The sequence below is a fragment of the Actinoallomurus liliacearum genome (assembly GCF_039542035.1).
In the GTDB taxonomy this organism is placed as follows: domain Bacteria; phylum Actinomycetota; class Actinomycetes; order Streptosporangiales; family Streptosporangiaceae; genus Actinoallomurus; species Actinoallomurus liliacearum.
On record NZ_BAABHJ010000040.1, the window covers coordinates 784,834 to 842,080 of the forward strand.

52 protein-coding genes and 4 tRNA genes (2 of these 56 running past the window's edge) are annotated in these 57,247 nt (G+C 69.1%); 32 read left to right on the forward strand and 24 right to left on the reverse strand.

Annotated features, from left to right (window positions below; translation table 11 throughout):
* Both ABD978_RS42470 and ABD978_RS42475 read left to right on the forward strand, forming a co-directional pair.
* Nucleotides 1–572: the 3' portion of an ArsR/SmtB family transcription factor gene (locus ABD978_RS42470; RefSeq protein WP_345367168.1), read on the forward strand. 388 nt of this gene lie to the left of the window's left edge; 572 of the gene's 960 nt are visible here — the last part of the coding sequence; the start codon falls outside the window, past its left edge; its stop codon occupies nt 570–572.
* An 81-nt stretch (nt 573–653) separates the two neighbouring features.
* On the forward strand, nt 654–2,204 hold the full coding sequence (locus ABD978_RS42475; protein ID WP_345367170.1) for a peptidase M16 family protein: 1,551 nt from the start codon (nt 654–656) through the stop codon (nt 2,202–2,204).
* Here ABD978_RS42475 and ABD978_RS42480 read toward each other — a convergent pair.
* Both ABD978_RS42480 and ABD978_RS42485 read right to left on the reverse strand, forming a co-directional pair.
* Complete coding sequence (locus tag ABD978_RS42480; RefSeq protein WP_345367172.1) at nt 2,201–4,969, reverse strand: alpha-amylase family glycosyl hydrolase; 2,769 nt, start codon at nt 4,967–4,969, stop codon at nt 2,201–2,203. The two genes, ABD978_RS42475 and ABD978_RS42480, sit on opposite strands and share 4 nt — an antisense overlap.
* Before the next feature lie 189 nt (nt 4,970–5,158).
* On the reverse strand, nt 5,159–5,923 hold the full coding sequence (locus ABD978_RS42485) for a maleylpyruvate isomerase family mycothiol-dependent enzyme (protein ID WP_345367174.1): 765 nt from the start codon (nt 5,921–5,923) through the stop codon (nt 5,159–5,161).
* Between the two features lie 126 nt (nt 5,924–6,049).
* Here ABD978_RS42485 and ABD978_RS42490 point away from each other — a divergent pair, with 126 nt between their 5' ends.
* The gene (locus ABD978_RS42490) at nt 6,050–7,330 is read left to right on the forward strand and encodes a M48 family metallopeptidase (protein ID WP_345367176.1); all 1,281 of its coding nucleotides are present in this window, start codon (nt 6,050–6,052) and stop codon (nt 7,328–7,330) included.
* Nucleotides 7,331–7,417: 87 nt separating this feature from the next.
* Here ABD978_RS42490 and ABD978_RS42495 read toward each other — a convergent pair whose 3' ends face one another.
* The 4 genes from ABD978_RS42495 to ABD978_RS42510 form a co-directional block, all read right to left on the reverse strand.
* On the reverse strand, nt 7,418–8,215 hold the full coding sequence (locus ABD978_RS42495; protein WP_345367177.1) for a hypothetical protein: 798 nt from the start codon (nt 8,213–8,215) through the stop codon (nt 7,418–7,420).
* A gap of 157 nt (nt 8,216–8,372) precedes the next feature.
* Nucleotides 8,373–8,969, reverse strand: coding sequence for a double zinc ribbon and FHA domain-containing protein (locus ABD978_RS42500; protein ID WP_345367179.1), 597 nt, complete (start codon nt 8,967–8,969; stop codon nt 8,373–8,375).
* 363 nt (nt 8,970–9,332) lie between these two features.
* A complete protein-coding gene (locus tag ABD978_RS42505; RefSeq protein WP_345367181.1) occupies nt 9,333–10,058 on the reverse strand; it encodes a tRNA-dependent cyclodipeptide synthase in 726 nt (241 codons plus the stop codon).
* A 65-nt stretch (nt 10,059–10,123) separates the two neighbouring features.
* Nucleotides 10,124–11,737, reverse strand: coding sequence for a class I adenylate-forming enzyme family protein (locus tag ABD978_RS42510; protein WP_345367183.1), 1,614 nt, complete (start codon nt 11,735–11,737; stop codon nt 10,124–10,126).
* A 442-nt stretch (nt 11,738–12,179) separates the two neighbouring features.
* On the opposite strand from ABD978_RS42510, the gene ABD978_RS42515 reads away from it, so the two are divergent.
* Entirely contained in the window at nt 12,180–15,353 is a 3,174-nt protein-coding gene (locus ABD978_RS42515; RefSeq protein WP_345367185.1) for a hypothetical protein, read from the forward strand.
* Between the two features lie 15 nt (nt 15,354–15,368).
* Here the strand turns inward: ABD978_RS42515 and ABD978_RS42520 are convergent, their stop codons facing one another.
* Entirely contained in the window at nt 15,369–16,241 is an 873-nt protein-coding gene (locus ABD978_RS42520; protein ID WP_345367187.1) for a helix-turn-helix domain-containing protein, read from the reverse strand.
* Between the two features lie 145 nt (nt 16,242–16,386).
* On the opposite strand from ABD978_RS42520, the gene ABD978_RS42525 reads away from it, so the two are divergent.
* Nucleotides 16,387–17,586: a HEAT repeat domain-containing protein gene (locus ABD978_RS42525; RefSeq protein WP_345367189.1), complete on the forward strand. Its 1,200-nt coding sequence runs from the start codon at nt 16,387–16,389 to the stop codon at nt 17,584–17,586.
* A gap of 599 nt (nt 17,587–18,185) precedes the next feature.
* On the forward strand, nt 18,186–19,190 hold the full coding sequence (locus ABD978_RS42530; RefSeq protein ID WP_345367191.1) for a serine hydrolase domain-containing protein: 1,005 nt from the start codon (nt 18,186–18,188) through the stop codon (nt 19,188–19,190).
* A gap of 10 nt (nt 19,191–19,200) precedes the next feature.
* Here ABD978_RS42530 and ABD978_RS42535 read toward each other — a convergent pair whose 3' ends face one another.
* The 3 genes from ABD978_RS42535 to ABD978_RS42545 are packed head-to-tail and all read right to left on the reverse strand — an operon-like array spanning nt 19,201 to nt 21,824.
* Complete coding sequence (locus tag ABD978_RS42535) at nt 19,201–19,866, reverse strand: response regulator (RefSeq protein WP_345367193.1); 666 nt, start codon at nt 19,864–19,866, stop codon at nt 19,201–19,203.
* Nucleotides 19,863–21,062, reverse strand: a complete 1,200-nt coding sequence (locus tag ABD978_RS42540) for a sensor histidine kinase (RefSeq protein ID WP_345367195.1) — start codon at nt 21,060–21,062, stop codon at nt 19,863–19,865. The genes ABD978_RS42535 and ABD978_RS42540 overlap by 4 nt, the downstream gene beginning before the upstream one ends.
* 33 nt (nt 21,063–21,095) lie before the next feature.
* Nucleotides 21,096–21,824, reverse strand: coding sequence for a DUF1453 domain-containing protein (locus ABD978_RS42545; RefSeq protein WP_345367197.1), 729 nt, complete (start codon nt 21,822–21,824; stop codon nt 21,096–21,098).
* 300 nt (nt 21,825–22,124) lie between these two features.
* Between ABD978_RS42545 and ABD978_RS42550 the strand changes: the two genes are divergently transcribed.
* On the forward strand, nt 22,125–22,382 hold the full coding sequence (locus ABD978_RS42550) for a helix-turn-helix domain-containing protein (RefSeq protein ID WP_345367199.1): 258 nt from the start codon (nt 22,125–22,127) through the stop codon (nt 22,380–22,382).
* Between the two features lie 20 nt (nt 22,383–22,402).
* Here the strand turns inward: ABD978_RS42550 and ABD978_RS42555 are convergent, their stop codons facing one another.
* Nucleotides 22,403–23,422: an NADPH:quinone reductase gene (locus ABD978_RS42555; RefSeq protein WP_345367201.1), complete on the reverse strand. Its 1,020-nt coding sequence runs from the start codon at nt 23,420–23,422 to the stop codon at nt 22,403–22,405.
* 83 nt (nt 23,423–23,505) lie between these two features.
* On the reverse strand, nt 23,506–24,363 hold the full coding sequence (locus ABD978_RS42560; protein WP_345367203.1) for an aldo/keto reductase: 858 nt from the start codon (nt 24,361–24,363) through the stop codon (nt 23,506–23,508).
* Nucleotides 24,364–24,623: 260 nt separating this feature from the next.
* On the opposite strand from ABD978_RS42560, the gene ABD978_RS42565 reads away from it, so the two are divergent.
* Together ABD978_RS42565 and ABD978_RS42570 are read left to right on the forward strand one after the other, a co-directional pair.
* Nucleotides 24,624–25,211 (forward strand): TetR/AcrR family transcriptional regulator, encoded by a 588-nt coding sequence (locus ABD978_RS42565; protein ID WP_345367205.1) that lies wholly within the window; start codon nt 24,624–24,626, stop codon nt 25,209–25,211.
* Nucleotides 25,212–25,403: 192 nt separating this feature from the next.
* Entirely contained in the window at nt 25,404–26,612 is a 1,209-nt protein-coding gene (locus ABD978_RS42570; RefSeq protein WP_345367207.1) for a cytochrome P450, read from the forward strand.
* 142 nt (nt 26,613–26,754) lie between these two features.
* Here the strand turns inward: ABD978_RS42570 and ABD978_RS42575 are convergent, their stop codons facing one another.
* Nucleotides 26,755–28,065 carry a M20 metallopeptidase family protein gene (locus ABD978_RS42575; protein WP_345367209.1) on the reverse strand — a complete coding sequence of 437 codons (1,311 nt, stop codon included), beginning with the start codon at nt 28,063–28,065 and terminating at the stop codon, nt 26,755–26,757.
* Between the two features lie 490 nt (nt 28,066–28,555).
* Between ABD978_RS42575 and ABD978_RS42580 the strand changes: the two genes are divergently transcribed.
* The 4 genes from ABD978_RS42580 (at nt 28,556) to ABD978_RS42595 (ending at nt 35,271) form a co-directional block, all read left to right on the forward strand.
* Nucleotides 28,556–29,566 (forward strand): pentapeptide repeat-containing protein, encoded by a 1,011-nt coding sequence (locus ABD978_RS42580; RefSeq protein WP_345367211.1) that lies wholly within the window; start codon nt 28,556–28,558, stop codon nt 29,564–29,566.
* Between the two features lie 2,066 nt (nt 29,567–31,632).
* Nucleotides 31,633–32,370 carry an SDR family oxidoreductase gene (locus ABD978_RS42585; protein WP_345367213.1) on the forward strand — a complete coding sequence of 246 codons (738 nt, stop codon included), beginning with the start codon at nt 31,633–31,635 and terminating at the stop codon, nt 32,368–32,370.
* A gap of 73 nt (nt 32,371–32,443) precedes the next feature.
* Nucleotides 32,444–32,644 carry a hypothetical protein gene (locus ABD978_RS42590; RefSeq protein ID WP_345367215.1) on the forward strand — a complete coding sequence of 67 codons (201 nt, stop codon included), beginning with the start codon at nt 32,444–32,446 and terminating at the stop codon, nt 32,642–32,644.
* 461 nt (nt 32,645–33,105) lie between these two features.
* Entirely contained in the window at nt 33,106–35,271 is a 2,166-nt protein-coding gene (locus tag ABD978_RS42595; protein WP_345367217.1) for a WD40 repeat domain-containing serine/threonine protein kinase, read from the forward strand.
* A 105-nt stretch (nt 35,272–35,376) separates the two neighbouring features.
* Here the strand turns inward: ABD978_RS42595 and ABD978_RS42600 are convergent, their stop codons facing one another.
* A complete protein-coding gene (locus tag ABD978_RS42600; protein ID WP_345367219.1) occupies nt 35,377–36,306 on the reverse strand; it encodes an NADP-dependent oxidoreductase in 930 nt (309 codons plus the stop codon).
* Between the two features lie 74 nt (nt 36,307–36,380).
* On the opposite strand from ABD978_RS42600, the gene ABD978_RS42605 reads away from it, so the two are divergent.
* Together ABD978_RS42605 and ABD978_RS42610 are read left to right on the forward strand one after the other, a co-directional pair.
* On the forward strand, nt 36,381–36,755 hold the full coding sequence (locus ABD978_RS42605; protein ID WP_345367221.1) for a winged helix-turn-helix transcriptional regulator: 375 nt from the start codon (nt 36,381–36,383) through the stop codon (nt 36,753–36,755).
* Nucleotides 36,756–37,155: 400 nt separating this feature from the next.
* Complete coding sequence (locus tag ABD978_RS42610; protein ID WP_345367223.1) at nt 37,156–37,725, forward strand: hypothetical protein; 570 nt, start codon at nt 37,156–37,158, stop codon at nt 37,723–37,725.
* 175 nt (nt 37,726–37,900) lie between these two features.
* Here the strand turns inward: ABD978_RS42610 and ABD978_RS42615 are convergent, their stop codons facing one another.
* Nucleotides 37,901–38,215 carry an EthD family reductase gene (locus ABD978_RS42615; protein ID WP_345367225.1) on the reverse strand — a complete coding sequence of 105 codons (315 nt, stop codon included), beginning with the start codon at nt 38,213–38,215 and terminating at the stop codon, nt 37,901–37,903.
* A 207-nt stretch (nt 38,216–38,422) separates the two neighbouring features.
* Here ABD978_RS42615 and ABD978_RS42620 point away from each other — a divergent pair, with 207 nt between their 5' ends.
* From ABD978_RS42620 to ABD978_RS42635, 4 genes are all read left to right on the forward strand, one after another.
* Nucleotides 38,423–39,442 (forward strand): AraC family transcriptional regulator, encoded by a 1,020-nt coding sequence (locus tag ABD978_RS42620; RefSeq protein WP_345367227.1) that lies wholly within the window; start codon nt 38,423–38,425, stop codon nt 39,440–39,442.
* Nucleotides 39,443–39,829: 387 nt separating this feature from the next.
* Nucleotides 39,830–40,141, forward strand: a complete 312-nt coding sequence (locus tag ABD978_RS42625) for a hypothetical protein (protein ID WP_345367229.1) — start codon at nt 39,830–39,832, stop codon at nt 40,139–40,141.
* A 458-nt stretch (nt 40,142–40,599) separates the two neighbouring features.
* Entirely contained in the window at nt 40,600–41,067 is a 468-nt protein-coding gene (locus ABD978_RS42630) for a hypothetical protein (RefSeq protein WP_345367231.1), read from the forward strand.
* A gap of 463 nt (nt 41,068–41,530) precedes the next feature.
* The gene (locus ABD978_RS42635; protein WP_345367233.1) at nt 41,531–41,689 is read left to right on the forward strand and encodes a LapA family protein; all 159 of its coding nucleotides are present in this window, start codon (nt 41,531–41,533) and stop codon (nt 41,687–41,689) included.
* A 6-nt stretch (nt 41,690–41,695) separates the two neighbouring features.
* On the opposite strand, the gene ABD978_RS42640 is transcribed toward ABD978_RS42635, so the two are convergent.
* Nucleotides 41,696–42,706, reverse strand: coding sequence for an aldo/keto reductase (locus tag ABD978_RS42640; RefSeq protein ID WP_345367235.1), 1,011 nt, complete (start codon nt 42,704–42,706; stop codon nt 41,696–41,698).
* A 368-nt stretch (nt 42,707–43,074) separates the two neighbouring features.
* Here ABD978_RS42640 and ABD978_RS42645 point away from each other — a divergent pair, with 368 nt between their 5' ends.
* Nucleotides 43,075–43,392 (forward strand): hypothetical protein, encoded by a 318-nt coding sequence (locus ABD978_RS42645; RefSeq protein ID WP_345367237.1) that lies wholly within the window; start codon nt 43,075–43,077, stop codon nt 43,390–43,392.
* A gap of 710 nt (nt 43,393–44,102) precedes the next feature.
* Here ABD978_RS42645 and ABD978_RS42650 read toward each other — a convergent pair.
* Nucleotides 44,103–44,258: a hypothetical protein gene (locus tag ABD978_RS42650; protein ID WP_345367239.1), complete on the reverse strand. Its 156-nt coding sequence runs from the start codon at nt 44,256–44,258 to the stop codon at nt 44,103–44,105.
* An 88-nt stretch (nt 44,259–44,346) separates the two neighbouring features.
* The gene (locus tag ABD978_RS42655) at nt 44,347–44,637 is read right to left on the reverse strand and encodes a GntR family transcriptional regulator (protein WP_345367441.1); all 291 of its coding nucleotides are present in this window, start codon (nt 44,635–44,637) and stop codon (nt 44,347–44,349) included.
* Between the two features lie 151 nt (nt 44,638–44,788).
* Here ABD978_RS42655 and ABD978_RS42660 point away from each other — a divergent pair, with 151 nt between their 5' ends.
* Entirely contained in the window at nt 44,789–44,992 is a 204-nt protein-coding gene (locus ABD978_RS42660; protein WP_345367443.1) for a hypothetical protein, read from the forward strand.
* Between the two features lie 36 nt (nt 44,993–45,028).
* On the opposite strand, the gene ABD978_RS42665 is transcribed toward ABD978_RS42660, so the two are convergent.
* The 5 genes from ABD978_RS42665 to ABD978_RS42685 all read right to left on the reverse strand — a co-directional run bounded on the left by ABD978_RS42665 (nt 45,029) and on the right by ABD978_RS42685 (nt 47,556).
* The gene (locus ABD978_RS42665) at nt 45,029–45,376 is read right to left on the reverse strand and encodes a 2'-5' RNA ligase family protein (protein WP_345367241.1); all 348 of its coding nucleotides are present in this window, start codon (nt 45,374–45,376) and stop codon (nt 45,029–45,031) included.
* A gap of 238 nt (nt 45,377–45,614) precedes the next feature.
* A tRNA-Phe gene (locus ABD978_RS42670) sits at nt 45,615–45,688 on the reverse strand.
* 24 nt (nt 45,689–45,712) lie between these two features.
* Nucleotides 45,713–45,787: transfer RNA gene (locus tag ABD978_RS42675), tRNA-Asp, on the reverse strand.
* Between the two features lie 38 nt (nt 45,788–45,825).
* Nucleotides 45,826–45,898, reverse strand: a tRNA-Glu gene (locus tag ABD978_RS42680).
* Nucleotides 45,899–45,993: 95 nt separating this feature from the next.
* The gene (locus tag ABD978_RS42685; RefSeq protein WP_345367243.1) at nt 45,994–47,556 is read right to left on the reverse strand and encodes a metallophosphoesterase family protein; all 1,563 of its coding nucleotides are present in this window, start codon (nt 47,554–47,556) and stop codon (nt 45,994–45,996) included.
* Nucleotides 47,557–47,585: 29 nt separating this feature from the next.
* Between ABD978_RS42685 and ABD978_RS42690 the strand changes: the two genes are divergently transcribed.
* Nucleotides 47,586–47,927: a metallopeptidase family protein gene (locus tag ABD978_RS42690; RefSeq protein WP_345367245.1), complete on the forward strand. Its 342-nt coding sequence runs from the start codon at nt 47,586–47,588 to the stop codon at nt 47,925–47,927.
* Nucleotides 47,928–48,043: 116 nt separating this feature from the next.
* Entirely contained in the window at nt 48,044–49,309 is a 1,266-nt protein-coding gene (locus tag ABD978_RS42695; protein ID WP_345367247.1) for an MFS transporter, read from the forward strand.
* An 11-nt stretch (nt 49,310–49,320) separates the two neighbouring features.
* On the opposite strand, the gene ABD978_RS42700 is transcribed toward ABD978_RS42695, so the two are convergent.
* Nucleotides 49,321–49,596, reverse strand: a complete 276-nt coding sequence (locus tag ABD978_RS42700; RefSeq protein WP_345367249.1) for a PspC domain-containing protein — start codon at nt 49,594–49,596, stop codon at nt 49,321–49,323.
* A gap of 160 nt (nt 49,597–49,756) precedes the next feature.
* Here ABD978_RS42700 and ABD978_RS42705 point away from each other — a divergent pair, with 160 nt between their 5' ends.
* The 9 genes from ABD978_RS42705 to ABD978_RS42745 all read left to right on the forward strand — a co-directional run.
* Nucleotides 49,757–50,908 carry an acyl-CoA dehydrogenase family protein gene (locus ABD978_RS42705; RefSeq protein ID WP_345367251.1) on the forward strand — a complete coding sequence of 384 codons (1,152 nt, stop codon included), beginning with the start codon at nt 49,757–49,759 and terminating at the stop codon, nt 50,906–50,908.
* A 501-nt stretch (nt 50,909–51,409) separates the two neighbouring features.
* Nucleotides 51,410–51,485, forward strand: a tRNA-Lys gene (locus ABD978_RS42710).
* 635 nt (nt 51,486–52,120) lie between these two features.
* Nucleotides 52,121–52,990, forward strand: coding sequence for an LLM class flavin-dependent oxidoreductase (locus tag ABD978_RS42715; protein WP_345367253.1), 870 nt, complete (start codon nt 52,121–52,123; stop codon nt 52,988–52,990).
* Between the two features lie 56 nt (nt 52,991–53,046).
* A complete protein-coding gene (locus ABD978_RS42720; RefSeq protein WP_345367255.1) occupies nt 53,047–53,265 on the forward strand; it encodes an SDR family oxidoreductase in 219 nt (72 codons plus the stop codon).
* Between the two features lie 370 nt (nt 53,266–53,635).
* Complete coding sequence (locus ABD978_RS42725) at nt 53,636–54,952, forward strand: Dyp-type peroxidase (protein WP_345367257.1); 1,317 nt, start codon at nt 53,636–53,638, stop codon at nt 54,950–54,952.
* Between the two features lie 24 nt (nt 54,953–54,976).
* Entirely contained in the window at nt 54,977–56,032 is a 1,056-nt protein-coding gene (locus ABD978_RS42730; protein ID WP_345367259.1) for a YVTN family beta-propeller repeat protein, read from the forward strand.
* A 137-nt stretch (nt 56,033–56,169) separates the two neighbouring features.
* Nucleotides 56,170–56,454 carry a transposase gene (locus tag ABD978_RS42735; protein WP_345367261.1) on the forward strand — a complete coding sequence of 95 codons (285 nt, stop codon included), beginning with the start codon at nt 56,170–56,172 and terminating at the stop codon, nt 56,452–56,454.
* A gap of 160 nt (nt 56,455–56,614) precedes the next feature.
* Entirely contained in the window at nt 56,615–56,818 is a 204-nt protein-coding gene (locus tag ABD978_RS42740) for a cold-shock protein (RefSeq protein ID WP_345367263.1), read from the forward strand.
* A gap of 336 nt (nt 56,819–57,154) precedes the next feature.
* On the forward strand, nt 57,155–57,247 hold the start of the coding sequence (locus ABD978_RS42745) for a DEAD/DEAH box helicase (protein WP_345367265.1). Its footprint extends 1,323 nt past the window's final position; 93 of the gene's 1,416 nt are visible here — the first part of the coding sequence; the start codon lies at nt 57,155–57,157; its stop codon lies beyond the right edge, outside the window.

Sequence of the window (57,247 nt, forward strand, 5' to 3'; positions counted from 1 at the left end):
TCCAGGCGTACTGGGATCTCGCGCTCGCGCCGTACTGGGCCAAGATCCGCGCTCTGCTCGACGCGGACGTCTTCCACCGCGCCCGCCAGGTCGCCGAACGCGGCACCGGTCACCTGTTCAACGAGCTGCACTCGACGCTGAGCTGGGACGACAACACGTTGCGCCTGGTCCGCCGCCAGTGCGTCATCTCGCGGGAGAGCGCCGGACCCGGCCTGCTGCTCGTCCCCTCCGCGTTCGCCGAGCACGTCTACACCTGGTCGCGCCCGCCCGAGTCGCCGCAGCTCGCGTACCCGGCCCGGGGCACCGGCACGCTGTGGGAGCACCGCCCGGTCGCGCGCGCCGAGGCCATCGCCGCCGTGCTCGGGCGGTCCCGGACCCTCCTCCTGACCGAGCTGGCGGCGCCGGCCTCCACCACCGACCTCGCCCGGCGCACCGGCATCTCCGCGGCGGGCGTCTCCCAGCACCTCACCGCGCTGCGCGACGCCGGAATGGTCAGCGCCCACCGCGCGGGCCGATCCGTCCTCTACGCCCGCACCGCCATCGCCGAATCCTTCCTCGGCACCACCGCCTGACCTTATCCAGCACCTTTCCCGAATCGAGTTGACCTTGATCGAGGCGGACCCTAATCTGCTCGGGCCGTTCAGGAGGTCAAAGTGGTCTGGGCACGAACCGAGGTCGACGGAATACCCGCTTATTGGGCGGACGGCGACGGCGATCTGAAAGCCCATCTCATCTTCCGGGTCGGCACGGCCGACGAACAGTTGGCGGTCTCGGGAATCACCCACCTGATCGAGCATCTCGCGCTGTTCGCGGTGAAAGGCCAGGCGCACACCGTCAATGGCCAGGTCGACGCGACCACCACGGTGTTCGCGGTGAAAGGCGATCCACAGGAGGTCGTCGAGTTCCTCACCGGGGTGTGCGGGGCGCTGCGCTCCCTGCCCTTCGACCGGCTCCAGGTCGAGAACCGGATCCTGCGCGCCGAGGCGAACGACAGGGCACCCGCCCTGCTGGAGCCGCTCCTGCTCTGGCGGTACGGCGCGGCGACGTACGGCGTGTCCTCCTACGAGGAGTTCGGCGTGGGCAGGCACACCCCGGACCAGATCTCCGCCTGGGTGGAGCGGTGGTTCACCCGGGACAACGCCGTGTTGGTGTTCATGGGCGGGCCACCACCTGAGTCACTGCGGCTCGACCTGCCGGCCGGCGAGCGGATTCCGCCGCCGGCGCCCTCATCCGCCCTGCCCGTCACACCCGCGTACTTCACCGAGCCCCTACAGCACACCGTGGCGGCCAACGCGGTGGTCGGCCGGTCGGTGCCGGCTCAGGCGTACACGATGTTGCTCGGCAGGCGGCTGGAGAAGAAACTCCGGATGGAGCTGGGAATCAGCTACAGTCCGGCGGCGTCGTACAACGTGCGCGACGCGGACGTCGCCCATGTCACGGCGTTCGCCGACGGCCTGCCGGAAAATCACGCCGAACTGGTCTCCGCCTTCGTATTCCATTTCCGGCTCACCGCGGAAGAGGCCGCGTCCGGCCAGGAGATCGCCGACATCGTGGACCGGCTCCGTACCGCCAAACGCGACTCGCCATCCGGCACCGCTTATGGCAACGCGCTGCGCGAGCTGTTCGGGCGCGAGCCGATCAGTGACCGGGACCACGCGGCGAGCCTGGCCGCCGTGGATCCGGAGGCCGTACGGGAGGTGGGTGTCGAGGCGCTCCGCTCGGCCCTCCTGATGACGCCGGGCTGGGAACTGCCGGGCGCCCGTTTCCATCCGGCACCGTGGACTTCGGCCGACGCGGTCGACGGGCAGGTCCTGCGCAGCGCCGACGCGCCGGTCGACGGCGAGCGTCTCGTCATCGGCCCGGCGGGCGTCAGCCTGGTCCAGAGTCCCTCCCGCCGCGTGACGGTGCGGTTCCCCGAGTGCGAGGCGATGCTCGCCTGGCCGGACGGGGCGCGCCGGCTGATCGGCCGGGACGGCTTCTCGCTGCTGATCGAGCCGACACTCTGGATCGGCGGCTCCTCCCTCACCGCGCGTCTCGACGAGGCGATCCCGGCCGATCGGGTCGTGCCGCGCCCGCGGCGGTCCTCCGACCGCATCCCCAAGCCCAAGGCGAGCCGTTACCAGCGGGTCCGCGCGCGCCTGACGCGCGACCGGGCGGCGGGAGCCGCCCCCACCCGGCGTACGGGTGGGGGCGACGCGGATTAGGAGACCTTCTCGACCGAGGGGACGTGCGTGACCTGGTTCCAGGTGAACCGGTACTTCGTGCCGTCCGCCGGGACGCTGAGTTTGAGGTTCTCACCGCCGGCGGCGCCGCCCGCGCCGTAGTTCTCGGTCCACGAGTCGTTGATGGCGATCTTCCACTCGTAGTCGCCGGCCGGCAGCGTGAAGGTGCCGTGCCACTGGCCGTCGGTCGTGTCGAACGCCAGCCGGCTGGCCGCGCAGGCCGGGTCCCAGTCGCCGCCGCAACCGACCTCCGACTGCAGCGACCCGGCGAGCGTCACGTGGTCGCGAGCGGGCTTGGGCTCGGCGGTGGTCACCGTGACCGGCGCGCCGGTGACCGGCCGCGCGCCGCGCTCGAGCAGGGTGGCGCGGTATCGGACCTGCGTGCCCAGCGGCAGCTTCGACACGTCGTCGGTGACGGTGTACGCCGGGGAGGAGGTGTCCGTGCCCAGGTCCTCCCAGGCCCCGCCGCCGACGCTGCGCTCGAACTTGACCGACTGCGTCGCCCGCTCGGGGTCGACGTTCGCCTGGACGGTGACCGGGTCGATGTTCGTGACGGTCCCGCCGTCCTTCGGGGCGGTCACGGTCACCGCCGGCGCCGGCACGGACGTCGACCGTTCCTGGCTCCAGCGGGTGTGACCGGCGTTGTCGAGCACGACCGCCCGGTAGCGCAGCGGGGTGCCGGTCCGGTACCCGCTCGTGTCGTGGAACACCTGGTACGGAGCGGAGTCGTCGGTGCCGATCGGCTGCCACGGGCCGTTGCCGACCTTCACCTGGAAGGTGACCTCGTTGAACGAGGACCCGGCGACGTTCGCGGCGACGTGCATGCGCCCGTGCGACGTCTCCGCCGGCGCGGGCGCGTCGAGCGTGATGGCCGGGGCGGCCTTGGACGCGGGGACCCGGCCGTCGGCGAGGTACACCACCGCGGACAAAGCCGGCACGGTCACCCGCAGGGTCCGGTCGCCGCCGCTGCGCAGCGTCGCCGCGCCCGTGCCGTACACCTGTGTGAAGCCGCCGCCGGCGACGTACGTGGGGATCGCGGCCGACTGCGCCGTCGTGCCGTTGTTCAGCGCGACGACGTACTCCCGCTGCTGCGTGCGGTCCATCCGGGAGAACGCGAAGATCCCCGGCCCGCCGGAGGCGTACCGGACCTGCTCGGCGCCGTTCCGCAGGGCGGGGTGCCGCTTGGTGACCGCCGCGAGTTCGCTGATCGTCCGGTAGAGCGGGTGGCTCGTGTCGTAGTTGTCGACCGCGTGCGTCGAGGTGGTCCCGAGCAGGTCGTCCTTGAGGTACTCCGGCACCTTGCTGGCGAACATCGTCTGCCGGGCCAGCTGGTCCCCGCCTGTGCCGGTGAAGCCCTGCTCGTCGCCGTAGTAGACGACCGGATTGCCGCGCGAGAAGTACATCAGCTCGTGCGCGAGCCGGTCCCGTGCCACCAGCTCGGCGTCCTTCGCGCCCGGGTTGTCACTGGTCAGGAAGTAGCCGATGCGTCCCATGTCGTGGTTGCCGAGGAACGTCGGCAGCTCGTAGACGTTGGAGTCCGCGTCGGTGTACCAGTCGTCGTTCTGGAAGAACCGCGCCAGCGCGGCGGTGCCCAGGCCGCGGGACGCGAAGTCGCGCGCGGCGTCCTGGAAGGGGAAGTCCAGCACCGCCTGCATCTTGTCGTGCGTGGTGTAGTGCGAGGTGAGGCTCTTCGCCGCGTCGTCGCTGCCGTCGAGGGCCACCTCGCCGAACATGAAGAAGTCCGGCTTGCCGTGCGCCCTCGCGTACTTCACGATGCCCGGCCCGAACGTCTGCCAGAACTCGTCGTTGACGTGCTTCATCGTGTCGATGCGGAAGCCGTCGATGCCGAAGTCCTTGATCCACGTCTCGTAGACGTCCATGAATCCGCGGACGACGCGCGGGTTCTCGGTCATCAGGTCGTCGAGCCCGTAGAAGTCGCCGTACTGCGCATCCTCGCCGGTGAAGGTCGTGTTGCCGCGGTTGTGGTACAGCGTGACGTCGTTGAGCCAGTCCGGCACCTTGAGGTGCTTCTCGCTGTCGTCGAGCACCGGGGTGTACGGGAAGGACGTGTTCGGGTCGAGCTTGGGGAAGGTCGAGGTGCCCGCGTAGTCCCGGTCGTCGAACGGCTTCCCGTCGGCCGTGCGGTACGGCTTCTGGTCCTTGGAGACGTACGCCGTGCGCGCCCCCTGCTGGTAGCCGATGACGTCGGCGGTGTGGTTGGTGATGATGTCGAAGTAGACCTTCATGCCCCGCTGGTGCGCGGCCTTGACCAGCGCCGACAGGTCGGCGTTCGTGCCGAGGTGCGGGTCGATCTGCGTGAAGTCGGTGATCCAGTAGCCGTGGTAGCCCGCGGAGGGGCCGTCCTCGAGCTGCACCGCCTTGTTCTTGAAGCTGGGGGTGAGCCAGATCGAGTTGGTCCCGAGTCCCTGGATGTAGTCCAGCTTCGCGGTGATGCCCTTCAGGTCACCGCCGTTGTAGAAGCCCTTGTTCGTGGGGTCGAACCCGGAGACCAGCGGGTCGTTCCCCAGGCCGCCGGTGTCGTTGGCCGGGTCACCGTTCTTGAACCGGTCGGCCATCACGAAGTAGAAGTTCTCCTTCGTCACCGGCCCGCGGAGCGAGTGCAGCGCACTGCCCCGATGGCCGGTGGAGGAGGCGGGTGCGGCGTTCGCCGGCAGGGCCGTCGACCACGCCGCGACGCCGAGCGTGGCCGCGGTGGCGGCGAGGGCGGTACGTACCGAGTTGCGCATCGATGCGGACTCCTGGCTCGTGGGTGCCAAGACCGTAATTCACCGAAACGCCCGGAGAAAAGATCTCCGCACGCGCGAGCGGGCGCGACGGCCACGATCGGCCGCCGTGCGTGCGGATCGACCACGCCATCGCCGCGAAGCCGACATCCGGACGCCCGTGGCGCGGACCTCAGGCGACGCCGGGCCGGCTCACTGCGTCGCCGTGACGATGCAGCGCCGCAGCTCCGCCACCGCCGCCGGCGCGCCCTCGACCGTCACGCCGCTCGGCTCGTCGCCGGCCTCGCGGTTCCACACCCAGCGCAGCAGCGCCGTCGGCGGACCGCTCACGGTCACGTCGGCCGCGCCGTCGCCGGCGCCGTCCTCCACCGTGTACGGCTTCGGAGCCGTCCGTACGCGCCAGGCCGCGCCGTCGGTCCGTATCGCGTACGTCCGGGCCGGCGCGCCCGCCAGGATGCCGGTGAAGTAGTCGCCCCACTCGTTGACGCTGTACGCCAGGAAGACCTTGAGCAGCTCGTCGACGCCGTCGACGGCGAGGTCGGCCGGGACCGGCGCGACCGGCTGCCCGGCGGCCAGCTCGGCGTCGATGCGGTGGACGACCGTCTCCTGCGCCATCCGCCGGATCCAGAACCCGACGGTCTGGTCCGGGCCGTACCAGGTGCCGGTCGGCTCCTCCGGCGCACGCGCGGCGAACTCCCGCAGCAGCCCGGCGTACGTGCGGTCGAGCAGCGCGAGCGGCTCCTCGCCCTTCAACCCCTCCGGCGGCCACTGGTCGGGCTCGCCGCCCTCGCGCATGCCCAGGGTCTTGTGCAGGTAGACCTGCCCGACGTGGCGGGTCAGATCGGCGACGGTCCAGCCGGGGCAGCTCGGCACCGCCGCGCCCTGGTCGGTCGCCGCGACGGCCCGCAGCCGGGTGAAGTCCGCCTCAAGGCAGTCGAGAAGCCGGGAGTACTCCATCCGGACAGTAGAGCAGACGCATACGACGAGCCGGCGTCCGGTCGGCGCCGACGAAAGCCGGGCGACCCGGTCACGTTTGGAACAAGGGGCATTCTCGGATTCATCGCCCAGGGCATGATCCGATGCATGTCCTTCAAGCCCGCCGCGACGACCTGCCCCCGGTGCGAGCGGGCGCTGATCGAGAACGAGGGTCACCGGACCTGGTGCGCGGAGTGCGACTGGAACCTGACCGACGATTTCGGCCGACCGCGGCGGAGTTTCGTACGGCGCCGTCTGGACAGTGCGTCGGATCGGCTCGTCGTCTCGCTGTACGAGGAGTTCCGCGCCGACACCCTTTCCCGGCCCGGTTGGGACGCCGCCCGCGTCGCCTCTTACGCCGTCGCGGCCGGCGTGCACCTGATGACGGCCGGCCTCGTGGTGGTGGCGGTGGTGGCGAGCGTGCTGTACCCGTTCTTCCCGGTCTTCCTGCTGAGCCTGCTGCTGCTCGTCATCGCGTTCTTCATCCGCCCGCGTCTCGGGCGCATCCCGAGGAACAGTCTTCCGCTGACGCGAGAGGACGCGCCGGAGTTGTACCGGCTCGCGGACCAGGTCGCCGATGAGGTGGGGGTACGGCGGGTCGACGTCATCGCGACCGACGGCTTCTTCAACGCCTCGTACGGGGCCGTCGGGGTACGGCGCCGACGGATCGTTACGATCGGCCTGCCGTTGTGGAACGCGCTCACCCCTGAGGAGCGGGTGGGCGTGCTGGCACACGAGATGGGCCATGGCGTCAACGGCGACAGCCGCCACCTGCTGGTGGTCGGAACGGCCCTGCACACGCTCGATCGGCTCTACACCCTGCTCCGGCCCGACCGGCACTGGGAGACGCGTGCGGCGGGGTTCGTCGCCCTCATGGGCTTGGCCTTGAGACTGGCGAAGTGGCTGCTGCGGCTGCCGGTCGCCGCCGCTTACCTGGCGCTCGCGCTGCTGACCCTGCGCGCAGGCCAGCGCGCCGAGTACCTGGCCGACCGGCTCGCCGCCGACGCCGCATCACCGGCGGCCACGGCGGACGCCCTGGACAAGATCCACACTGTTCAGGAGACGCTGCTCCCCGCCATCAGCTTCCAGGCCGCCTATCCGAAGAAGGTCGTCCTGTGGAGCAAGCATCGCGAACTCATCAACAAGCTCCCGGCTCTCGAACTAGAGCGGCGCCGACGTGTCTCCGCCATCGTCCAACACCGGGTCGACAGCAGCCACCCGCCGACCGGCCTGCGGATCGCGCTGCTGCGCGAACTGGCCGCGTCGAAGCCGAAGGTGTCGCTCACCCCGGAACAGGCCGAGGCGATCGAGACGGAGCTCGGTCCGCACTACGCCACCTTCGCGGTACGGCTCGCCGCTCCGTACCGCGCCGCCCACTACGAGTCCTGAGACCGGAAGCCCCGGTGCCACGATCGGTCTCGCGACGAACGGGGACATCTCGCGGATTCCACCGTCTCGAACGGGCGGCTGCGTTGGTTACCTCGATCGTCCGGCGATGAGGTGCAAGAGGCGGATCACCGCGAGCGCCGCCAGGGGCAACGCCACGATGGGCAGCCTCGTCACCAGCGTCAGCGGGGTTCCGCTGAGATGGCCCAGCGTGCCCAGGGCGTCGCCGGACGCGCGGTCGGTCAGGAGGACCGTCATCGCACCGACCGAACCGGCCGCGCATCCACCGAACCCGATCCGTGCGTCACGGCTGAGGAACGACGTCAGCACCCCGATGCCGGCGACGGCCAGTAACGCCATCTCGACGGCCCAATGGAGCAGCCGAGGATGCATGACCACCGGGCCGGTCGGCGGCGGGTCGCCCGGAGAGATCCGCCAGGTGTACTCGAAACCGGGCGGATGTGTCCGGGCGCCGATCGACGTACGGACCTGGGGCGGTCGGAGCAGCAAGGTGTAGCCGGGATATCCGGCGGCCTTCAGCACGGGACCGACGCTCGCGCCGGCGATGTCGAAGGCGGGGCGTGGGCCCCGATGGTACGCCCGGACGACCTCGGTACGGGCGAACGTGAAGGCCGCGTCCGGCTCGACGCGCGTCGCGCCGAGGGCTCTGCCGGGGAACAGCGCGACGGCCACCCGCCGGCCCAGGTCCCGCAGTTCGCGGTCCACGTGCACGCCACCGCCGACCCAGAGATCGACCCGCCCACTGCCGTCCGCGCGCAGGACGACGACGATGTGGGCGCCCGGTGCCGGGCGCGCCCGACTGCCTCCGCAGCCGACCGCGACAAGGCACAGAACCGTTGCCAGCGCGGCCCACCGCCCCCACCTCATCGCGCCCTCCATGGCCGACCCGCGGTCCTCAGCATGGTCGGTCCGGATAGCGGCGAGATCTCGTTTCAGCCGCAGGTCGGCCGGTGGGTCGCGGCGACACACGGTCGGTTCGCGTCCGGACCCGGCTGTGGCGATCGGGGACGGGAGGCCCGGGTGGTCAGCGCCGGCGCCAGAAGCCCCACCAGCCGCGCTTGGGAGGACTCCCGGCCCCCGCCGAGCCGGCAGGGGCGCTCTCGAGGGCGGCGTTGCCGACGTACACCAGGCGGAACTTCCCGATCTGCACTTCGTCGCCGCTGGACAGCGGCGCCTCGTCGACGCGCTCGCGGTTGACGTAGGTGCCGTTGAGGCTGCCCGCATCGCGGATCGAGAACCGGCCGCCGCGCCGGTAGAACTCGACGTGCCTGCGGGACACGGTGACGTCGTCGAGGAAGATGTCGCTCTGCGGATGGCGGCCCACGGTCGTCATCTCCTGGTCGAGGAGGAACCTGCTCCCGGCGTTGGGGCCCCCTCTGACGAGGAGCAGCGCGGTGTCGGGCGGGAGCGCCTCAACTGCTCGGTGATCGGGCGCCGGCCCCTCGTCCTGGTCCGCCTCGACGGCCGCCTGGATCGCGCTCAGCGACATCGTGGACGTCGAGTCGCCCGGCTCACTCGTGATCGGCGGGACCTCCCCGGCGAGCGGGGCACCGCAATTCGAGCAGAAGCGGGCACCGTCCGGATTGGTGTGGCCGCACCGCGCGCACTCAGCGTTCGGCATCGCCGGTTCCGCCTCCTATCTGTGGCTTCAGTCTTCCCCATGCACCGTACGGCACGGACTGCCAGATTTGACGCTGTGGTGGTGTGACTGAGCCGACGGAACCGCGCGGCGTCGTCCTGCCGGCGGACCGCCGGGAAGGCGGTGTCGGGTGGCGGCCCTGATCTACGAGGTCGGTTCTCCGCCGGGCGCCGGGAGCCGACCACTGGTCCATTGGGGTTGCTGAGAGCACGAAGATCAAATTCCACGATCCGGCCCCGTGACACCTGCAGGCGGTGGCCGTCTTCGCAGCGGACCTCTGACGGTTCCACTGCGCGCCACCGCCTGCGGGGTCGAGTTCCCGTTTCGGACCAGGAGTAACGACCGTTACCCCACGGCTTCACCTCCTGCGCCGGGCGCGCGAAGGTGATCGGTGTCACTCTCGCCCGGGCCTCTTGGATCGGGGCGGATGGTGGCGTATCCCTGCCAGGGTGGGGCCTGGAGCACGGACTTGTCGGCGAAGATGAGTTCTGCGAGCGGAAGCGGCTGGTGGTAGAAGTTCAGCGACGACTCGACGCCGAAGATGCCGGCTGACGCCAGGAAGAACGGGAGTTCGGCGGTGAGGTACCGCATGGCCCGCTCGATGCGCTCAGTGGTGAACGGCCCGTCGTACCCTCGGGCGGCGAGGACGTCCCTGCTCATCTTCGCGCAGGTCTCCCACAGGGCGTCGTCCTTGCCCAGCGCCTGCTCGCACTCCGCGAGCCTTTCCCGGTAGATCTCGTTGGAGGCCAGGCCCGACATCCGGTGCAGACCGTCGGTCTCCCTCGGGCCGCCGCTGCTCTCCCAGGCGCGGACGATCCTGTTGCGCAGCGCATTGATCTCGCCGCGTGTCTTCTTCGCCGCGCGGCGCTCGTCGTAGCCGAGCGCGAGGAAGGTGTGTTCCAGCGCCAAGTCCGGAATGACGACGTCGACGTGGGCGAACTCCTCGCAGAGCCAGCCCAGGAGCCCGGTCAGCAGCGGGACGCTGAAGTAGCTGTTCCCGGGGCTGACCCCGACGACCACGTGCTCTCTCTGTTCCCAGACCGAATGGCTCGTGTCCGTGAACGGTTCCACGATGAAAGGCGCCCGGTGGTCTGCCGGGGTCTGGTTCCGGTCCGCTGCGCCTTCGCGTGCCGCCCTCATGTCCAGCTACCGGTGCCGGGGCCCTCGGCTCCGCCCAGATACCTTCGGCGAAGCTCCTCTCGGCGGATCTTTCCGGTCCCGGTGCGGGGCATGTCCTCGATGTCGATCACGATCGGCTCGGCCAGTTCGGGAAGTCCGCGCACCGCCCTTCGCCATTGCCCCTGGTCGAGGCGGCCGTCGGGGGCGGCGACGACGGGCACCGGTGGCCCATCACTGACCGCCAGCAATGCCACGTCGTGCTTCTTGGGCAGGTAGTCGACGAGCACGTCCTCCAGCTCGATGCAGCTGATGCCGGGCGTGTAGTTGACCTCGCGATCGAGGACCTTGACCTTCCCGGTCCGGGTCTTGATGCCGATGTCACCGGTGTTCCACCACTCGCCCACGGCCTTTTCGTTCCAGCGTTCGGGCTCGCCGAAGTACCCGATGCAGCGCGCCCTCGTACGGGCGAACACCAGCCCGGGCGTGCCGTTCGGGACCGGGCGGAAGGTCCGCGGGTCGACCACCTTGATCTGGACGAACGTGGGCATCGGCCGGCCCACCGTGCGGGGGCCCGGCTCCTGGTCGCGCCGCTTGTTCGCCCTGCGCCGCGTGATGAACGTCATTCCCAGGCCGCCGGTCTCCGACTGCCCATAGCCGTCCCGCCAGAGGGGGAAACGATGACGGGAGGCGTTCAGGAAAGTGCGAACCCTCGACCAGTGAACGGCGTCGAAATTGCTGATGAACATCCGCACCGAGGAGAAGACGTTGCTCCGGCGCTCTTCGGCGAGCTCCTCCATTCGGTCGTAGTCGATCGGCAGCGCCTCGATCACGGTGGGCTGATGTTCCCGGAACAGCGGCCCGACGATCTCGGGGTCGTTGTCGCTCATCAGGAGCACTTTGGCGGGAGACAGGGTCAGTACCGAATAGATCCAGGTGAAGGAGCGCGCGTGAACGTAGGGCAGGAACACCGCGACGGTGTCGTCCCGCCGATAGGTGATCGGCGGTAGATGGCGGCATTCCAGCCTGGCCATCTGACCCTGGAGCTTGTCGGGGGTGTACATGATGAGCTTTGGAATGCCCGTGGTTCCCGACGTGTGGGTGAGCATCATCAGCTCGTCATTCGCGCGTGGCGCGGGAGGCGGCTCGTCGGCTCCGTCGAGATCCGCAAGGGTCAGTGCCTGCGGTATCTCCTTGTCGAGGCACAAGGTCTGCTCGACGAGCGCGGACAGCGGGCTCGCGCCGTTGCCTTCGCTTGCCAGGCGTTGCTGGTCGCTGACCAGCAGCTTCGGCTCGACGCGTCGCAGCAGGGCGCGCACCGCCTCATCGGGCAGTAAGCCCGAGAGCATGACGGGAACAGCGCCGATTCGGCATGCGGCGGCCGCGAGCAGAAGGCAGTCGAAGTGGTTGTTCTTGAACACGGCGACCCGGTCGCCGGTGCGAATTCCCGCAGCGTACAGCGCTGCCGAGGTTCTCCGCACGAGTTGCGCCAACTCCTCGATATCGAGGAGGGTCCGGCCCGCCGGATCGATGTCGAGTGGGTGGCTGAGACGGAAGATCATCGGATTGTCCAGTTCGGCCCTATGGTCGAACAGGAGACCTACATTCGACTTCCAGAGTTGTTTCCTGTGCACCGTTCTCCCCGTTGCTTGATGCAGGCTTCGGCTATGCAGGCGAAAATCGCTGGTCTGGATCAAGGCCCAGTGAACCAATCGTCAATCAGCGAGTCAATCTCACTGGTCACTCCTGTCACAAAGGCCGAATGTGGTCATGAGGATGGCCCGATATGCACGTCGAGTGGTCAAGAAGTTGCTCGCTGTCAATCCACTCGGATTACTGATTACTCGGCGTGACGCGGGCGCGCCTCGGCTTTGGTGACGGCCGAGCAAGGCTGTGCCGAGGGTCATTGGCCATGGCCTCATCGTCTGAGACGATCAGGTCAGGTGGATCCGGCATGCCGACCGCGGTGGATACGAAAATTCCGACATGTAAGAGATCGCGATGATCTTCGGGGTCGGCCGGAAATCCTGATTTCTCGTATCGCTTGAATCTCGGGGGAAATTCATGCGAAGAGCCGTGACATTGAGCGCCGTCCTGGTGCTCATGGTCGAGGTCGCCGTCGGCATGCCCGCGCTGAGCGCGGCCGACCCTCCGGTGATCTTCACCGAGTCCCAGTTGTCCAGGGTGCTGCTCGGACCGGCCGTTCAGGTCAAGGACGCACCACCCGACTACGACAAGGACGTGGTGGCCAGCGCCGAGCTCGTCGACTGGCGGAAGAAGAACCCCTCGGCACCGGCCGCGGCGGTCGACGCGCACGTTCGATCGCTGCTGGCCGGCCTGGCGAACCCGCCCAAGGACCACATGGTGGAGTCCCGTCCGGAACGGTGGCGGGCCCTGCTGAAGGCCGTCTACGCCACGCAGGGGATGGAGATCACCGGGCCGCGGACGAGCGAGCTCCTGGCCGTGGTGACGGCGCGGGACCTCTTCCAGGCGGTGCGTTCCAAGGAGCAGCGCCTGAGAGGTGCGCAGCAGGGCGTCGACCTCGACGTCTCCTTCACCAAGGCCGCCTCGGGCGTCTGGATGGCCGTGTACGACGCGGCGGCGACGGACCCGGCGTTCGCCGCCGCGTGGCGCGACCACGTCGGCGTGGCCCGGCCCGGGGAACCGTACGCCCTGGCCGCGACCGCCACCTCGGAGACGCTGAAGACGCTGCCCGGACTGCGTGACGTGGCCAAGGTCGATCGCCTGGTCGCCGCGGGCAACGCGGGCAGGACGGCGTTCTACGGCGAGGTCCGACGCCAACTCGACACGTTCACCGATCAGGCGGCCGTGCTCGACCTGCCCCGCAGGCTGGTGGAGGCCGACGCCTCCACCCGGATGCCCGATGACCCGGACGCGTACGTCTCCCCGGAGGTCATCGAGCAGTACAAGAAGAACCAGGAGTTCCGGCAGAAGACCATCGACGGCCTGAAAAGCGGCGGCGAGTTCCTCGTCGGCGCCGTGAAGTACGTCGACGCCGGGCTCGGCAACCAGATCGCTCAGTACCTCGAGCCCTTCGCCAAGGTGCTCACGTCGTACAACGAACTGATCACCGCGGTCGGCACCATCGGGGCCGCCACCTCGGTGGGCGCGGCCTTCGGCGGGATCGGCGCCGCGGTCGGCGCCGCGGTGGGGATCGTGCAGGTCTTCTCGGGAGTGCTCGGCGGCAGCAAGGGCGCCGACCAGGCCGCCCAGAAGCAGATCCTGGAGGCCATGAACCGCGGGTTCACCGGGATCCACGAGGACCTCAAGGTGATCCGGCAGAACATGAACGACCGGTTCGACCGCGTCGACAAGAGCCTGGACCAGATCTTCTCCACTCTGGTCGACCGGTTCGGCACCCTGATCGAGGCGATCAAGGACGTCAACGCCAACGTCCAGGTCATCCACGAGCAACTGCTGGGACTGCAGTCGCAGCTGCAGAATTTCGGCTCGGACATCCTCAACTCGTTGAAGGACGACCAGAAGGGCGCGTTCATCGCGGCGGCCACCCACTACGTCGACTACCCGGCCTTCAACAACGGCCGGACGCTGGACACCTACAAGACCTACACGGAGGGCGTGGACGTCTTCATGGCCACCGCGCGGGACACCGCGCGCAACAGCACCTTCACCCAGCAGAACTACGCGCTGGACGACCCCCGAGCGGCCCTGACCGCGCGGAGCACGCCGTCCGACAACGGATCACCCGGGGCGGCGGGTGCGGTGGACTGGCTCGCCGACTACGCGAACCGCCACTACGGCTCGGCGTATCGCGTATCGCCGCCGAGCCTGATGACGCCGAACGCCGACCTGTGGGCGGAGGCGGCGCGCGCCTACTACCTGACCGCACTGCAGAACCCGCGATGGGCCGGCGCGGAAGGCGACGACCAGGCACGGGCCACCGCGCTGAGCAACGCCGGGCTGGAGATCCGCCAGGCGGCCGCCCAGTTCGTCACCGGCCACGCGGCTCCCCCCAAGATCTTCAGTGACCTCGAAGGCGACAACCTCCGCTCGACGAGCGCCTTCGCGACGGAGGTGGAGGAGCTGAAGTACCGGGTGATGAACGACGCCCGGCGGTTCAACCTCTGGGACGACGTCGAAGGCATCTACAACGCCCTCAACGCGGACGGTCGGCTGCGGCAGCTGCCGGGCGTGGCGCCGACCATGTCCCGCTGTGGCGGCGGCGATCCCATCCAGACGCCCGACAGCACGAAGCGGATCGACGACATCAGCCACGCGCTGATGGTCGACCGCTGGATCAACCCGGGTCGCAGCAACGTCGAGATGTGCTACAGCGGCGAGTACCTGACCGAACACAACGGGGCGATGCTGTGCGAGCGCGGGAACTGGTGCCACCGCTCGCACTACTACGACCTCACCGTCACCTTCACCTACACCGTGACGGGGCCGGGCGGACCGCCGATCGAGGCCAAGAAGGTCATCTACATCCGCCACGACCTCCGCAAGTGCACGTGGTGGGGCTTCCCGAACGACCCGATGCCCGCCAACTGCCCGCGGGGCATACCGAACGTGCACGACGAGCTGAACAAGCCGAACGAGTACCTCGGTCCCATCGGGAACACACCGCCGGTGTCGGCCACGGCGGGATTGGCCGAGGTCACGCAGATGATCTCCGACCGGCGGGCGCAGTACTACGACCTGGTCGCGAGGGAGCTCGGCGAGGGCCACATCGCGGCGGCGCGCGACATGAACGACCAGGCGCTGCTGTGGCGGGCGTACACCGACGTCCTGGTGCCCCGGCTCTCGCGCGAGGACGACAGGCTGCGCCGTCTCCTCTACGGGCCGCACAGCCTGGTGGCCGACGCCCCCGTCGCGGTGGGGCAGGTGACCAACCCCATCCTGACGGCGACGTACGTTCAGGCCGCTCGGGCGCAGCGCGCCGGCGGCCTGAACGGTCCCCTGGTGCTCGACACGATCAAGACCGACACCGGCGACTGCGCGCAGTTCCGCAACCGGGCGACGGACGCCGTGGCCACCTGCGTGAGCAAGGCCGCCGCCCAGCGAGTACGTGACCTGGACTCCCGATTCCAACTCGCCTTCAACAACTACGAACCACGCGCACGGGTCCTGGACACCTCGCCGCTGGTCGATGAGGTGCTCGACAACCTGCGGCTGGTCAGCCAGTACGTACGAACGGCCTATCCCGCCCCGCCGCCGGCCCGCCCCGCCCCGGCCCTGACCGGGCGTCGGTTCATGGAGAAGAAGTAGTCGTACGGCGTCACGTCACCAGAACCCGGTGCAGGCGTTGCGCGGGAGGTCGGTGGGCCAGTTCGGCGTGTCACCGCAGGCGCGGAAGTGCCACGACGGCCCGATCTCGTGCGCGCGGCTCGCGAAGGTCGCGCCGGTCGTGGTGAACGGGCCGCACTGGGTCCACGTCTTGCCGTCGTCGCGGGTCCAGTCCATCCAGACGCGGTCGCCGTACCGGGCACCCGTGATCTGCGCCCAGACCATCTCGTGTCCGCCGATGCTCCGGGTGAGCAACTGCACGGTGGCGGTGTGGTCGCGGCCGTGCACCTTGGCCGGCGCGAGCGGGACCTGGCCGTCCTGCCGGCCCGGCCACGGCCAGTCCTTGCACGCGGCGAACTGCTGTACGACCGGAGGCCTGGGCGCAGGCGCCAGCCAGCGCCCGACGAGCACGCCGGACCCGCCGAAGACCACAGCGGTCGAGCCCATCAGGGTGGCGACGACGAGCCGGGCGCGGCGATCGAAACGGCGCGGCGGCGGCACGGGTTCGGGAGCCGGTCGGGGCTCCGCCTCCGGCGGCGGAGCCGGTTCGCCGAACGGCGCGGGCAGCGGCGGGCAGGCGCCCTGGCGGTGACGGTCGTCGGTGAGGTGCTCCCACAGCGGGCGCAGCCGCGCCGGATCGTCCTCGGCCAGCCGCGACAACCGCTGGATCACGGCCCAGGGCGGGACGATCCGCCCCGACAGATAGCGGGAGATCGAGGAGTCGCTCGCGTGCACGAGCGCTTCGAGCTCCTTGAGGCTCTTCCCGGTGCGGGTCCGCAGCGCCTGGAGCTCGGCGGCGAGCCGTGGCCCCGCGGCGCAGTCCGCTGTCTCCGGCCGCTCTGGACGGGGTTCTTCCGCTGGCCGCTTCATCCCGACGCATCCCATCCGGCCGCGGCCGAGCGCGCCGCCCCTGGGGCCGGGGGCTCGCCGCGATCATCCGATCCCACGCGCCATTCATCCCATCACATGCGAGACGCGTGTGCCGTTCTCGCTGCGCGGCGACATAATCACTGAAGTGAATTTCGACGGACTGATCAGCGACCTCGCATCGTCGGATGAGGCGATCTGGAGGCCGGCCCAGAACACCTTCAAGGAGCTCGGTGACGCCGGGGTCCCCGCGTTGATGGCGGAACTGCTCGATGAGGAGTCGCCGCTCGACTGGGCCCGGGCGGGCTTTCTGCTGAGAGAGCTGGGCGACGCGGCGTTCTGCGCGATTCGTGACGCGGTCGCCACCGACCTGCCGGAAGAGCCGGCGCGAAGGGCCGGCTGGACGTTCGGCGGTTTCTTCGGTGAGTACTGGGACCGTCTCCTGGAGTCGCTTGAGCATCCCTCGGCCGACGTCCGGGAGTGCGCGGCCCTCTGCCTGCAGAGAATGGGCACGGAGGCGCTGCCGGCGACCGGCGCGCTGATCCGGCTGCTCGGCGATCCGGACCTGGGCGTACAGCAACGAGCGATCTGGGCGCTGGAGGAGCTGGGGCCCGGAACGCTGGACGCGTTGCGTGAGGTGCGGAGGTCCGGTCCGGGCGCGTATCGCGCGAACGCCTTCAGCGCGATGATGAACATCGGCGGACCCGAAGTCCTGTCACGAAAGGACCAGGATCTCTGGCGACGCCATCTCGGGGCGAAGGCCGTCGCCGACCGTCCCCAGATGATCTGGGAGAACAGCTGCATCGCCGTTCCCGGCGGTGACCAGAAGGCCATCCTGGAGATCCTGGATTTCTCCGACCCCGGTCCGATGTACTTCGACCTGGGATTGGCCGTCGCCAGTGGATCATGGTGGACGGTGCCGCCGGTCGAGCACACCCAGCGGGCCGAGGCGTTCATCACTCCGGAGGTCGACGGCTGGACTCTCATCGTCAGCGGCTGGTGCTACCCGGCGTGGGATGACGAGTGGTACGCGCAGACGCGCGACGCCCTGCGACGGCTGAGCGAGCGTTTCGGCGTCGCATGGGGATTCGCCGGGCGCGGCTATGCCGGTACGGAGGCGTGGGCCTGTGCCAAGGGCGGCGACGTCATCTGGGAGCAAGAGGTCACCCAGGACGACGAGTGGGGCGAGGACGATTCCACCGGGGGCATCGACACGGACGAGCCGCTCGGCATCGACCCGACCGCACTGACCGAGAAGACCCCCATGCGCGGCGCGGGCCTGCGTGCGCTGACCCCGTACGGGCGCGACGCTCCACGGAGGGAAGCCTCCGAGCCCGCCACGGGATGAGACCGCCCGAGGACTCGAGCCGGTCCACGCCGCTCTTGCCGCGGGTAACCGATGATCACCGAGAGCGTCGGCTCGTCGCCAAGTCTCACCTCTCGCGGTTTCGCCGAAGTCGGCCGAGGGGACGACGTCAGCGGATCATGCGGCATGAAGTCAGGGCAGTAATCCCTTGACGTGGGCAATCGTCGCCGCCGGCCGGGTCATCGCCGAAAGATCCGATCCTTTGTCTCGAATACTTCGGCCAAGGCGGTTGCTCCATGGGATTTCCGAAGAGCATGGCGATGGTCATGTCCGGCGCGGTTCTCGTCGGGAGCGCATCCCTCGCCGCGGGCGCTGCTCCCCGGGCCGGCGCCGCAGCGGGTGTGGCCGAAGAGGTCATCTCCGACGGTGGTTGCTGCGGGCCCCACAGCGGCCGATCGAGCAGCCGCGACGTCGACCGGAACCGCCATGGGGAACGGCTCGAAGGCAGAATCCGAAACCGCAACTCCAACAGCGGCTACAGCCATGCGCAGCAGCAGGGACACGGTGAACAGGAATCCGCCGCCACCACCTCCTCCGCGGCTTCGGCTTCCCAATCTCCGCCGGGTGAGCCGACCGCGGCGATGCGGTCGTACCTTCGGGATCTGGCGGCGGAGAAGAAGTTCACCGGCTCGGCGCTGGTGGTACGGCGTGGGCGGGTGCTGGTGCGGTTCGCCGCCGGCGAGGCCGACGAGGAGAGACACATACCCGTCCGCCCGGACACGGTCTTCCTGATCGCCTCGGTCACCAAGCAGTTCACCTCAATGCTCGTGCTGAAGCTTCGCGACCGTGGCCTGCTCGGCCTGGACGACCCGATCTGCCCGTATCTCATCCCGACGTACATCGACGCCTGCCCGGCGGCGTGGCAGCCCATCACGATCCGCGAAATCCTCGTCCATACCTCAGGCATCCCCGATTACCAGAATCTGCCCGGCTTCTATGAAAAGCTCTCGCAACCGACCACGACCCGCGAGATCATCCAGCGGTTCGTGAATCTGCCACTGGACTTCACACCCGGCACCAGCTGGAAATACAGCAGTTCCGGCTACATCCTGGCCGGGGCGATCATTCAGAGCGTGACGCACCAGCCGTACGGCGCCGTGCTGCACGACGAGATCACCGGCCCGCTGCACCTCCGAGACACCACTTACAGCAGGGGCTACGGGCCTCCCGGGCACGCGAAGGGCTACTTCACGATCGGGTCACCCGCCCCGCCCATCAACGGCTCCCAGGCGTTCGCCGCGACCGGAATCTACTCCACCACCGACGACATCGCCCGCTGGGACCGGGCGTTCGGCGCCGACCTGGTCGCACCACCCGCCACCGTCGACGAGGCGTTCTCGCCACAGGCGCCATGCCCGCCCGGCGGCTGCCTCAACCTGCCGTCGAGCGCGTACGCCTTCGGCTGGCTCATCGACCGGCTCGACGGGCACCGACTCGTGTACCACCCGGGTCTGCTCCAGGGTTACGCCGCGAGCAACATGTACCTGCGTGACGACGACATCGAGGTCGTCGTGCTCAGCAACGTCGAAGCCACCGACACCAACGGCATCGCCCGCCACCTCGCCACGATGGCCCTCGGGTCGTAGAGCGCGGGGGTCACACCGAGCGTCCGTCCTCCTTCCTGCTCCCGGCGAGGGTGAGGGCCAACCGTACGGCGTCGGCGCGAGAGTGCAGATCGGCCTTGGCGAACAGATTGTTGATGTGGGTCTTCACGGTGGATTCGGTGATGTACAGGCGCCGGGCGATCTCGTTGTTGCGCAGACCCTGGCCGATGAGGTCGAGGACCTCCCGCTCGCGCGCGGTCAGCGGTACCGGCGTGTCCGGCTCGGGTGCGGGGACGCGGGTGGCGAGGGTGAGCAGCCGCGACTGCACGTCGGGGTCGAGGACCGCCTGCCCGGCGTGTGCGCCGCGCACGGCCTGGACGATTCTCGTACGGTCCGAGTCCTTGGTGAGGTAACCGCGGGCGCCGGCGCGCAGCGCGGCGAGGATGGACTCGTCGTCCTCGAACGTCGTCAACACCACGACCGGCAGACCAGGCCGGGCGGCCAGGATCCGCCGGGTGGCCTCGACCCCGCCCATGACCGGCATGTGCAGATCCATCAGGACGACCTGCGGGTCGTGCTCGCCGACCGCGGTGACCGCCTCCTCGCCGTTGGCGGCGGTGCCGACGACGGTGATCTCCGGGTCGAGGTCGAGCATGACCGCGAGCGCGTCCCGGATCGCGGCCTGGTCGTCGACGACCAACAGCCGGATCGACGTCATCGTGGCAACTCCAATCGCACTGTCCAGCCCGGGGCCGGCGGTTCGGTGGGGCCGGCGTACAGCGTGCCCTCGAGCAGACTGGCCCGTTCGCGCATCCCGACCAGGCCCATCCCGCTGCCCGAGTGGTTCGGCGGGGCACCGGCCTCGGCCGTTCCGGTGTCGGTGACGGTGAGCCGGATCAGCCGGTCGGTGTAGTCGAGCAGCAGGCGCACCTCGGCGCCGGGCGCGTGCCGATGCGCGTTGGTGATCGCCTCCTGCGCGGCGCGGATGACGGCCTGGGCGACCTCGACCCGAACCTCGCCGGGCTCGCCCCGGACCTCGAATCCGGCCGTGCTCCCGTGCGCGATACGGGCGATGGTCTCAGGAAGCGGCAACGTGTCCTCGCGCAGCGCGTGGATCGCGCGGCGGGTCTCCCCGATCCCTGACACCGCCAGCGCCCGCGCTCGCCGTACGGCCTCGTTGGCGTCCTGGCCACGGCCCGCGACGTACAGGGCGTCGGCCATGTCCAACTGCACGGCGATGCCGGACAGGGCGTGGCCGAGTACGTCGTGGATCTCCCGGGCGATGCGCCCCCGTTCCTCCAGCGCGGCCTCCCGAGCCTCGGACGCGGCCGCGCGCCGGCTCTGCCGGGCGGCGAGGTCGGCGATGGCCAGCGCGTCGGCCCGTTCCCGGCGCGCGAGGCCGATGTAGAGGGGCAGGCACACGATGAGCGAGACCCACCACGGCGACTCGTGCGGCAGGTGCAGGGCGGTGGCGACCCAGCTCACGGTGGCCGTGGCGGCGGTCCCGGCTCCGACGATGGTGAACGCGGCCCGCCGGGAGGCCAGCTTCTCGCCGGCGGTGACGGAGGCGATGAGCACCAGTGCCGGGGCCGCCGTGTCCTTCGCCAATGAGAACGACACCGCACCGGCGGCCATGAACACCGACACCAGCGTCATCTGCATCCGGTCCGACAGGCGGCGCCAGGGCAGGATCGACGGCGCGACCCCCGTGGCGATGGCGACCACCACCACGCCCCAGGTGAGCCAGGGGAGCCGGACCGGCGGATGCTCGACGAGCTGGATCAGGGTGAGCACCGAGATGGTTCCGACGACGAACGGCCGGATCAGTTCGTCGGCGAAGCGCGCCGGGGTTCCCGCCGGCGCGTCGTCGGCGCGGACCCCGGCCGGGCGTGTGTCGTCAGGCTCGGCGTTCATCGCCGGACATTGTTCCGCCTGCACCGGTCATGGTCATCGGCGACGGTGGCGCGGATCGGTGTCCCGCGCCCGGTCCTCGGGGGAGCCGTCGCCGTTCGGTCGCGGCCCGCCGTACGGGGTTGAACCGTCGTACGGCTGCCGGAAGTCGAGGTTGCGCACCTCCTCGATCAGCGCCGCGAGGCCGCCGCGCCCGCGCGGACGGCGTGTCCGGGACCAGTCGGTGGTCTGCACCTTCTCCTGCACCCCGTCCAGCAGGGACGACATCGTGTGCGGTGCGCCGTCGCGCCCCTTCGCCCACACGACCCGGCCGCTCGTGCGCATCGCCTTGGACAGCACGGCCAGCCCCTCCACCACCATGCCGGCGCCGAGCGTGAGCATCAGCCCACTGCTGCCGGCATGCGCAGCGGTCGGATCCACCACGCCCAGCACGACGCTCGCGCCGAACCTGACCGCGAGGTTGATCCCCCACAACACCACGGTCGTGGCCGTGTAGCGCAGGTAGACGATGCCATCGTTGTCGAACACGCGGATGCTCGCGCCGCGCAGCAGGCCCAGCACCAGGCTGAGCGCGGTGGTGCCGACCAGGAATCCGATGGAGACCGGGGACTGGGGCACCTTGGCCAGATCGGTGAGCCCGACTCCTGCGAGCACGGCGGGGAGCAGCAGCATGCGCTTGGCCTCGGCGGGCTCGCCGAGCAGACGGCGGGCCAGGATGTAGCCGACCGCACCGATGATCAGGATGATCTCGACGGGACCGCTCACCGATCCCACCTCCTCTCGGGGCACGTCATCTGGACGCCGTCGACGTTAGGAGGCCGGCGGCCCCGTCGTCGTGGGTCAGCCGCCGTATCCCGGGTGGACATCCGACTCCACCCGCCGCGAGTGGCGTGCCGTGTCCCTCTCACGCGCTGTCACGCTGGGCGGTGCTCCCGTCCGGTGCGCTGTGCCGGTATGCGGCCGCGTACTCGTGAACGGTCGCTCCGCGGGTAAGGGCGGGGCCATGAGGACACTCGTGAAGACCGCCACCGCGCGGTCGAATCGGTGGCCCGTGGTGGTACGGCGATGGACCCGCAGGTCGTCGCCAAAATGCTGACCCGAGGAGACGCGCGCGGCCGTACGGCCGAACTGAGCCCCCGCGAACGCGAGGTGTTGAGCCTGATCGCCGCCGGGCGCTCCAACGTGGCCATAGCTCAGCAGTTGATGATCTCTGCCAGCGCGGTCACCGAACACATCGCGAGCATCTTCGGGAAGCTCCACCTGCCGGAGTCCGTGGACGACAACCGCCGTGTCCTGGCGGTGCTCGCCTATCTCCATCGCTGACCGCGTTCGGCGGTGGAGCGTCATCGCGTGACGTCCACCAGGACCTTGCCGACCGCGCCGCTCTCCACCGCCCGGTGCGCGTCGGCGGTGCGGTCGAGCGGAAAGCGGACCAGCGGCAGGCCGTGCTCCGCTCCGACCGGCAGGGCGCCGTCGCCGACTGCGGCGGCGACGTCCTCGGCGGCCGCGGCGCGCGCCTCGGAACCGGCGGTGTAGAGCACCAGGAACTGCAAGCGTGTGTTCAGCACCATGTTCCGCAGCACGTCCAGTTCGACCGGCTTGCCGCCATCGTTGGCGTAGGTCGAGATCGTGCCGCGCGTCCGCAGCACGGCCAGGTCCAGTGCGAGGTTCGCGCCGAGCGCCACCTCGGCGACGATGTCGACGCCGTCCGGGGCGATCTCCCGGATCTCGGCGGCCGGGTCGCCCTCGCGATAATTGATCACATGGTGGGCGCCGGCGGCAGCGGCCAGCCGGGCCTTCTCCGGGCCACTGATCGTGCTGATCACGGTGGCGCCGGCCCATCGGGCGAGCTGGATCACCGCGTGCCCGACCGCCCCGGCTCCACCCGCGGCGAGCACCACCCTGCCGTCGAGCGCGCCGGGCCGCAGACGGCGCGGCCCGTCCTCGGCGACGGTGAGCGCGCGGTGCGCGGTGAGCGCGGGAACGCCGAGTGCGGCGCCGACGTCGAAACCGGCCTCGTCGGGCAGCGGCACGGCCTGCTCGGCGGGCACGACGGTGAACTCGGCGGCGGTGCCGGTGGGCCGCCCGGCGGTGGCCATGAACAGCCAGACCCGCTGACCGACCCGGCTCGGGCCGACCCCCTCACCGACGGCGTCGATCGTGCCGGCGCCGTCCAGGTGCGGAGTGACCTCGGGGAACCTCATGGGGCCGGTCGAGCCGGAGCGGGCCTGCCAGTCGGTCGGGTTCACGCCGGACACGGCGACCCGGACGCGAACCTCGCCGGGACCGGGCATGGGCAGGTCACGGTCGACGAGCTGAAGAACGTCGGGGCCGCCGTTGTCGCGGTAGATGATCGCCTTCATGATCCGTTCCTAGGTCGCTTGCTGCTGGTACTACGGCGAAAGGGCCGTTCATCCCGTGCCCGTCCCCACGCTGTCCCCTCCGCCTAGCCGATCGGGACTTCGTTGGAGCGGGACTCGACGGCGTTGAGGGCGGCGCGGGTGACGTCGTCGAAGGTGAGCTCGCCGGCCGCCATGTTGGCCTCCAGGTGGGCCGGGTCGGCGGTGCCGGGTATGAGCAGCACGTTCGGCGCGTGGTGCAACAGCCAGGCGAGACCGACCTGGGAGGGCGTGACACCCAGCGACTCGGCCACGGCGTGGACGGCCGGCTCCTCGGTGACCTTGGGCAGGCCCGGAAACGCCCCGCCGAGGGGGAAGAACGGCACCCACGCGATGCCCTCGGCCGCGCACAGCCGCAGCATGTCCTCGTCGGCACGGGAGACCAGGCTGTACGCGTTCTGCACGCAGACGATGCCGGCCGGCAGGGCGCGGCGCAGGCCGTCGAGGGTGACGCTGCTCAGGCCGATCGCGCCGATCTTGCCCTCGTCGCGCAGCGCGGTCATGACCGCGAGCTGATCGTCGAGGTCGACCACCTGGTCGCCCTCGGGACGCAGCCCGGGGCCGGAGTCGAGGCGCCGGAGGTTGACCACGGGGAGCCGGTCGACGCCGAGGCTGCGGAGGTTGTCCTCGACGCTGGCCCGCAGCTGCTCGGGCCGCTGCGCGATTCGTAGCGGCAGACGTCCGCCCGGATTGGGGTCGGCGCCGACCTTGGTGACGACCAGAACGCCGTCTTCCGGGCGCAGAGCTTCGCGGATCACGGCGTTGGCGAAGCCGAACCCGTAGAACTCGGCGGTGTCCACGTGATTCACGCCGAGCTCGACCGCGCGGCGCACCAGCGCGACGGCCTCGCCGCGGCGGTCACGGAGGCGGTCGAGCTGGGCAGCGCCGAAGCCGACCCGGGACACGGTGCGGCCGGCGAACGAAGCAGTAGGGGTGCTGATGATGTCTCCTCGGTCGGCGATCGCATCGCGTCTGACGGTCGGACCGACACCGTACGGACATGGAATGACAGATGTCAATATTTGTCATTCCAAGCGGAGGGGTGACGCGAACGGACTGACAGACTTTGACGTTCGTCAGTCCGGTGACGTACGTTCTCCGCTGCGGAGGTCGGGTGACCGGGCGCGAAGCGCCGACCTCGTACCAGCTCGACAGGGAGATCTGATTGCGCGGGGAGCCGCTCGACGCGGAGACGATCGTGTCGGCCACCGAGGAGGTCCTGCGCCGCCACGGTCCGGAAAAGACCACGGTGCTCGACGTCGCGCGGCTGCTGGGAGTGAGCCACGGGAGCGTGTACCGGCATTTCCCGTCCAAGGCGGCGCTGCGCGAGGCCGTGATACGGCGCTGGCTCGACCGGGTGCAAGAGGATCTCGCCGCAGCGGTTCAGGATTCCGAACTGCCCCCACCCGACCGGCTACGTGGCCTGCTCACCACCATGTTCGCCGTGAAGCGGGCAAAGGTGGGGGAGGACCCGGAGCTGTTCGCCACCTTCCGGGTGCTGGCGGCGGAGCACAGCACCGTGTCCTCCGCCCATGTCGCCTTCTTGCTCGCCCAGATCCGTGGGATCGTCGTCGACGGGATCGCCGGCGGGGACTTCGCGGCCGGTGAGCCAGAGGTGATCGCGCGAGCCATCTTCAACGCGACCAGTCGCTTCCACGATCCGGCGCACGCCGCGGAGTGGTCCTCCCCCGAGATCGAAGCGGAGTCCGCGAGTGTCATCTCGCTCATCCTCGACGGCATCCGGGCACGGTGATGGCTGCTCAGATGATCGACCGCAGTAGCCGTGATCACCCGCCGCTCCGTCGGTCGGAGACCATCGCGTAGCACGGCGGGCATGACGCCGCCAAGCCCCTGGCCGGCCTCAACAAAGTGCACTTCTCAGTCGACCGGTCGCTTGTTACGGTTTGCCCGACCCGGGGCTTCGGCGACAGTGAGGACCCTTCCGATGGCCGACCATGGTGAAGCCGGCGTCCAGCAGCCTCTTTCGATCGAAAGGCTCCCGGTGAGCGAGGACCGGGACACCGCCTACGCCAAGATTCGCGAGCGGGGACCGGTCACCAGCGTCACCACCGGGGTGGCGGCCATCTCACGGGAGGCGGCCGAGTACGTCCTGCGGCATCCGGAGCTCTTCTCCTCCAAGCGGGCCTACGAGAGCGCGGGCAGCCCAGTACCGATGCTGCCGATCGCCTTCGACCCGCCCGAGCACACCCGCTACAGACGCCTGCTCCAGCCCCACTTCAGCCCGCGCAGGATCAGGGTGATGGAGTCCGGGATCAGAGCGCTCGCCGTCAGACTGGTCGGCGAGGTCGCCGACGCGGGCAGCTGCGATTTCGTCTCGAGCATCGCCGTGCCGCTGCCGGCGCAGGTGTTCCTGACGATGTTCGGACTGCCGCTCGCCGACCGTGATCGCCTGATCGCCTGGAAGGACGCCATCCTCAGCTCGGCCCCCGAGTTCGGAGCCGAGGCCCCCTCCGAGGCCGCCGCCGAGGCCGCCCGCGAGCTTTCCGGCTATCTGGTCGAGCACATCGCGGCACGCCGCGCGGAGAGCGGCGGGACCGATCTGCTGGCAGTCCTCCTCGCCGACACCAGCGACGACCGCCTCACCGAGCACGAGCTCCTTGGCATGTGCTTCCAATTCGTCCTCGCGGGGCTCGACACCGTGACCGACGCCCTGTCGAACGCCTTCGCGATCCTGGCCACCCGGCCGGACTTACGGCAGCAGCTCGTCGACGACCCGAGCATCATCCCCGACGCGATCGAGGAACTCCTCCGTATCGACGGCCCGATCCTGACCCTCCCCCGCGTGGCCGTTGAGGACGTGCAGCTGGACGGCCACCGGGTCACCGCAGGTTCCGCCGTCCATGTCGCCGTCGCGGTCGCCGACCGAGACCCCTCGGAGCATGCCGAGCCCGACACGATCGACTTCCACCGCCGCCAGCCCCATCTGGCCTTCGGGATCGGGCCGCACTTCTGCCTCGGGGCTCATCTCGCGCGGCTGGAGATGAAGGCGGTCCTGGAGGAATGGCATCGCCGCATCCCGAGCTACCGACTCGCCGAGGGAGTTCGCCCAGCGGCCCTCTGGCCGGCCGGCCTGGTCGGCGTCGCCGGCCTTCCCCTCGTCTACCCGACCGAGCCGAGACGGGCCGACGGCTGAGCGCGGTCTCCGCTTTTCAGGAGGGACATCGGCCCTGCTGCCCGTGCCGAGGCCAGACGGTGGTCGACGCGTGCCGGAGGCAACCGGTGGTGGCCGCCGTTGCCGTCCTGGACGGCACGCCCATCCGGCGACCAGGCGCTCGTCAGGGTGCAGAGTGCCCGGTCCCGATCCCGGCGCGATGGGCGAGCCAGCCGGCCATCGCGCGGACGCCGGCGCCGATGGCGCGCTCGTCCGGGTCGAAGGCGCCGAAGTGCGGATACGCGGTGGTGATGTCCGCGCCGGGCCGCCGGACGCCGAGGAAGCTGAACGTCCCGGGGACGCGGCGGAGGAACAGCGCGAAGTCCTCGCCACTGAACGGGATCGCCGCGTTCATGGTCGTGACGGCCTGACGGCCGAGTCTGCGCTCCAGGTAGTCGCGGACCTCGCGTCCCGGACGCGGCGGGCACACCATCGCCGGGAACGCGTCGGCGGGAAACTCGATGCGGGCGTCCGGGTACCGGCCGGTCAGGCGGCGCAACTGGTCGCGGATCTCCGGGACACGTTCCTGCGGCCAGCACCGGTACGCCGCGCGCACCTCGACGTCGCCGTTGGCGGCGGGACGCGCGCCGGCCCTCATCCAGACGAACCGGGCCAGCGGCCCGTGCGGCGTCTCCACCTCCCGGATGAGCCGTTCGAGGTCGGCGGACGTCTGCGGAGGCGTGACCGTCGACAGCGCGCCGAGGTCGGCGACGAGCCGGTCGGCCCGGCCGGACGCGCCGGGCCCGGTCAGCGTGATGCTGCTGTGGTCCTGACCCGGCAGCCCGGTGCCTGGCGTGACCGCGAACGTGCCGACCGGGAAGGGGCCGCAGTGCAGCGCGTGGATCTCGTCCGGCCTCGTCCGCTCCAGCACACCATCGGAGATCATCGCCTGCGCCCCGGCGAGGGCCTCCTCTCCCGGCTGGGAGAGGAACACCACCCGGCCGTGGAGCCGGGTCCGGAGGCGCGCCAGCACCTCGGCGACCCCGACGCCGATCGTGGTGTGCAGGTCGTGGCCGCACACGTGCGCGGGGTCCGGACCGCCATTGATCTGCGAGTCCGGCGGCACGGCGTCCATGTCCGCCCGGTAGGCGACCGTCCGGCCGCGCCCCTTGCCCCGCAGGACGCCGACGACCCCGTGGCCGCCCACGCCCGTGGTCACCTCGAGGCCGGCGGCGCGCAGCCGGTCCGCGACGAGCGCGGCGGTGTGGACCTCGCCGCCCGCCAGTTCGGGGTGGCGGTGGATGTCGCGGCGCAGGGCGGTCAGGTCGGCATCGAGCCGTCCGGCGAGGGCGTCGATCCGGCCTTCAAGATCGGACGGCTCGGCCGCCTGAGCTGGGATTCCGGCGGTCAGGACGCCTCCCGCGCCGAGCGCGACGGCGCCGCCGAGCACGCTCCGGCGGGTCAGGGCGGGGTTTCCAAGGCGGCGATCAGTCATGCCCCGGACGCTACGGATCCTGGGCCGCGCCCTCGATACGGTCAGGCACCGTCCCGGGGTGTACCCAGGTCCACTGTTCCGGTCGGCGTCAGGCCGCCGAACGCCACGGTGATGTGGTGGGGGACGGTCGTCCACTCGGCCTCGCCCGGCTCACGGGCGGCCGGCCGACGGTCGTGTCCAACATCGGTGTGGCAGCGACGGCTGAGGCGTTCCGGGATTGAGATGTGACCGCGACCGGCGGATCGATATCGGCGTTGCCATGAGTGCGGCGGACGATGGTCGAGGCGCCGGGTCTCCTGCCGATGGCCCTTCTCCGCGGCGGCGGAGCCGCCCTTGTGATCCACCAGGCGCGCGATCTCCCTCCACGCCGACCTGCCGCGCCTGAAGGCGTGTACGCCCCTGTCGGTGGAGGACGTGCTGAGGTTCGTCGGTGATGGACTTTCGCGAACGGTGTCTCGCCGAAGACGGGAAAAGCGGAGAGGATGACCGGGTGCGGGTGTTCAACAGACGGTTCGCCAGGGCGACGAGGCGGCTTGAACACGCCGAGACCGCGGTGCGGCTGGCCGGGGTGTACGCGCTGGCCGGTCTGGCCGACGATTGGCAGGACGGCCGGCAGACCTGCATTGACGAGCTGTGCGCCTACCTGCGGACGCCCTACGAACCTCCCTCGGAGGCCGGCCCTCCGGCCGCCGAGCAGCTGGCGTTCGGCGGCAGCCGGGAGGTGCACCACACCGTCATCTCGATCATCACCGCACACCTGCGCGATAACGCTCGGGTCTCCTGGCGAGGCCATGACTTCAACTTCACCGGCGCCCGCTTCGATGGAGGCGACTTCAGCGGCGCGGAGTTCTCCGGCGGCATCGTCGACTTCCGCGACGCCGTGTTCTCTGGCGGCATCGTCGACTTCACCGGCACCGCGTTCTCGGGCGCCACCGTCGACTTCACCGGTGCCAGGTTCGCCGGTGCCTCCATCGACTTCACGGGCGCGACCTTTTCCGACGGCCCCATCCACTTCGTCTCCGCGGAGTTCTCCGGCGGTACGGTCCGCTTCGGCGACGCGACATTCTCCGGTGCCACCCACTACTTCATCACCGCGGTGTTCTCCGGCGCCTCCATCGACTTCACCGGAGTGACATGCTCGGGCGGCGCCCTCGACTTCGCCGGCGCGGAGTTCTCCGGCGGCGCCGTTCACTTCACCGGCGTGGCGCTCTCCGGTGGCATCGTCGGCTTCAGCGGCGCGGAGTTCTCCGGTACCACCGCCCACTTCAACGACGCGACGTTCTCCGGTGGCACGCTCGACTTCACCGACGCGACATTGTCCGGCGGCACCCTCCACTTCACCGACGCGGAGTTCTCCGGCACCACCATCGTCTTCACCGGCGCGAAGTTCTCCGGCGGCACCGTCGACTTCAGCGACGCGACCTTCTCCGGCCGCCGGGGCGGCCTCGGCAAGGACCTCGCCACGGACCCGCCCGCGGGGCTACTGCTGCCTCCCGGATAGCCCCGCGAGATCACGCGCCGATGAGTAGCCCCCTGCTCGTTGGGCCTGCGCGAGATAGATGGCGTCGCGAGCGCCTGCCCGGGCCGAAGAGATCTATTTGCTGGCATACGCGGCGACGAGCCGACGACCTCCGCTTCGCCTCCACATGGCTTAACAGAGGCGTACCAGCCGTCCAAGCCGCAGAATGCACGGGGCACGGCGTCTCCGTCCTGTTTAAGGTCTACACCGAGTGCATTGGGGCCATGATGATGCTGTCAAATGCCACATCGAGGCCGCTCTGCGGGGATAAATCCTTGGATGGATCGGAGGGTGAGATAGGAGTCATCGGACTTATCACCATATCGATTCTTACTTGATTGTGGCCTTAGTGATGCAGTTCGCGGATCGATGGGTGGGTATCCATCTCGCGCCGCTGTCGGGTGGCATTATCGGAAGGTTCGATCTCCAGTTCAGGCATAGGTGCGTAGAATTGATGCAAAACACGAAACGATCACTTTTTGAAGCGTCCGGTGGAGTGGGTCGGCTGACTTTTGCGGCGACAGCGGCAGTCGGCGGACTCGCAGTGACGATGTTCTTGCCGCCGTCGGCTCCGGCGGAATCTAAGACGCCGGAGATATCGCCCGTTGGTTACGGATTTAGCTCGGTATCTGGACTATGCCATCGAGGGATCTTCGGGTCTCACTGTTTCTATGTCGGTGGCGATAGGGACAAGATTATAGAAGAGGATGAAGGCAATCCAATTCCAGCATTCGCGATAGGAGCCCTGGAAGGGTCGCGAGGATCGCGAGGGGCCCGAGGACCGCGGGGCCCGCGGGGGGCACCAGGACTGCGAGGGCCGCGAGGAGATACCGGCTTGGCCGGTCCAGCTGGACCCACGGGACTCGCCGGACGCACCGGACCCAGCGGCCCGACTGGACCCGCCGGGGAGACTGGATCGACTGGGCCGACGGGGTCAACTGGGCCGGCTGGACCGGTTGGATCGTCTGGGCCGACTGGGCCACTTGGGCCGACGGGTCCGGTTGGATCGACGGGTCCCACCGGCTCGATTGGCCCGACTGGATCGTCTGGGTCGACGGGGCCGACTGGGCCGACCGGGCCGATTGGATCAACCGGACCGACAGGACCGACCGGACCCACAGGACCGACGGGGCCCACAGGACCGACAGGACCCACAGGACCGACAGGACCCACAGGACCGACTGGACCGACCGGACCCACAGGACCCACCGGACCGACCGGACCGACTGGGCCCACAGGGCCGAGCGGGCCCACAGGGCCAGGGGGAGCATCCAAGTGCCTTGGCACGGCGGCCGCCCAAGGTCAGACGAAGGCAGTCGTGGCTGTTCGTAATGGGAAGGTGTTTGGCCAGACAGTCAACGAGAGCACAAGTCCGCCTACGCCTACCCCGCTTACCGACTTCACTTCGGCATTTGGCGCCATTACGGCGGATTGTGCATCGGTGACAATTCAGGGCAACGCTAATGTGTTCGTCACCGTGCGCACAAACACCGATCAGCTCCTTGAAGTCGGATGCACGTTGAACAACTTCCCAACCAGCTGCGGTGGGACAGTAGTCAACCTAGGGACAATACCCATGTCGGTGCGCGCATCTGTCGCTGTCGGACACAAAATGCCGTAGCGCACACCCTTTGGCGGGGAGTTCGCGAGCCAAGCGCTCGCCAAGGCGGTCAGTACCGTCAGGTGGCGCGTCGATCAGATCCGCAGTGCGCCGCGCGGGTGGCCATGTACACGGCCGCAGGCGGTCAGGCTGGGAGGCCATGTCCTTCGACTCGGGTATGGCTTCCAGAGGATGACGGATCCGTCGACGCTCGCCCGACGAAAACGGCCGCGTTGCAGGTGCCGAGGATGCCGAGTTCCTGATCGAGCTTCTCGTTAGCGAGCCGTCAAAGCGTTGTAGTCGGACAGGTCGATGTCGTCGACGCATTCTCGGGATGCCCGTCTCCGCCAGGGGGCAGGTATCCCTCTTCCTCGCCGGACTCCACCGTGCGCCCGGTCGGCGGCTTCACCCTGATCATTTGGCGCAGCGGTCTGGTACACGTTGAATCATGACGGATCTGATCGAACTGACCGGCCGGACGGTGATCGTCACGGGCGCGTCGTCTGGGATCGGCGAGGCCACCGCGCGGCTGTTGCACGCCGCTGGGGCGTATCCGGTACTGGCCGCGCGCCGGGCCGACCGGCTGGTCGCGTTGAGCAAGGAACTCGACGGGGCGCTGGCAGTGCCCACCGACGTAACCGACGCCGCGCAGGTGCGCGACCTGGTCGCGGCCGCACTGGACCGACACGGGCAGATCGACGGCTTGGTGAACAACGCCGGTGCCGGCATCCAGGGACCGATCGCCGACATCGATGTCGCCGAGTATCGCAAGATCCTCGACCTCAACGTGGCCAGCCTGGTCGACGTCACCCAGGCGGTGCTGCCGGCCATGCGGGAGCGGGGCTTCGGGCGGATCGTGAACGTCAGCTCGGGCACCACCCGCCGGGTCGCGACCGGGGTGGGGGCGTATGCGGCGACCAAGTCGGCGGTGAACATGATCAGCTCGGTGTTGCGAGAGGAACTGGCCGCGGACGGAGTCGCGGTGTCGCTGCTGCTGCCCTCGGTGACCGCGACCGAGTTCGGCGACGGCATCTTCAAGGATGGCGTGCCTCCTCGGCCGGGGATGGTGGTGCATCGACCGGAGTACGTGGCCGGCGTGGTGCTGCGGTTGCTGCGCACCGGCGAGGACACCTTCGACATCCCGCACGGCCCCGAGCAGCCCGACATCATCCGCGTATCTGAATAAGGGGTCACGCGGATGGGGTTGAGGCTCTCACCCCAGAGTGAGGGCCGGCCTGTCTCCCGAACGACGCGGGCGCATGCGCATCGACGTCGCTCGCGCGTACGCCCAGCGCCGCCAGGTCGACAAGGCTCTGGCCGCGCTCCGGCCGGCAGAGGAGATCACTCCCGGGCAGATCCGTGCGCATCCCCTCGCCCGCCGGCTCGTCTCCGACCTGATGACGATGCAGAACCCACCCAGCACCGATTCGCGCGAAATAGCCCGAAGCGTCGGCGTGTAACCGGCGCGATGCGGATCCGCTGGCGGTTGCTGCCTGTTTGATGACAGCAATCACCAGTGATCTTCAGCTCGTCGCGGGGACGGGATGACTAGATGTCTGCCGACACGTCCTTGCCGTCGGTGGCGACGCCCCAAAGCGCGCAAGCGGCACAATCTGCCGTCAATGGCGGCGTCCACGTGGCCACGACAGCGTACAAATGGCCATCGCGGCGACGCCGAGCCTCGATCAGCGCAAGACGCGAAGGAGGAGAACCGGCTGGAGGCGAAAAAGCGGGTGAACCCGCCGACCGAGGTGTCCCGAGAGCCTTCTTCGGGCAACAGAAGACCCCGGCCGATCTTCGCCCGGGTCTCTCGGTGAGTACGTGTGGTGGGCAGGGGCGGGGGCGATCCGCCGACCTTCCGCTTATCAGGAGTGACATCACTCCTGCTGACGCGCAATGTCCGGTTCGCTATCTTCGTTCCATGCGCGGTGAACCCGGGGAGATCCTCGCCGGTCGCTACCGGATCCTCGAGCTCATCGGGCGCGGCGGCATGGGCCGGGTCTGGCGCGCGTACGACGCCGAGCTCGATCGCGAGGTCGCCGTCAAGGAGCTGCGGCTGCCCGACGAGATCGACGACACCGAGCGGCGCGAGTGGTACGCCCGGGTCGCCCGCGAGGCGCGCGCCGCCGCCCGCCTGCACCACCCCGGCATCGTGGCCCTGCACGACCGGGTGATCGGCGACGACGGCCGCCCGTGGCTGGTGATGGAGCTGGTCGCAGGGGGCTCGTTGGACGACGTGCTGCGTACGGGCGGGCCGCTGCCCGTACGGCGGGTGGCGGACATCGGCCGTCAGATGCTGGACGCGCTCGCCGCCGCGCACGCCAAGGGCATCGTGCACCGCGACGTCAAGCCGGCGAACGTACTGCTGGACGGCGATCGCGCGGTCCTCACCGACTTCGGCATCGCCGTGCTGGAGGGCGACGCCACGCTGACGAAGTCCGGCATCCAGCTCGGCACCCCGGCGTACATGTCACCGGAACAGGTCCGCGGCCACGCCGCCACCCCGCGGTCGGACCTGTGGGCGCTCGGCGCCACCCTGTACGCCGCGGTCGAGGGCCGCCCCCCGTTTCAGGGCCCGACGCACGGCGCGGTCTTCGTCGCCATCGCCACCGAAGACCCACCGCCGCCGACCCGCGCGGGCCCCCTGACGGACGTCCTCACCGGCCTCCTCGACAAGGACCCCGACGCCCGACCCACCCCGGAGTCCGTCCGCGACCTCCTCATCCCGCAGGCCGCGCCACCACCCGCCGCGCCTCCCGAGTCCGCGTCCGGTTCGTACGGTGGTCGATCTTCGGCGAGTTCCGAGCCCACGCTTCCGGCACCCGGCCCACCGCCCGAGTCCGCGCCCGGTCCGTACGGTGCTCGACCTCCGGCCGGTCCCCGGCCCGGGCTGGGCGATGGCCTGGTTCCGGTGCCTCCCGCGCCCGGCCCATCCGGTGACCTGTCCCCGGAGCGTCCCGAGTTCGCGCCGCATTCGGTGCCGCCCGGCTCGTACGGTGGCACGGTCCGGACGGGCACCGAGGTCCTGGACGGGACCGTAGGTCGCCTCCGACGTGGGCGGGTCGCGGCCATCGTCGCGGGCACCGTCGTCGTGCTCGCCGCAGCCGTCGGCGTCGCCGTACGGGCCGGGACGGGTGGCGCCTCCGTGCCCACGCACCACCCGACCGCCATCCCGACGACCATCCCGGCCGACCGCGTGCTCGACACCGACTCGGCCGGGGTCTGGGGCGTGGCGTTCAGCCCGGACGGCAGGACGCTCGCCAGCGCCGACAACGACGACGCCGTCCGGCTGTGGGACACCGCCACGGGACGGCAGACCGCCGTGCTGGACAGCGGCACCGGCGACCCCGAGAAGTCCCGGCACGTCGTGGCGTTCAGCCCGGACGGGAGAACGCTCGCCACCGAGGACGACAACGGCAGCATCCAGCTCTGGGTCGTCGCCTCCAGGCGGGTCATCACCACCCTCGCGACCCCGAAGGGCGAGAACGCCACATTCGCGACGTTCAGCCCGGACGGCGCGACCCTCGCCGTCGGCTCCTTCTGGTTCGGCGACAACGCGGCGATCATTGGCGGGGTGCGACTCTGGGACATCGCCACCCGGCGGGACACCGCCACCACCCCGACCACGAGCCATTTCATCTTCGAGCTCGCGTTCAGCCCGGACGGCCGGACGCTGGCGTACGGCGACGGCGACCACATTCGCCTCTGGGACGTTCCCGGCCGCAGACTGAAAAGCCCGATCAACGCCCATCGCGCCGTCGACGCGGTGGCGTTCAGCCCGGACGGGATGACCGTGGCCGGTGCCGGCGCCAAGGTCGACGTCGAGACCTGGGACGCCGCCACGCACAAGCCCGGCGAACGCTTCGCCGGCGGTACGAGCGGCAAGGTCGCGTTCAGCCCCGACGGCCGTTACCTGGCCGCCTGCGACGAGGAGAACGGCCCGACCGCCACGGTCTGGGACGCGCGAACCGGCAAGGAGGTCCACGCGTTCGGCTCGACGACCGGCTACTCGGTGGCGTTCAGCCCGGACGGCAAGACGCTGGCCGGTGGCGGTTCGGACGGCCGCATCCACCTGTGGCGGCTGTGACGCCTCACTCCGGCTCGTCGGCCACAGTGAGATCTCGACTCTTCATCACCGCGGACCGGGCGTCGGCCGGTCCCCTCGCGGCGGCCTTCGCCCGCGCGATATGGATCAGACGGTGACGACGAGCTTGCCCTGGAGGTGACCGCCGTCGAGCAGCCGGTGCGCGTCGGCGACGCGCTCGAACGGGAACGTCTCCTGCACGTAGACCCGGAGCCTGCCCTGTTCGACGAGTTCGACGAGTCCTCGCAGGGCGACCGGATCGGGGTCGACCGCGATGCCGCTGAAGCGCATGCCGGCCGCCTCATACTTGGCGGCCAGCTCCGAATCCTCCTCGGCGACCGCCGTTACCAGGTGACCGCCTGGGCGGAGCACTTCGAGCGACCGCTCGACGGTGTCGCCGCCGATCGTGTCGAGCACGACGTCGATGTCGCGGACCGCCTCGGTGAAGTCGACCGCCGTGTAGTCGATCACCTCGTCGGCACCGAACCCCTCGACGAACTTCCGCTTGCTCCCGCCGGCGGTCGCGATCACGTGCGCGCCGAGCGCTTTCGCGATCTGGATCGCGACGTGGCCGACCCCGCCACCACCGCCGTGGACCAGGACGCGGTCGCCCTCGGTCACGCCGCCGAGGTCGACGAGGCCCTGCCACGCCGTCAGCCCGACGATCGGCAGCGCCGACGCCTCGACGTGCGAGAGCGACGCCGGCTTGCGTGCCAGGTGCAACGCCGGCGCCGCCACGACCTCGGCGTACGCGCTCGCCGCCCGCGGGAACAGCGGCATCCCGAACACCTCGTCGCCAGGCCTGAACCGCCACGTCTGCGGCGCCTCCTCGACCACGCCGCTGATGTCCCAGCCGAGGATGAACGGCGGCCGGCCGATCAGCGGGAACTCGCCGGCGCGCAGGCGCGCCTCCAGCGGGTTCAGCCCGATCGCCTTGACGCGGACGAGAACCTCGGTCGGGAGGGGCTGAGGCTCGGGCGCGTCCATGATGGTGAGTACCTCGGGACCGCCGAGCGTCTGCTGGGTGATGACTCGCATGACTCTCCTGGCTTTGGAAGGGGAGAGAACCCAGGCTAGGTTTCCGATAGGAACCAGCAGGTACCTTTGGCGCCGTGAGCGGTTTCGGTCCCGGCGATCCCTTTCTCGCCGACTGTCCGGCGCGTCTGGCGGTCGAGCTGATCGCCGACAAGTGGACGGTGGTCGTGCTCTACGGCCTCAGCAAGGGCCCGGTGCGCCACGGCGAGCTGATCGAGCTGATCGGCGGCATCTCCCGCAAAATGCTCACCCAGACGCTCCGACGGCTTCAGGCGCACGGACTCATCCGCCGCCACGCCTACGCCGAAGTGCCGCCCCGCGTCGAGTACGAGCTCACCCCGCTCGGGGCGACGCTGATCGATCCGATCCACATGCTGACCGAGTGGGCGAGGGCGAACGGCGACGCAGTGCTCGACGCGCTCGACGCCGAGCCGGTCGCCGATAGCGACTGAGGCCCCCGCCAGGGCACTGAGCATCCTCTCGGCGCTACTCGGTATCGGCCCGGCCGCGCTCGGTCTGCGGGCTCTCGATGCGTTGGACGATCGGCCACATCGGGGTGGTGGTCCTGGCCACGACCACACCACCTGGCCCAACAACAAAACGTACGCTTCACCAGCATGCGGCCGACAACGGCCTGGAGCCCTCGACAGGAATGCCATAAATCGGTGGCATGGTGCTAAAGGCCGAAGCAATACTACTGGTCGCCTGCCTCGTGCAGCCTCAGGAGGATGATTGCGGATAAAGGTCATCGTGCAGTGCGTACGGCTGGGCAGTAAACGATACCGGGTGATTCGTCCAGCCGTGCCGTTGAGCAATGCTGCGCTACATGATCACGGGCGCGACGCTTACTCAATGTACATCGACCGGATGGACGGTCGTCGGGTCGGCGCGTTGTGGCTGCTGGCGGCACGATCTACACGATCGCTGGTATACCTGCCGATGTGCGCCACCCCGATTCCCCCTGGCATTGGCGATGAGTTGTTTCCCGAGCGGCCTCTCGACCTGGTATTGGCGCATCACTCATTGCAGTTCTCGCCATCGGTTTGGAAGCAGGTACGGGAGAGGATCACCGCCAGGAACGCTCCTCGGGAGCTGCAGACCGCAAGCGTTCCAGACAGCGATCTGCCGGCCGACGATGAGGTCGATTACGCTGCACTAAACTATCAGGACAACAGGGACGTTCTCCGCCAGCGCCTGTATGCAGAAACACTCTTTCTGACCGGCAGCGCTGCCGCCTTCCGGGAACCGGCCCGTCACTTCTTCGCCCTAGCGAAAGAAGGACCACCGGCCGCAGCCGGCAACTCCATCTATCTCCAAGGTGGCTGCAACTACCACGTCTGTCGGCAGTTCTATTGGCCGCATCTCGACTCTCGCGGTAACCGAGAGGTCCACGTCGAGTACTGCCCGCGATGGACGAGATGACCTGGCAGGCCCAGCTCGACTCGGCGACATGTAGAACTTTGGTCTTAACGGATCGCCCGATTCGGCAGTTGCTCGCGGCCGGAGGGCTGTGGGGGGTGGGCCGGGAGGGGGACCTGCCCCCTCCCGGCAATTGGTTGCCGAAATGACGACGGGATCGGAATCCGTCTTGTTCGGCCTAGGCGTCCTCGAGGACTTCCGCGAATGCGATCACGACGCCTCCGGTGGCGTGCTCGCGGGTAGCGGCGACGAGCGGACCCGCCTCTGCGGCGGCGGCGCTGGCCGCCGCGTAGTCGGCGAAGTACAGGTCCAAAAGTCGGTACGCCGGAGTCGGGCTGCCGTCCTCCTTGGGCCAGACCTTTGACGTCTGCAGCCGAGTCAGGCCGGGGAGCTTGCGCGCCAGCGCGAGCTGCTCGGAGTAAGCCGCCTCGAAGGCGTCCGGGTCGGTGGGGTTGGAATAGACGAAGCTGATTTTCGTCGGCTTCTCCGCCATGGATGATCTCCTGGTTGTTAGTCTCGGTTGATACGAGCGAGCGGACCCAGACTTGGACGATGATGTCGGGCGAATTTTCGCTATCACAGCTGCTTCTCCGATGAAGAAGTCGGCACATGACAGAGCACCCAGCGTGGTCCTGAGTCCTTCCGTTTGTTGGCCCCACTCACTGTTCGTCGATCGTAGTTAGAAGAATGGGCAGCGACCATGACCGCTCCGCCAGGAAATTTTGCTGATCGTCCAGCGACGTCAGCCGATCTGCTCGGACCGCCGCATGAGTCCGCCGATCCGCCGGCGCTTGAGGATGCCGCGCTCGGCCTCGACGCAGATAGTCAGTCGCACGACTTGCTCTCGGAGCTGCTCCGCAGGGTCCGTCTGAGCGGAGAACGGATCGTTGCGTACGCTCCGCCGCGAACCTTCTCGATCGGCTTCGCCGATATCGGCAGCCTGCACATCATCGAAGAGGGCGAACTCGTGCTTCGGGTCGACGGAGACCCGCACGTCGAGCACGTAAGCCGCGGCGATGTCGTCCTCTTCCCGCGCGGCGACCCGCACCACATCAGCGACGCAGGCAAGCGCGCGCAAGCGACCGTGCGCGCCGGCGCAGCCGAGAACGACACACCCGAGCCGGCGCGCTGGCTCTGCGGAACATTCACGATCGGCGACCCGAAGGCGAGCCACCTGCTCGGGAGCCTCCCGGCCGTGATCATCCTGCGCGGCGTCCACGGCCCAGCGCTCGAGGGGCTCGAAGTCGCCCGCAGGATGCTCGTGATCGAGATGCAATCGCCGTCTCAAGGATCGGCGGTAATGGTCGCCCGCATCCTCGATCTGATCTTCATCCAGATTCTGCGTGCCTGGGCCGCCGGCACGGACGCCGAACCGAACTGGCTGCCCGGTGCGTTCGACCCCCAGATCGGTCTGGCCTTGAGCGCCATCCACCGAGGTCCCGGCCACGACTGGACAGTCGAGGAGCTGGCCCGAGCGTGCAACCTTTCCCGGTCGGCGTTCGCCGCGCGGTTCGTCGCTCGCGTTGGGATGCCGCCGGCTGCCTATCTCGCGCACGTACGCCTGGACGCCGCTACCGACCTGCTGCACGACACCTCCCTTCCGGTCGTGCTCATCGCGCAGAGGGTGGGCTACACGTCGGAGGCGGCATTCAGCCGCGCGTTCAAGAACCGTTACGGCACGCCACCAACTCGCTGGCGACGAGACATACGAGGTCGCTGATAACCCGCGACACCGTCGGGGCCGAGGCAACCCTGCTGGCGCTGTGCTAGCGGTGTCCCACGCAAGAGCGGCCCTTTCCGGATCTCCGGGAAGGGCCGCTTCTTCGTGTGCCCGACCGCCCTGGCCCAGCGGGGCCGGAACACTCAGCCGCGTTGCGGCGACATCGAGGTGACCATGGTGATCTACGCTCACGCGGCCCTCGACGAGAGGCGGGCAGATGAGCCGATCGCCCCAACCCGGTGGATCCCGCGACCATCCGCAGTGGTCGTCACGGATTTCGCCATCGCTCCCATTAGCAGCTCGTGAAAAGTTCGGGTGACCTTGTTCACTGAAACCGGCTGAGTAATACGGACGCTGCAAGATCGAAAACTTTTTATACTCGCCGCTATGAAGAAAACGATCTTGGGCGCGTTGGTAACTGTGGCGGCCGGCGCCGTCGTATCCATCACACCGACCGCCGCGCACGCCGAACCGTGGCCTTCCGGCTGCAAGGACGGCTACATGTCGCCCCGCGTCGGCACGTGGGCGCGATGTGCGTCCGGCGCAGGCTATGTGCGGGCCATCGCCAAGTGCCACCAGCGGGACGGGAGCGGCCAGAAGACCGTCTACGGCCCCTGGAAGTGGGTCGGCAAAACCTCGAGGGCGATGTGCGGTCCCAACTGGATCGCCGTGGGTCACACTCACACCATCAAGCACTAGCCCCGGTTAGGCCTGGCACGTTGACCTGGGCGTCCCGCCGCATGTCGTCCGGGAGGCACCGTCGGCCACAGTGACATCGAGGCCATCATGACGATCTACGCACACGCGGCCTTGGACGAAAAACGCAAGGCGCTTGGGAAGCTGGGGGATGCCCTCGGCTGAGGACGTTGCCGTCAAGAAGACCCCGGGCGATCTCCGCTCGGGGTCTTTCTGCACGTTAGGCGTGGGTGAGCCGAGCGGTCGTTCAGCTGCAAGAACACAGTGTCGCTCGAGGATGAAATGAGTTCCGTGATGCGGGGCTGAAAGGGGTTGGATAAAGGGGACGGGCGGAGAAGTTCGGTGGACTCCGCGTGTTCCTGATCACCCGCATTCCGGCAAACCAGGTCCGGGCGGTCGAGGTCTCACCAAACCAGAAGCACGCTCACCCAGGGCGGCACCGGAGTTACGGAGATGACCTTATGCGTACGATCCTGGCGACCGCCGCGACCGCTGCCATCCTCGCCATCGGCCTGTCGGCCTGCAACAACGCCGGAGGCACCGGCGCGGCCCCGGCACCGTCGTCGGCCGCAGCGACCACGGCATCCTCTTCCTCTTCCGCGTCCGCGGGACAGTCGACCGCGCCCCAGCAGCGCAACACCGCCGCGCCGTCCAAGCAGGACGGGCAGCCCAGCGAGGTGGGTCGGGCGGAGGGTGAGTTGACCTATCTTGCGCCCGGCAAGTACCAGGTGGGCGACACGGTGTTCTTCACGGCCACCGACACCGTCCTGATCGTGGCGGGCGGCAAGTGCCCGGATGGGGCGGCCCGTCCGGACAACCGCTGCACTACCGAAAACATGGACATGTGGGTCCAGTCCGCGCAGCGCTTCGCGAAGGTCAGCTTTAGTGGCCAGGCCGCCACGGTCATCCGCGAAGTCGAGGACATCTGAGGATGGTCCACCTCAAACGCCGCATCGCGGCAGCCCAACAGGGCTAAAACTTGGGCACGTATTCGACACCGCCCCCCATTGACGACCGAACACAACCAGACACACAGAGAACAGCGTCCGACCTCATCCTGCAGGTCGGACGCTGTTCTCAAAGATCGCGACTTGTGGGCAGGGGCCGGGGTGAACCGCCGACCTTCCGCTTTTCAGGAGTAACAACCGCCCTGCTCGCGGTGCCTGTCCCGAGATAGAGGGTGCCGGGCGTGTGCCTGCGGCAGGCATCGGTTGCTGTCGTTGCTGTCACCGCTGCTGTCACTCGCTAGAGCCGGAGCGCCCCCGCCGGAGGCATCAGAGAGATCCCATCGGGGTGTGGTTACGGTGATGTCATGTTGCTGCGTGATGTGGTGATCCCCGGTCATGGGGTGATGCTGGCCGGTTCCGTGCCTACGGGCACGTTCCGCTGCGCGTGGCCCTGCTGCTGGCCGCGGTGGCGGGCATCCTGCTCACCGCGCTGGCGGGCAGCGCGCGGATCATGCAGTTGCGCGCGACCGCCCGCAAGCACCGCCGGGCCGGCCACAGGGCTGTGAAGGCCGAGGCCAAGGACTCGTCGAAGGCCCGGCGGTAGCCCGGACTACCGGGAGCCCGCCACAGGGCGCGACTTGTAGAAGGACTCCTCCAGGTAGGCGGCCTCGTGCGGCTGGTAGGGCTCCTCCAAGTAGGCGGCCTCGTCTTCATCGAGTTCGACGTCCACGGCGGCGACCGCGTCGGCCAGCTGGGCCGGCTTGGTGACCCCGACGATGGGCGAGGTCACCACCGGGTTGCGCATGACCCAGGCCAGGGCGACCTGGGCCGGGGACAGACCCCGCTTGCCCGCGATCTCGTGGACGCGCTCGGCCACTGCCTGGTCCTCGTCGCGGTAGAGGATCTTGCCGCCCTCGTCGGTCCCGGCACGCGCCGTGGCGGTGTCCCGGGTCCGCGTCAGCCTGCCCCGCGCCAGCGGGCTCCACGGGATCACGCCGATGCCCTGGTCGGCGCAGAGCGGGAGCATCTCCCGCTCTGCTTCTCGGTGGATGAGGTTGTAGTGGTCCTGCATCGACACGAACCGGGTCCAGCCGTTCAGGTCAGCCAGGTACAGGGCCTTGGCGAACTGCCAGGCGTACATGGAAGAGGCTCCGATGTAGCGGACCTTCCCGGACTTGACCGCGTCGTGCAGCGCCTCGAGGGTTTCCTCGATCGGGGTGTCATAGTCCCAGCGGTGGATCTGGTACAGGTCGATGTAGTCGGTCCCCAGTCGCTTCAGGGAGGCGTCGAGCTCGGCGAAGATCGCCTTGCGGGACAGCCCGGCGCCGTTCGGGCCGGGGCGCATCCGCATCCAGACCTTGGTGGAGAGAACGACCTCCTCGCGCCGGGTGAAGTCCTTGACCGCCTGGCCGACGATCTCCTCGCTGCTTCCGGCGCTGTACCCATTGGCCGTGTCGAGGAAGTTGACGCCGCTCTCGAGGGCCTGCTTGATGATGTCCCGGCTGGCGTCCGCGCCCAGCGACCAGGGCTCGCCGCCCCGGTCCGGCTCGCCGAAGCTCATGCAGCCGAGGGTGATGGCGGAGACTTCCAGTCCGGTCGTCCCGAGTTTGATGTATCGCATGCTTCGGAACCTAGGAGTTGGAGTGCGCTCTAACGCAAATCATCGCTCGATCACTAAGAGATTCCGCTGGTCCGGGCGGCGGTATCGCGACGCTCGCGACGGCGCCCCTACCCGCGGCATCTCTTAGCCTGACCCGATCACGGCCGGTGGCTTCGTGATGGACCGACTCGTCGCACGGGGATGACCGGCCACACCGCATGCCCGACCTGTGCGACACGGACCTACGTAACCGGCTCCGCCATCTTGGTGCGTACTCCGAACATGGCCGCCGCCTCGCAGGGCGCCATCAGCGGATCGTCAGGGGGCTCTGCGGCGGGGAAGGGCATGGCCGGTAGGCCAATCCGGTTGAGGGGGTGTCGGGGAGAGCTATGGGAGGGGGCGCCGGCTCTCTCTTGCTCGCCGTACGGGTGGTCGCGTCCAAGCCGGGGCGCGTTCAGCTCCTGGCGACCATGCGCGATCCGCTGGCCGTGGTCGACGTCTCCCCGGAGACGGATGAGCTGTTGACCGTACGGCCCGGGATGCTCGAGAACGGTGAGCCGTGGGTCATGGACTTCCGTACGGTGCCGCACTGGCTGAACGCAGGAGCGACGCAGTCCGGCAAGTCCGATCTCGCCAACGCGGCGCTCGTACGATCGCGGAGACCGATTCGGCCCAGGACGCCCTTGCCGTGGCGGAGCGGGAGATAGGCGCGGGTCCGAAGCGCTGGGTGAATCAAGGGGTGCTGTTCGACGAGTACAAGGACTTCGTCGATCGAGGTCGGCCGCTCGGCCGTTGGCCGCAGACGTGAGCCGCGGTTGCTGTCCCCGTTGCTGTCAAAAGGCCCCGGGCGATCTTCGCCTCGGGGCCTTCTGGCTGGTCAGGTGTGGTGGGCAGGGGCGGGGTCGAACCGCCGACCTTCCGCTTTTCAGGGCCACGGATGTCCGTTCGCCCATGATCGCCGACGGCTGTAGCCCTGCTCGATGGGCACCAGAGACCGCGCGCGGACGCCTACGAACACGGGCGAATGAGACCACGATTGAGACCACCCGGAGAGGCTGAAACACAGAGAGCGCCCCCCTGTTCCAGCCTCAGTTGCCGAGCGGGACATACCGATCGGACACTCTGTCCCCTTTCGTGTCCCTCGGGTTCCCGCAGGTTGCAGGGGATTGGGGGACATGAGGGACGCGGGGGACACTTCTGGAGGTCGAAGGCGCGCAGCGAGTTGGAAGAAGACTGTGGATCGCGCTTGCCCAGTGAGCGCGCCAGTCTGGCGGAGTCGTTCGGCGAGTTGGAAGGAGTTGATCGGGCGGCCTGGTCGGCCTACGGACGAACCGGGGCGATTCGGCTTGGGCTCCGATGACTGCGCAGAGACGAGAAGAGGGCGCCCCAGGGGGGCGCCCATCACGGCCGCGTTCGCTCAGCCGTTGTTCGAACCGCCGCCCTCGGCGCTCTTGTGCTTCGCCACCTGGGCGTTCCAGCGCTCCGTGGCCGTCGGCATCTTCCCGGCCGCGATCAGGGCAAGGTGCTTCTTGTTGAGTTCTTGCCGAGACGGGCGCTTCTCCTGCTGAGACATGGGAGCTCCTTCTACTTTGCCGTCGTCTTTACCGTGCTCTGTAGGCACGCTTGATGACTACGGTCCGGCCAAGATGGCGGAGCGCCACTTAGTCGTCTCTGCCGGCCTGGTCGACGACGTAGACGCCCTTGCCACGCACGGCCTTGACGAGTCCGCGCTCGATGAGCAGCGCGACGGCTGATCGCACGGTCGGGCGCGCGACGCCGAACTCCTCGCACAGTGCGGCCTCGGACGGTATCCGACGTCGGGGCAGGTAGGTGCCATCGGCGATCCTGGCCATGAGTACGGCAGCGATCTGCTCGTACAGCGGCTCAGGTCCGTCGAGGCATCTGGCGCACGCGGCGAGCCGGGGACGTCGACGACGAGCGCAGCGGCGAATATGTCGCCTCTCGGATGGAGCCGGGCGCCGGGGTCGACCAGACCGTGATGGCCCGTTCCCTGGCCGACCTGGACACCCTGCTCGAAGCTCAGGCCGAGGCCGTACAGAGCGGCCGGCGGCCCTACGAGATCCACGCGAAGTGGGCCGACCAATGGTAAGCCCGGACAGCCCTGGCCCGCGTCGGCAGGAACGCGGGCCAGAGTACGAACGCGCCCTGGTCGAGCTGCGCGAGGTTCTAGAGCTGCCCATCGTGGGCTACCCGCACCGGGAACAGGAGCTGGTCGAGCTGCGGCGGCTGATCAGCAAGTACGTCGACGAGGCGCGGGGGTTCCTCGCCGAACTGGACCACCGATAGCCCCAGGGAGACCGGGGGCGCTCGGCGGCTCGGAGGCTAAGAGCGAGACAGCGGCGCTACGGCGCGCGTGCTCCACTCGTACATGCGATGATCGCGATTCAGGGCGATCAATGACGCTTCTTGCACCGTCACACGTGCCGGTTCGGGGGTAACCGACTCGACCGCCGTTACATATGGTGCCGCCGCCCCATCTTCCTCGAAGTAGCCGGCGCTCACGTGGGGACGGAACTTATCCGCCGCTTCCGGGACGTTGGCAGAGCCCCATACCGATCCGATTGCCTGGCGTAGGGTACGCCGAATCTCGATGACGCTCGCCTCTTCTAGAGGCGGAAGCACTATCGCTTCATTGCTCAAGGTGCCAACGCGAGCGGTGATGAACGTCATGGGCTGGTCTCAGATCAACATGACGAGCCGGTATCAGCACGTTCCCGCCGAGGTCCTCACCGGCATCGCGGATCAAGTCGGAGGACTGCTCTGGGCACCGCCACCGAGCGGGCAGGGCAAGGACGATGGCCCCGCCGGAGCCCCGGTACCGGCGGCTTGAAGGGGTAACTGAGACCACAAGTGAAACCGGAAACGCCCCGAACGCAATCACTCGGGGCGTTTCTACTGGCCTAAGAGGTGGGCAGGGGCGGGGTCGAACCGCCGACCTTCCGCTTTTCAGGCGGACGCTCGTACCGACTGAGCTACCTGCCCGCACGGCGCCGAACGGCGCCTCAGCGGTCCTGACGGGATTTGAACCCGCGGCCTCCACCTTGACAGGGTGGCGAGCACTCCTAGCTGCTCCACAGGACCTTGCTGTCTTGCTTTGTAGTACCCCCGGAAGGATACCGTGCCCCCAACGGGATTCGAACCCGCGCTGCCGCCTTGAAAGGGCGGAGTCCTAGGCCGCTAGACGATGGGGACTCCGACGACCTTGGCCGCCGTTGCCCTTGGCGCCTGCCGTCGGGGACTCCGTCAGCATAGGGGACAACCGCCCCAACCACCAAAGTGATTCCCTCTCAACGCGGACGGCCCGTCTCGGACGGCCGGCGAGATGAGGGTGAGGGGCTGGGCGTGAGCGGCGTCGCGGACGGCGTCTGTGCAGGTGGTGGGCTTATCGGGCGGTCCGGTTTGGGCTCCAGGGTGCGTTCGATCTGGGCGGAGGTGAGACCTAGACCACCCAGTTGGATGTCGTCCCAGCCCTGGAGCCGGTGACTGGCCCGGTTGAAGTACAGGACCGACATCTCGATCGGGGTGGGCTGTTCGTGCTCCAGGCCGCGCATGCCGGCCCCGCCGGTCGAACCCTGGACGAACAGCCGGCTGCCGCCGGGCAGGAGCCGCGTCGACCGCCGGTGGAGGTGGCCGGACAGGATGAGCGGGGCGGTGCCGTCGAACGCCGTGCCCTCGTTCGGGTCGTGGGCGAGGACGATGTCGGGGGTCTTGCCGAGGGCGCGCAGCCGCTGGACGGCGGTCCGCCCGTACGCGAGCATCTGCGGCCCGTTGACGTCGTCGTCGCGTGTCGTCTTGTCGGGGGTGAACCTCGGGTCCGGGGTGCCGAAGATCTGCAGGCCGCCGACGTCGGCGATCCGGTCGTCGAGGACGACGGCGTTCTGCTGGCGGCGTACGGCCTTCTCGTTCTCGGTGGAGTCGTGGTTGCCGCGGATGAAGACGTACGGGATCTTGAGCTTGCTGATGCTGTTCGCGAACTTGTCCTCGGCCTTGGTCCCGTGGTCGGTCAGGTCGCCGGTGTCGATGACGACCTGGATGTGGAACTGGTTGACGACCTGGCGGATGACGTTCCAGGCGACCGGGTTGAGGTGGATGTCCGAGACGTGCAGCACGCGGATGGTGGTGGGGTCCGGCTCGTACGTCGGGAGCGTGGACGTCACGTCGTACAGGCGGGACATGTTGCCGACGAGCCGGGCCAGTTGCTCCCGGTAGGCCCCGATGCGCGACACGATCGTCTTGGCGTCGCCGACGACCTGCGGGGCGCTGGCCAGGATGCCGGTGAAGCGGGGCTCGGCGACCGACTCGGGGTTGAACGTCAGGCTGCCGATGAGGCCGATGATGATCAGGCCGTTGAACGCGCTGACGGTCGTCCACACCGTACGGCGCCAGTTGCGGAAGATCAGGAATCCGGCGAGGGCGGCGCAGGCGAGGGCGGCGGCGGTCGCCTTGACCGCCATGACGATGAACGCGTGCCGGACGTCTCCGCCGATCGTGTCGGAGAGGCGGTCGAACGCGGAGGGGTTCTCGATGAGGTCGCGGGCGCGGTTCGGGTTGAGCCTGGTGACCTGGGCCTCGATCCGTACGGGGCCGGCGTGGCTGTCCAGGCGAAGGGTGCCGAGCGGCGGGATGTCGATCACGGTGCCGCCGGACGTCGAAGGGTGGAGGGCGAAGTTCACGTCGGCGGGTCCGACGTCGGTCTGGGCGTGGCCACCGGCCAGGAGGCCGATCCAGCCGGCGACGAGACCGACCGCGATCACCGCCGCGACGCGTCCGGTGAGGCGTACCCGGGGTCGCGCGATGAACCGCCGCAGTTCGTTCCATGCTCGGGTCAACACGTTGGTACGTATGCTCACGACAGCCAGGATCCACGCACAATGGCGGCGTGATGGAGGTAACGCGTGAAGAGTTCGAGGACCTGGTCGCCGAGGCGCTCGACACGATCCCGCCCGACCTGACCGACCTGATGAGGAATGTCGTGGTGCTGGTCGAGGACCTCGCGCCGGAGCCGGGACTTCTCGGGCTGTACGAGGGCGTGCCGCTGACCGAACGCGGTGACACGTACGCGGGCTACCTTCCGGACCGCATCACGCTCTACCGGAGGCCGTTGCAGGCGATCTGCCGTACGCGGGATGACCTGGTGAAAGAGGTACGGACGACGGTGGTGCACGAGATCGCGCACCACTTCGGGATCGACGATGAGCGATTGCACGAACTCGGCTGGTGATCCCGATTGCGCACGTTGGGTCACCTGATCTGAACGCAGCGTGAGATAATGCCGGGCAGACCGACCGGCCGCTTGGCCAGTGCGACCGGACGACGTTCACCGGCAGGGGAGCGCGCGTGGGAAGACATCGACGGCCCTTCGATCGTCAGGTCACCTATCACGAGGTTTTCGGCGTCGGTGAGTTCCGCTCGATCTGGCTGGCTCAGACGCTCTCGTACGTCGGCGACCAGCTCGCCCAGATCGCACTCGCGGTGCTCGTCTACAACAACACCCATTCGGCGTTGCGAACCGCCGTCGCGTACGCCCTGACCTACCTTCCGTCGATCATGGGCGGCCCGGTGCTCTCGGTGCTGGCCGACCTGATCCCGCGCCGCCGCGTCATGATCGTGTGCGACGTCGCCCGTACGGGCATCGTGGCGCTGATGGCACTGCACCACACGCCTTTCGCGGTGCTGTGCTTCCTGATCTTCTGGACCGTTCTCCTGGGCGCTCCGTTCACCGCCGCGCGGGCCGCGCTCCTTTCGGAGGTGCTGCCCGGCGACATGTACGTCGTCGGCTCGGCGATCAACAACATCACCCACCAGTTCACCCAGATGCTGGGCTTCCTGGTCGGCGGGGCGGTCATCTTCGCGGTCGGGGCGCACCAGGCGCTCGCGGTCGACGCCGCCACGTTCGCGATCTCCGCCGTCATCCTGCTGACCGGCGTACGTGCGCGGCCGGCGCCGCGCCGGGAGAGCCGCAAGCGCCCGTCGCTGTGGACGATCACGCGGGAGGGCGCGCGGCTGGTGTTCCGGGACCGTACGCTGCGGCCCCTGGTGTGCTTCGCGTGGCTCTGCGGGTTCTACGTGCTGCCGGAGGGGCTCGCCGCGCCGTACGCGAAGACGTTCGGCGCGGGTCCGGTGTTCGTGGGTCTGCTGATGTCGGCGATGCCCTGCGGCATGGTGCTCGGCTCGCTGGCGTACAGCCGGTTCGTTCGTCCCGACGACCGTCTGCGGTTCATGGGCTGGATGGCGATGCTGTCCTGCGCGCCGCTGCTGGGGACCGCCCTGCGGCCGCCGCTGTGGGCCGTGATCGTGCTGCTGGCGCTGTCCGGGGTGGGCAGCGCCTACCAGCTGGCGGCGAACGCCGCGTACGTCGCCGCCGTGCCGCCCGACGGCCGCGGTCAGGCGTTCGGGCTGGCGCAGTCGGGCATCCTGGCCAGCCAGGGCGTCGGCATCCTGATCGGCGGGGCGCTGGCCCAGGTGCTGGGCCCCGAGCCCGTCGTCGCCCTCGCGGGGATCGCCGGCCTGTCGGCCGCCACGATGCTCGCGATGTCGTGGACACGGATCCGGGGAGAGGTGATCGCGTCGAACCAGGAGCGCGCGATGAGCGCCGCCGCCTGATCCGAGGGCGGTCAGACGCCCTTGGTCTGCTTGTTGATCAGGTCCTGGGCGATCGACGTCTCCTTGCCCTCCTCGGGGATGATCAGCGTGCCGGCGACGTACAGCAGGATGCCGGCGCCGCTGGTCAGGACGGTGAGGACGGCCAGCACGATCCGTACGATCGTCGGGTCGACGCCGAAGTAGGCGCCGGCGCCGGAGCAGACTCCGGTGATCATGCGCCCGTCGCGGGTGCGGGTGAGACGGCGCGGGGCGTCGTCGGGACCGGTGTGGGGGGTGTTCTCGTTCATGTCTCGATCGTGCCCGCAGCGGGGTGCGATCGCCATGGGGGCTTGCCCTGACGCGTCCCTGAGAGCCCCCTGAGCGCCGGATCGGCGCCTCGACGTACGCTGTGTGCCGGCGGGGCGCCCCTCCGCTCTCTCGGTGTCCGTGAGCCCCCTGGGAGGACCGATGGATCTGCTGCGGGTCGACGATCAGCTCACCGACGAGGAGCGCCTGGTCCGCGACACGGCCCGGCGGTACGCCGCCGACCGGATCGAGCCGCACGTCGCCGACTGGTTCGAGGAGGGCGTCTTCCCGGCGGCCGAGCTCGCGCCCGAGCTGGGCGAGCTGGGGTTCCTGGGGATGCACCTGTCGGGGTACGGCTGCCCGGGGGCGGGCGCGGTCGCGTACGGGGTCGCCTGCCGGGAGCTGGAGGCCGCCGACTCGGGGCTGCGCAGCTTCGTGTCCGTTCAGGGTTCGCTGGCCATGTCGGCGATCCACAAGTACGGCTCGGAGGAGCAGAAGCAGGAGTGGCTGCCCCGCATGGCCGCGGGCCGCGCGATCGGCTGCTTCGGCCTGACCGAGCCGGACCACGGCTCCGACCCGGCGAACATGCGCACCCACGCCAAGCGCGAAGGCTCCGACTGGATCCTCAACGGATCCAAGATGTGGATCACGAACGGCTCGATCGCGGACGTCGCCGTCGTCTGGGCCCGTACGGACGACGGCGTCCGGGGGTTCCTGGTGCCGCGCGGCACGCCGGGGTTCACGACCCGGGACGTGCACAAGAAGTTGTCGCTGCGCGCGTCCGTGACCTCGGAGCTGACCCTCGACGACGTACGCCTGCCGGAAGACGCGATGCTGCCCGGCGTCCGGGGGCTCAGGGGCCCGCTCGGCTGCCTGTCGGAGGCGCGGTACGGCATCATCTGGGGCGCGCTCGGGGCCGGCCGTGCCTGCTACGAGACGGCCGTCGAGTACGCCCGTACGCGTGAGCAGTTCGGCCGGCCGATCGGCGGGTTCCAGCTCACCCAGGAGAAGCTCGCCTGGATGGAGGTGGCGCTGGGGCAGGCCGGACTGGTCGCCCTGCACATCGGGCGGCTGAAGGAGGCCGGGACGGTCACGCCGCAGCAGGTGTCGTTCGGCAAGCTCGCCAACGTACGGGCCGCGCTCGACGTCGCCCGCCAGGCCCGCTCGATCCTCGGCGCGAACGGCGTCACGCTGGAGTACCCGGTGATCCGGCACATGACCAACCTCGAGTCCGTGCTGACGTACGAGGGCACCCAGGAGGTGCACACGCTGGTGCTCGGTGAGGCGATCACCGGCCTGTCCGCCTACCGCTGACCGGCCCACCCCCGCTGCCAAGGTCCGGCAAATTGCGGCATATGGCCTGATCAGGGGAACGCCGCGCCGGGTTTCACCTGTGCCCGCGCGCGGGAATGTCCAGCTCTGCTGACCATTTCCCCCCGAGGCTTCCGGGCCGCCTGACCGCGTTTCCGCGGGTGCACGCTTCGGCGTCCGCTCCCATCGGTGGATGACGCGGGCAGGCTTCGGCGACCGGCCTTCGGGCGGCTCGCCGAGGAGCGGCGTGCGCACGGCTTCGCGGCCGAGCCGTCGCACGCGCTTCCGGGCGGGCTCAGGGCCGCCCGGACCCGTTCGGCGGTCGCACCGGACGGCCCGTCAGAGCGTGACGGCGAGCAGGCCGACGGCGGCGGTCATGGGAGCTCCTCGTCGGATCATCGGACGGTCACGGCCACCTTGCCATCCCGTCGTCGCGGAGGTCCTCCACCCGCGAGTATTCGGCGCGCGGGGTGTACGGTGCCTCCGGTACGCTCATGGAGCAGCGGGGCGTTAGCTCAATTGGCAGAGCTGTGGACTTTTAATCCATAGGTTCTGGGTTCGAGTCCCAGGCGCCCTACCAGTCCTGACCTGGAGCTTCGCCCACCCGGGCGGAGCTTTGATCTTCCTGGTGAGGCCACGGTATGGCCGTGGTGAGCCGGGTTCGAGCGCACCTTTCATCGGCGGTACGGGTGCTGATGCGGTGGACCCGCTGATTTGACTCTGGTGGTCGGGCGGACGCCGCGTCGGCGTGGGCGTCGTGACCCGGGCGCGCAGCGCGCGGCGTTGAGCACGAGCCGGGCGACGCTCTCGGCGTTCTTGCGGGCGACTTCAGGCAGCACCGTGACGTAGGTGTCGGCGGTGAGCACGATCGAGGAATGCCCCAACTGGTCCTGGACGACTTTGAGGTCGGCGCCGGCCTGCGGGGCGAGGCTGGCCGCGCCGTGGCGCAGGTCGCGCAGGGCGATCAGATGGTAGACCGCATACAGCCGGTGGTCGGTGATGTAGTGCAGGAACTACGCGGTCTGGGCGGCGGTCCAGATCGCCACGACCGGTCGTTCTCCGGTCCATCGCCAGTGCCGGATCTGATCCTCGGTCCACACCTTCCGGTTCCTGCGGTCCCTCGGCGGTCCGCCTACGGGGGCCAGGACTCGCTACTGGGGTCGCGCCCGGAGGTCCTGGGTATTCCAGGGGGCACGGGAGTAGGGGGTGTCCTGCATGAAGGTCGGTCTCGGCCTGCCCATCAGCGATCTGGCGGTCTTGTTCGACTGGGCGCGCAGAGCGGATGCCGGTCCGTTCAGTACGCTGGCCCTGTTGGACCGCCTGGTGTACGACAATCCCGAGCCGTTGGTGACGCTTGCCGCGATCGCGGGCGCCGTCGACCGGATCCGCGTGCAGACCGAGGTGCTCCTGGCTCCCCTTCGCCCACCCGCGCTGATGGCCAAACAGGTCGCCACCCTCGACCGCCTGTCCGGCGGCCGCCTCACGCTCGGCATTGGGCTCGGTGCCCGGCGCGACGACTACATAGCCGCCGGAATCGACCCGCATGGCCGCGGGGCGCGCCTGGACCAGGTCATGAAGGACATGCGCCGGGTATGGCTCGGCGAGCCGTACGGGGAGGGGGCCGGGCCGATCGGCCCGGCGCCCGCACGCCACGGCGGCCCAGAGGTCCTGTTCGGGGGTTTCAAACCGGCGGCCATCCAGCGCATCGCGCGTTTCGGGGACGGCTTGCTGTGCGCCTCGCCCATCGCTGAGATGGACGGCCTGTTCCGCGCCGCTGAGCAGGCATGGCGATCTGCCGGCCGTCCCGGCCGCCCCAAACTGGTCGCCCAGCTCAACGCCGCGCTCGGCCCCGACCGAATCCTCGAGGAGGCGCGCGGTGAGATTCGCCGTTACTACGGTGGGCCGCAGTACATGGAACTGCCGGCGGATTACACCGGCATGGTCGTGCGGAGAATGCTCACCACCGCAGGAGAGGTCCGTGACGCCGTCGACCGGCTCACGAACATCGGAGCCGACGAGATCATCTTCTACTGCTGGTCATCGGACCCTGGGCAGGTCGACCGCTTCTCCGAGACCCTGGCGTAGCCGACCCCTATGCGAGGCCGGCGGGCCGCACGCTGAGCGTTCTCAACTCGCGTGCCGTGGAGATCGCACCTCACCGCGTCAACGCGATCCACCCGGGCGTGGTCGGAGACAGCCCGAGGTGGCGCGAGGTGCCCGACCATCCTCACCTGTCGCGTACCCCCATCGGACGCCTCGTTACGACGGCGGAGGTCGTCGACGCCACCGACTTCCTTCTCCGCAACAGCGGTGTCAACGCCCAGGACTTGTTCGTCGACGGCGGACTGCGCGTCACCTGATACATCGCCCCCTCCGGGCGTGAGTGCCGTCTTGTGCCTGGCCGACCCTGAAGGTGAGGAGATCGTCGAGGCTCGTACCAGGCGGTCGCGCGCCATCATGGTGAGTCGGCAGGAAACGAAGGTTCCGCCCGGGGTGGTCGGCACGGCCAGCACAGCGGCGAGCCCACGACGCGCCGCGACCACCATGCGGTCACCTCGTCCTGGACATCTCTCACGTTGAGACGGCTCGCCGTGGCCATCACCCACCCGCACCCGTTTTGCGCGGATCGATGGAGAAGATCTCCTGTCGGGAGGTTTACGCGGAGCGATGCCGGCGGGAGCATTTACTTACCACCAGGACTGTTTCAGGGAGCGTTTCTGGGGGTCAGATATGGCAGGGCAGACGTCACCGGTACCGGAAGACAGCTGGGGCGGCGGGGGCTGCCCGGTCGGCTTCGGGCGGCGGTCCTTCCTGCAGGGGATCGCCGGCGCGGGCCTCGTCGCTACCGGCCGGCAACCGTCCCCTCCCCCAGGCGGGGACCAGAAGCGTGGACCGGGATATCCCGGAGAGCCCGGGAACGACGCCGCCGTCCCGTTCTACGGTGAGCATCAGGCGGGCATCACCACTCCGTCCCCCGACGCTCGGCAGGCGGCCGGGAACTTCGTTGCCTTCGATGTGACGGCTGACAACCGCAAGGAACTCACCGACCTGTTCCGTACGCTGACCGCGCGGGCCGCCTTCCTCACCGCGGGCGGCACGGCACCGACCGCACCGCCGGGCTCACCCCAGCCCGACGACGGCGTCATGGGCCCGCGGATCCCCGCCGACGCGCTGACGATCACCGTCGGTGTCGGCGCTGATCTGTTCAACGATCGTTACGGGCTGGCCGCGCGCAAACCGGTCCAGCTGGTCACCATGACGCCCTTCCACCACGACGACCTCAACCCCGCGTTGTCCAACGGCGACCTGCTGATCCAACTGTGCGCCGGGAGCCGTGACACGGCGATCCACGCGCTACTGGAGATCATCTTCCACACCAAGGGCGCGATGAGACCGCGCTGGAGCATCAACGGCATGCACAGCCCGCCGCGCCCGGTCGGTGCCTCGCGGGATTTCTTCGGGTTCAAGGACGGCATCGCCAACCCCGACCCGACCAGCACCGACCAGATGAACCAGTGGGTGTGGGTGCAGCCGGACACCGATGAGCCCGCCTGGACGGCCGGCGGCACGTACCAGGTCGTCCGCATCGTCCATTTCGATGTTGAGAAATGGCAGGGCGTCCCGCTCGCCCAGCAGGAGCGGATCTTCGGCCGCCGCAAGGTCAGCGGAGCGCCGATGTACGCCCTGGACCCGGGTGCCCCGGACACCCTGGACCCCGTCTACACCAACGACCCGAAAGGGCTGATCACCCCGCTGAACGCCCACATCCGGCTCGCCAATCCCCAGACGCCCCAGACCACCGCCACCAGCACAATCCTGCGCCGCAGTTACGAGTACCAGCACAGCCCCGAGACCGGCGGAGCGCCCGACGTCGGACACGCGTTCTGCTGCTTCCAACGCCATCTCGACACCTACATCGCCATGCAGACCCGGCTGGAAGACGAGCTGTTGGTGCCCTACATCACCCCGAAAGGCGGCGGCTACTTCTTCGCCCTGCCCGGCGTAAGCGACCGCCAGGACTACTACGCCCGCCGGCTGCTGGCCTGACCGACATCGCGCACGGGAGCCACCATGCATCACCAGCACGACAAGGCGCTCCAGCGGGTACTGGGTGCCGGTGCCGGAGTGGTGCTGGCGTCCGGCCCGCTCGCCGCCTGCGCCGCCGATGAGACCGTACGCCCGGCATCCGGCAACCGTGCGGCCGTGGTGGCGGCATCCGCCGCGGCGACCGCCCCCGCGCGGGCGGGCGGGCGCGTCTACGTCACGAACCAGCTCGACAACACGCTGTCGGTGATCGACGCCCGGACGAACAAGGTCACCGCCACCGTGCAGGCCGGGACGGCACCCGAGGGCGTCGCGGTCGGCCCGAGCGACGGTCACGTCTACGTCGCCGACAACGGATCGGGCCGGGTATCGGTGCTCAGCACCGCGAACAACAAGATCACCTACACTGTGCCGGTCGGCAAGGACCCCACCGGGATCGCACTGGCCCCGGACGGCCGGCACCTGTATGTGGCCGACAGTGGCTCGAACGAGGTCTCGGTGATCGACACCCGGGCCGGCCGGGTGACCGCGACCATCCCGGTCGGCGTCTCGCCGGTGGACCTGGCCGTCAGCCCCGACGACACCACCGTCTACGTCGCCAACCAAGGATCGGCGAATCTCTCGGTCATCGACACCCGCACCGACCGGACCATTCGCACCCTGCCCGCAGGCCGGTACCCGGTGGCCGTCGCCGTCACCCCGGACGGAGGTTCGGTCTACGTCGCCAACGAGGTGAACGCGAGCGTCTCGGTCATATCACCCGCTACCGGCGAGATCACCGCGACCATCCCGACCGGAGCCGGCCCGTTCGACGTGGCACTCGCACCCGACGGTCGGTCCGCGTACGCCGCCGTCCTCGGCCAGGGCACCCTGTCCCAGATCAGCGCCCGCACCCACCACGTCTCAAGAACGGTCAGCGTCGGCCCGCCGGGAGCCGACCCGTTCCGCATCGCGGTCACCCATGGCGCGATCTACGTCGCCAATCAGGGAGCGGGCACCGTCACGGTCATCGACCCGGGCTCCCTGAAGGTCACCGCCACCGTCGACGTCGGCAACAGCCCCTACGGCATAGCGACGGTCTGAGGTCCGAGCGCGGCTCTCACAGCACCGACGCCCACGAGAAGTGGACCGCCCCGGGTTGGGCGGAGGCTCTGGTGTGTCCCGGCTGTAGTGGAGGCGGTTTGTTGGATTCTTGTGCTACTCGATCTTGAAGGAGTGGCATGGGACGACGCGGCTACCCGCCGGAGTTCCGGCGCAAGGTGCTGGACCTGATCGACGCAGGCCGGAAAGTCGCTGATGTGGCCCGGGACCTGGGGATCAGTGATCAGCCGATCTATACCTGGCGGCGGCAGGACCGCATCGACCGTGGCCTGGAACCGGGCCTGACCAGCGACGCGCCGCCGACCTGGAGCGGGAGAATCGTTAATTGCGGCGGGCGACGCCGACGCCGGCAGGAGTCGGGCCGGGCTGTGCGACAGGTTGCTTGCTTCAGTTGCCGGTGGTAAGATGCTGTCGTTGCAGTTGTGGTTCCCATAGACTTTATGTGCGCCTGCTGGTACTACCTCAGGCGCATTTTTTGTTTTACCGGAGTCCTCCGGGTGGGGTCATTACGGCGACGCGAGGCTCGTAGAGTGCGAGCTCCGTCAATGCCCCGGAAGGACGGCTATGGCTACCGGCACCGTGAAGTGGTTCAACGCAGAAAAGGGCTTCGGCTTCATCGAGCAGGACGGCGGCGGCGCCGACGTCTTCGCCCACTTCTCCAACATCGCGGCTCAGGGCTTCCGTGAGCTCCAGGAGGGCCAGAAGGTCCAGTTCGACATCACGCAGGGCCAGAAGGGTCTCCAGGCGGAGAACATCATCCCTGCCTGAGCATCACGCGGTATCTCGCAGGGCTCGTACGCAAAGGTTCGGGCCCTGCCCGCTGGCCTGGATTTTTCGTTTCCTCGCGGTAACGATGGTTGCCGTCCAGGGTATGGCCCTTTGGGGATCCGCCACCCGGCCCCCTGCCCCCGGCCGCAGGCCGGTGCAGCCCGATCTGAGTTCGGCCCTCAGCCGCCCTTCCGCGAGGGGCATCGGCCGTCTTGACGCTGTGCCTCTTCGGCTTCGGCGCTGCTTCGCGGCTCACTTTGGTTCGTTCTTGCGACTGCTTCAAGCCATCGGCTGCGGAGTCTTCCTCGAAACGTGCCATTTCAGGAAGGCTCACGCATGACCCATCCCACCCGTTCGACCCACAGTCGCTCCTCCCACTCCCGGACCCGGGCTCCGCGTCAACCGGCCGCCCGTCGGCAGAACGACTTC

Coding starts and splice junctions, on each gene's coding strand:
- ABD978_RS42550 (WP_345367199.1), top strand. CDS start 22,125: ATGGACCCGCAGGTCGTCGCCAAAATGCTGACCCGAGGAGACGCGCGC.
- ABD978_RS42715 (WP_345367253.1), top strand. CDS start 52,121: ATGAAGGTCGGTCTCGGCCTGCCCATCAGCGATCTGGCGGTCTTGTTC.
- ABD978_RS42610 (WP_345367223.1), top strand. CDS start 37,156: ATGTACATCGACCGGATGGACGGTCGTCGGGTCGGCGCGTTGTGGCTG.
- ABD978_RS42650 (WP_345367239.1), bottom strand. CDS start 44,258: ATGTCTCAGCAGGAGAAGCGCCCGTCTCGGCAAGAACTCAACAAGAAG.
- ABD978_RS42665 (WP_345367241.1), bottom strand. CDS start 45,376: ATGACGTTCATCACCGCTCGCGTTGGCACCTTGAGCAATGAAGCGATA.
- ABD978_RS42570 (WP_345367207.1), top strand. CDS start 25,404: ATGGCCGACCATGGTGAAGCCGGCGTCCAGCAGCCTCTTTCGATCGAA.
- ABD978_RS42620 (WP_345367227.1), top strand. CDS start 38,423: ATGACCGCTCCGCCAGGAAATTTTGCTGATCGTCCAGCGACGTCAGCC.
- ABD978_RS42700 (WP_345367249.1), bottom strand. CDS start 49,596: ATGAACGAGAACACCCCCCACACCGGTCCCGACGACGCCCCGCGCCGT.
- ABD978_RS42540 (WP_345367195.1), bottom strand. CDS start 21,062: ATGAACGCCGAGCCTGACGACACACGCCCGGCCGGGGTCCGCGCCGAC.
- ABD978_RS42740 (WP_345367263.1), top strand. CDS start 56,615: ATGGCTACCGGCACCGTGAAGTGGTTCAACGCAGAAAAGGGCTTCGGC.
- ABD978_RS42645 (WP_345367237.1), top strand. CDS start 43,075: ATGGGAGGGGGCGCCGGCTCTCTCTTGCTCGCCGTACGGGTGGTCGCG.
- ABD978_RS42555 (WP_345367201.1), bottom strand. CDS start 23,422: ATGAAGGCGATCATCTACCGCGACAACGGCGGCCCCGACGTTCTTCAG.
- ABD978_RS42535 (WP_345367193.1), bottom strand. CDS start 19,866: ATGACGTCGATCCGGCTGTTGGTCGTCGACGACCAGGCCGCGATCCGG.
- ABD978_RS42520 (WP_345367187.1), bottom strand. CDS start 16,241: ATGAAGCGGCCAGCGGAAGAACCCCGTCCAGAGCGGCCGGAGACAGCG.
- ABD978_RS42600 (WP_345367219.1), bottom strand. CDS start 36,306: ATGCGAGTCATCACCCAGCAGACGCTCGGCGGTCCCGAGGTACTCACC.
- ABD978_RS42590 (WP_345367215.1), top strand. CDS start 32,444: ATGCGCATCGACGTCGCTCGCGCGTACGCCCAGCGCCGCCAGGTCGAC.
- ABD978_RS42585 (WP_345367213.1), top strand. CDS start 31,633: ATGACGGATCTGATCGAACTGACCGGCCGGACGGTGATCGTCACGGGC.
- ABD978_RS42575 (WP_345367209.1), bottom strand. CDS start 28,065: ATGACTGATCGCCGCCTTGGAAACCCCGCCCTGACCCGCCGGAGCGTG.
- ABD978_RS42485 (WP_345367174.1), bottom strand. CDS start 5,923: ATGGAGTACTCCCGGCTTCTCGACTGCCTTGAGGCGGACTTCACCCGG.
- ABD978_RS42495 (WP_345367177.1), bottom strand. CDS start 8,215: ATGAGGTGGGGGCGGTGGGCCGCGCTGGCAACGGTTCTGTGCCTTGTC.
- ABD978_RS42730 (WP_345367259.1), top strand. CDS start 54,977: ATGCATCACCAGCACGACAAGGCGCTCCAGCGGGTACTGGGTGCCGGT.
- ABD978_RS42630 (WP_345367231.1), top strand. CDS start 40,600: ATGCGTACGATCCTGGCGACCGCCGCGACCGCTGCCATCCTCGCCATC.
- ABD978_RS42735 (WP_345367261.1), top strand. CDS start 56,170: ATGGGACGACGCGGCTACCCGCCGGAGTTCCGGCGCAAGGTGCTGGAC.
- ABD978_RS42640 (WP_345367235.1), bottom strand. CDS start 42,706: ATGCGATACATCAAACTCGGGACGACCGGACTGGAAGTCTCCGCCATC.
- ABD978_RS42500 (WP_345367179.1), bottom strand. CDS start 8,969: ATGCCGAACGCTGAGTGCGCGCGGTGCGGCCACACCAATCCGGACGGT.
- ABD978_RS42595 (WP_345367217.1), top strand. CDS start 33,106: ATGCGCGGTGAACCCGGGGAGATCCTCGCCGGTCGCTACCGGATCCTC.
- ABD978_RS42490 (WP_345367176.1), top strand. CDS start 6,050: ATGTCCTTCAAGCCCGCCGCGACGACCTGCCCCCGGTGCGAGCGGGCG.
- ABD978_RS42530 (WP_345367191.1), top strand. CDS start 18,186: ATGCGGTCGTACCTTCGGGATCTGGCGGCGGAGAAGAAGTTCACCGGC.
- ABD978_RS42625 (WP_345367229.1), top strand. CDS start 39,830: ATGAAGAAAACGATCTTGGGCGCGTTGGTAACTGTGGCGGCCGGCGCC.
- ABD978_RS42615 (WP_345367225.1), bottom strand. CDS start 38,215: ATGGCGGAGAAGCCGACGAAAATCAGCTTCGTCTATTCCAACCCCACC.
- ABD978_RS42660 (WP_345367443.1), top strand. CDS start 44,789: ATGGTAAGCCCGGACAGCCCTGGCCCGCGTCGGCAGGAACGCGGGCCA.
- ABD978_RS42725 (WP_345367257.1), top strand. CDS start 53,636: ATGGCAGGGCAGACGTCACCGGTACCGGAAGACAGCTGGGGCGGCGGG.
- ABD978_RS42480 (WP_345367172.1), bottom strand. CDS start 4,969: ATGCGCAACTCGGTACGTACCGCCCTCGCCGCCACCGCGGCCACGCTC.
- ABD978_RS42705 (WP_345367251.1), top strand. CDS start 49,757: ATGGATCTGCTGCGGGTCGACGATCAGCTCACCGACGAGGAGCGCCTG.